The sequence below is a fragment of the Streptomyces sp. NPDC127190 genome, assembly GCF_042672505.1.
GTDB lineage: Bacteria > Actinomycetota > Actinomycetes > Streptomycetales > Streptomycetaceae > Streptomyces.
Genome location: NZ_JBHXVE010000014.1, coordinates 112,385 through 167,636 on the forward strand (window position 1 = coordinate 112,385; position 55,252 = coordinate 167,636).

Annotated in this window: 56 protein-coding genes (1 of these 56 only partly in view); 17 read left to right on the forward strand and 39 right to left on the reverse strand. The window is 73.1% G+C overall.

What is annotated here, in order from left to right; genetic code table 11:
* On the reverse strand, positions 1-1,506 hold a 1,506-nt coding region (locus ACFVIU_RS22135; RefSeq protein ID WP_385844483.1), incomplete at its 3' end, for a YfhO family protein.
* Between the two features lie 265 nt (positions 1,507-1,771).
* On the opposite strand from ACFVIU_RS22135, the gene ACFVIU_RS22140 reads away from it, so the two are divergent.
* From ACFVIU_RS22140 to ACFVIU_RS22150, 3 genes are read left to right on the forward strand one after another with little or no spacing between them, the layout of a single operon-like run.
* On the forward strand, positions 1,772-2,197 hold the full coding sequence (locus ACFVIU_RS22140; RefSeq protein WP_385844484.1) for a MerR family transcriptional regulator: 426 nt from the start codon (positions 1,772-1,774) through the stop codon (positions 2,195-2,197).
* On the forward strand, positions 2,194-2,607 hold the full coding sequence (locus ACFVIU_RS22145) for a carboxymuconolactone decarboxylase family protein (RefSeq protein ID WP_385844485.1): 414 nt from the start codon (positions 2,194-2,196) through the stop codon (positions 2,605-2,607). Before ACFVIU_RS22140 ends, ACFVIU_RS22145 begins: the two co-directional genes overlap by 4 nt.
* 9 nt (positions 2,608-2,616) lie before the next feature.
* Entirely contained in the window at positions 2,617-3,087 is a 471-nt protein-coding gene (locus tag ACFVIU_RS22150) for a DUF6314 family protein (RefSeq protein WP_385844486.1), read from the forward strand.
* On the opposite strand, the gene ACFVIU_RS22155 is transcribed toward ACFVIU_RS22150, so the two are convergent.
* On the reverse strand, positions 3,069-3,662 hold the full coding sequence (locus ACFVIU_RS22155; RefSeq protein WP_385844487.1) for a histidine phosphatase family protein: 594 nt from the start codon (positions 3,660-3,662) through the stop codon (positions 3,069-3,071). The genes ACFVIU_RS22150 and ACFVIU_RS22155 overlap by 19 nt on opposite strands.
* Positions 3,663-3,759: 97 nt before the next feature.
* Between ACFVIU_RS22155 and ACFVIU_RS22160 the strand changes: the two genes are divergently transcribed.
* Positions 3,760-4,374, forward strand: coding sequence for a DUF6461 domain-containing protein (locus tag ACFVIU_RS22160; protein ID WP_385844488.1), 615 nt, complete (start codon positions 3,760-3,762; stop codon positions 4,372-4,374).
* Here the strand turns inward: ACFVIU_RS22160 and ACFVIU_RS22165 are convergent.
* Positions 4,371-5,804, reverse strand: a complete 1,434-nt coding sequence (locus tag ACFVIU_RS22165; RefSeq protein WP_385844489.1) for a PLP-dependent aminotransferase family protein — start codon at positions 5,802-5,804, stop codon at positions 4,371-4,373. The two genes, ACFVIU_RS22160 and ACFVIU_RS22165, sit on opposite strands and share 4 nt — an antisense overlap.
* Between ACFVIU_RS22165 and ACFVIU_RS22170 the strand changes: the two genes are divergently transcribed.
* Entirely contained in the window at positions 5,803-6,714 is a 912-nt protein-coding gene (locus ACFVIU_RS22170) for a DMT family transporter (protein ID WP_385844490.1), read from the forward strand. The genes ACFVIU_RS22165 and ACFVIU_RS22170 overlap by 2 nt on opposite strands.
* A gap of 18 nt (positions 6,715-6,732) precedes the next feature.
* On the forward strand, positions 6,733-6,930 hold the full coding sequence (locus tag ACFVIU_RS22175) for a DUF1918 domain-containing protein (protein WP_385844491.1): 198 nt from the start codon (positions 6,733-6,735) through the stop codon (positions 6,928-6,930).
* Between the two features lies 1 nt (position 6,931).
* Here the strand turns inward: ACFVIU_RS22175 and ACFVIU_RS22180 are convergent, their stop codons facing one another.
* Positions 6,932-8,155: a glycoside hydrolase family 10 protein gene (locus tag ACFVIU_RS22180; RefSeq protein ID WP_385844492.1), complete on the reverse strand. Its 1,224-nt coding sequence runs from the start codon at positions 8,153-8,155 to the stop codon at positions 6,932-6,934.
* 169 nt (positions 8,156-8,324) lie between these two features.
* Here ACFVIU_RS22180 and ACFVIU_RS22185 point away from each other — a divergent pair, with 169 nt between their 5' ends.
* On the forward strand, positions 8,325-9,185 hold the full coding sequence (locus tag ACFVIU_RS22185) for a 3-hydroxybutyryl-CoA dehydrogenase (protein ID WP_385844493.1): 861 nt from the start codon (positions 8,325-8,327) through the stop codon (positions 9,183-9,185).
* A gap of 195 nt (positions 9,186-9,380) precedes the next feature.
* Positions 9,381-9,638: a hypothetical protein gene (locus tag ACFVIU_RS22190; RefSeq protein ID WP_385844494.1), complete on the forward strand. Its 258-nt coding sequence runs from the start codon at positions 9,381-9,383 to the stop codon at positions 9,636-9,638.
* Between the two features lie 3 nt (positions 9,639-9,641).
* On the opposite strand, the gene ACFVIU_RS22195 is transcribed toward ACFVIU_RS22190, so the two are convergent.
* The 10 genes from ACFVIU_RS22195 to infC all read right to left on the reverse strand — a co-directional run bounded on the left by ACFVIU_RS22195 (position 9,642) and on the right by infC (position 20,370).
* Entirely contained in the window at positions 9,642-10,178 is a 537-nt protein-coding gene (locus ACFVIU_RS22195; RefSeq protein ID WP_385844495.1) for an NUDIX hydrolase, read from the reverse strand.
* Positions 10,179-10,243: 65 nt separating this feature from the next.
* Positions 10,244-11,584, reverse strand: coding sequence for a transcriptional regulator (locus ACFVIU_RS22200; protein ID WP_385844496.1), 1,341 nt, complete (start codon positions 11,582-11,584; stop codon positions 10,244-10,246).
* A gap of 101 nt (positions 11,585-11,685) precedes the next feature.
* Entirely contained in the window at positions 11,686-12,780 is a 1,095-nt protein-coding gene (locus ACFVIU_RS22205; protein ID WP_385844497.1) for a PP2C family protein-serine/threonine phosphatase, read from the reverse strand.
* Positions 12,781-12,921: 141 nt separating this feature from the next.
* On the reverse strand, positions 12,922-15,435 hold the full coding sequence (pheT, locus tag ACFVIU_RS22210; protein ID WP_385844498.1) for a phenylalanine--tRNA ligase subunit beta: 2,514 nt from the start codon (positions 15,433-15,435) through the stop codon (positions 12,922-12,924).
* A complete protein-coding gene (gene pheS / locus ACFVIU_RS22215; protein ID WP_385844499.1) occupies positions 15,435-16,556 on the reverse strand; it encodes a phenylalanine--tRNA ligase subunit alpha in 1,122 nt (373 codons plus the stop codon). The genes pheT and pheS overlap by 1 nt, the downstream gene beginning before the upstream one ends.
* Before the next feature lie 159 nt (positions 16,557-16,715).
* Positions 16,716-17,870, reverse strand: a complete 1,155-nt coding sequence (locus tag ACFVIU_RS22220) for an ATP-binding protein (protein WP_385844500.1) — start codon at positions 17,868-17,870, stop codon at positions 16,716-16,718.
* A gap of 50 nt (positions 17,871-17,920) precedes the next feature.
* Positions 17,921-18,784 (reverse strand): TrmH family RNA methyltransferase, encoded by an 864-nt coding sequence (locus tag ACFVIU_RS22225; protein ID WP_385844583.1) that lies wholly within the window; start codon positions 18,782-18,784, stop codon positions 17,921-17,923.
* Between the two features lie 123 nt (positions 18,785-18,907).
* Positions 18,908-19,291, reverse strand: coding sequence for a 50S ribosomal protein L20 (gene rplT / locus ACFVIU_RS22230; RefSeq protein ID WP_003989074.1), 384 nt, complete (start codon positions 19,289-19,291; stop codon positions 18,908-18,910).
* Positions 19,292-19,388: 97 nt separating this feature from the next.
* Positions 19,389-19,583, reverse strand: coding sequence for a 50S ribosomal protein L35 (rpmI, locus tag ACFVIU_RS22235; RefSeq protein ID WP_004933563.1), 195 nt, complete (start codon positions 19,581-19,583; stop codon positions 19,389-19,391).
* A gap of 124 nt (positions 19,584-19,707) precedes the next feature.
* A complete protein-coding gene (gene infC, locus ACFVIU_RS22240) occupies positions 19,708-20,370 on the reverse strand; it encodes a translation initiation factor IF-3 (protein WP_030654735.1) in 663 nt (220 codons plus the stop codon).
* Positions 20,371-20,725: 355 nt separating this feature from the next.
* Between infC and ACFVIU_RS22245 the strand changes: the two genes are divergently transcribed.
* Complete coding sequence (locus tag ACFVIU_RS22245; RefSeq protein WP_385844501.1) at positions 20,726-21,100, forward strand: DUF1844 domain-containing protein; 375 nt, start codon at positions 20,726-20,728, stop codon at positions 21,098-21,100.
* Positions 21,101-21,103: 3 nt separating this feature from the next.
* Here the strand turns inward: ACFVIU_RS22245 and ACFVIU_RS22250 are convergent, their stop codons facing one another.
* Complete coding sequence (locus tag ACFVIU_RS22250; RefSeq protein ID WP_385844502.1) at positions 21,104-21,835, reverse strand: SseB family protein; 732 nt, start codon at positions 21,833-21,835, stop codon at positions 21,104-21,106.
* 163 nt (positions 21,836-21,998) lie between these two features.
* Between ACFVIU_RS22250 and ACFVIU_RS22255 the strand changes: the two genes are divergently transcribed.
* Entirely contained in the window at positions 21,999-23,180 is a 1,182-nt protein-coding gene (locus ACFVIU_RS22255) for a lipase (RefSeq protein ID WP_385844503.1), read from the forward strand.
* 25 nt (positions 23,181-23,205) lie between these two features.
* Here ACFVIU_RS22255 and mycP read toward each other — a convergent pair whose 3' ends face one another.
* Both mycP and ACFVIU_RS22265 read right to left on the reverse strand, forming a co-directional pair.
* Positions 23,206-24,369, reverse strand: a complete 1,164-nt coding sequence (mycP, locus tag ACFVIU_RS22260) for a type VII secretion-associated serine protease mycosin (RefSeq protein WP_385844504.1) — start codon at positions 24,367-24,369, stop codon at positions 23,206-23,208.
* Positions 24,366-25,163: a hypothetical protein gene (locus tag ACFVIU_RS22265; protein WP_385844505.1), complete on the reverse strand. Its 798-nt coding sequence runs from the start codon at positions 25,161-25,163 to the stop codon at positions 24,366-24,368. Before ACFVIU_RS22265 ends, mycP begins: the two co-directional genes overlap by 4 nt.
* A 1,571-nt stretch (positions 25,164-26,734) precedes the next feature.
* Between ACFVIU_RS22265 and ACFVIU_RS22270 the strand changes: the two genes are divergently transcribed.
* A complete protein-coding gene (locus tag ACFVIU_RS22270) occupies positions 26,735-27,937 on the forward strand; it encodes an amino acid deaminase/aldolase (RefSeq protein ID WP_385844506.1) in 1,203 nt (400 codons plus the stop codon).
* Between the two features lie 7 nt (positions 27,938-27,944).
* Here ACFVIU_RS22270 and ACFVIU_RS22275 read toward each other — a convergent pair whose 3' ends face one another.
* From ACFVIU_RS22275 to ACFVIU_RS22285, 3 genes are all read right to left on the reverse strand, one after another.
* Positions 27,945-28,727: a 3-oxoacyl-ACP reductase gene (locus ACFVIU_RS22275; protein WP_385844507.1), complete on the reverse strand. Its 783-nt coding sequence runs from the start codon at positions 28,725-28,727 to the stop codon at positions 27,945-27,947.
* A complete protein-coding gene (locus tag ACFVIU_RS22280; RefSeq protein WP_385844508.1) occupies positions 28,724-30,097 on the reverse strand; it encodes an aldehyde dehydrogenase family protein in 1,374 nt (457 codons plus the stop codon). The genes ACFVIU_RS22275 and ACFVIU_RS22280 overlap by 4 nt, the downstream gene beginning before the upstream one ends.
* A gap of 155 nt (positions 30,098-30,252) precedes the next feature.
* Positions 30,253-31,611: a glutamine synthetase family protein gene (locus ACFVIU_RS22285; protein WP_385844509.1), complete on the reverse strand. Its 1,359-nt coding sequence runs from the start codon at positions 31,609-31,611 to the stop codon at positions 30,253-30,255.
* Positions 31,612-31,706: 95 nt separating this feature from the next.
* Between ACFVIU_RS22285 and ACFVIU_RS22290 the strand changes: the two genes are divergently transcribed.
* Both ACFVIU_RS22290 and ACFVIU_RS22295 read left to right on the forward strand, forming a co-directional pair.
* Positions 31,707-32,468, forward strand: a complete 762-nt coding sequence (locus ACFVIU_RS22290) for a FadR/GntR family transcriptional regulator (RefSeq protein WP_385844510.1) — start codon at positions 31,707-31,709, stop codon at positions 32,466-32,468.
* Between the two features lie 52 nt (positions 32,469-32,520).
* A complete protein-coding gene (locus tag ACFVIU_RS22295; RefSeq protein WP_385844511.1) occupies positions 32,521-33,207 on the forward strand; it encodes a gamma-glutamyl-gamma-aminobutyrate hydrolase family protein in 687 nt (228 codons plus the stop codon).
* A gap of 1 nt (position 33,208) precedes the next feature.
* Here ACFVIU_RS22295 and ACFVIU_RS22300 read toward each other — a convergent pair whose 3' ends face one another.
* Together ACFVIU_RS22300 and ACFVIU_RS22305 are read right to left on the reverse strand one after the other, a co-directional pair.
* Positions 33,209-34,162: an aminoglycoside phosphotransferase family protein gene (locus ACFVIU_RS22300; protein ID WP_385844512.1), complete on the reverse strand. Its 954-nt coding sequence runs from the start codon at positions 34,160-34,162 to the stop codon at positions 33,209-33,211.
* Between the two features lie 325 nt (positions 34,163-34,487).
* Complete coding sequence (locus ACFVIU_RS22305; protein WP_385844513.1) at positions 34,488-35,435, reverse strand: LysR family transcriptional regulator; 948 nt, start codon at positions 35,433-35,435, stop codon at positions 34,488-34,490.
* 70 nt (positions 35,436-35,505) lie between these two features.
* On the opposite strand from ACFVIU_RS22305, the gene ACFVIU_RS22310 reads away from it, so the two are divergent.
* Positions 35,506-36,663: a TDT family transporter gene (locus ACFVIU_RS22310; RefSeq protein WP_385844514.1), complete on the forward strand. Its 1,158-nt coding sequence runs from the start codon at positions 35,506-35,508 to the stop codon at positions 36,661-36,663.
* Here the strand turns inward: ACFVIU_RS22310 and ACFVIU_RS22315 are convergent.
* Together ACFVIU_RS22315 and ACFVIU_RS22320 are read right to left on the reverse strand one after the other, a co-directional pair.
* Entirely contained in the window at positions 36,575-37,303 is a 729-nt protein-coding gene (locus tag ACFVIU_RS22315) for a helical backbone metal receptor (protein ID WP_385844585.1), read from the reverse strand. The genes ACFVIU_RS22310 and ACFVIU_RS22315 overlap by 89 nt on opposite strands.
* A gap of 24 nt (positions 37,304-37,327) precedes the next feature.
* Positions 37,328-37,900 carry a helix-turn-helix domain-containing protein gene (locus tag ACFVIU_RS22320; RefSeq protein ID WP_385844515.1) on the reverse strand — a complete coding sequence of 191 codons (573 nt, stop codon included), beginning with the start codon at positions 37,898-37,900 and terminating at the stop codon, positions 37,328-37,330.
* 379 nt (positions 37,901-38,279) lie between these two features.
* On the opposite strand from ACFVIU_RS22320, the gene ACFVIU_RS22325 reads away from it, so the two are divergent.
* Complete coding sequence (locus ACFVIU_RS22325) at positions 38,280-39,200, forward strand: 5'-3' exonuclease H3TH domain-containing protein (protein WP_385844516.1); 921 nt, start codon at positions 38,280-38,282, stop codon at positions 39,198-39,200.
* Positions 39,201-39,312: 112 nt separating this feature from the next.
* The gene (locus tag ACFVIU_RS22330) at positions 39,313-40,158 is read left to right on the forward strand and encodes a siderophore-interacting protein (protein ID WP_385844517.1); all 846 of its coding nucleotides are present in this window, start codon (positions 39,313-39,315) and stop codon (positions 40,156-40,158) included.
* 13 nt (positions 40,159-40,171) lie between these two features.
* On the opposite strand, the gene ACFVIU_RS22335 is transcribed toward ACFVIU_RS22330, so the two are convergent.
* A complete protein-coding gene (locus ACFVIU_RS22335) occupies positions 40,172-41,110 on the reverse strand; it encodes a 5'-nucleotidase (protein ID WP_385844518.1) in 939 nt (312 codons plus the stop codon).
* Between the two features lie 48 nt (positions 41,111-41,158).
* Positions 41,159-41,740, reverse strand: coding sequence for a GNAT family N-acetyltransferase (locus ACFVIU_RS22340; RefSeq protein WP_385844519.1), 582 nt, complete (start codon positions 41,738-41,740; stop codon positions 41,159-41,161).
* 91 nt (positions 41,741-41,831) lie between these two features.
* Here ACFVIU_RS22340 and ACFVIU_RS22345 point away from each other — a divergent pair, with 91 nt between their 5' ends.
* Entirely contained in the window at positions 41,832-42,767 is a 936-nt protein-coding gene (locus ACFVIU_RS22345; protein ID WP_385844520.1) for an RluA family pseudouridine synthase, read from the forward strand.
* A gap of 6 nt (positions 42,768-42,773) precedes the next feature.
* Here ACFVIU_RS22345 and ACFVIU_RS22350 read toward each other — a convergent pair whose 3' ends face one another.
* From ACFVIU_RS22350 to ACFVIU_RS22410, 13 genes are all read right to left on the reverse strand, one after another.
* Positions 42,774-44,282 (reverse strand): cytochrome P450, encoded by a 1,509-nt coding sequence (locus ACFVIU_RS22350; protein WP_385844521.1) that lies wholly within the window; start codon positions 44,280-44,282, stop codon positions 42,774-42,776.
* A 57-nt stretch (positions 44,283-44,339) separates the two neighbouring features.
* Positions 44,340-44,960 carry an ATP/GTP-binding protein gene (locus ACFVIU_RS22355; protein ID WP_385844522.1) on the reverse strand — a complete coding sequence of 207 codons (621 nt, stop codon included), beginning with the start codon at positions 44,958-44,960 and terminating at the stop codon, positions 44,340-44,342.
* Positions 44,941-45,351, reverse strand: a complete 411-nt coding sequence (locus tag ACFVIU_RS22360) for a DUF742 domain-containing protein (protein ID WP_385844523.1) — start codon at positions 45,349-45,351, stop codon at positions 44,941-44,943. The genes ACFVIU_RS22355 and ACFVIU_RS22360 overlap by 20 nt, the downstream gene beginning before the upstream one ends.
* The gene (locus ACFVIU_RS22365; protein ID WP_385844524.1) at positions 45,348-45,752 is read right to left on the reverse strand and encodes a roadblock/LC7 domain-containing protein; all 405 of its coding nucleotides are present in this window, start codon (positions 45,750-45,752) and stop codon (positions 45,348-45,350) included. Before ACFVIU_RS22365 ends, ACFVIU_RS22360 begins: the two co-directional genes overlap by 4 nt.
* Positions 45,749-47,401: an ATP-binding protein gene (locus tag ACFVIU_RS22370; RefSeq protein ID WP_385844525.1), complete on the reverse strand. Its 1,653-nt coding sequence runs from the start codon at positions 47,399-47,401 to the stop codon at positions 45,749-45,751. The genes ACFVIU_RS22365 and ACFVIU_RS22370 overlap by 4 nt, the downstream gene beginning before the upstream one ends.
* Before the next feature lie 382 nt (positions 47,402-47,783).
* Entirely contained in the window at positions 47,784-50,636 is a 2,853-nt protein-coding gene (locus tag ACFVIU_RS22375; protein WP_385844526.1) for a DEAD/DEAH box helicase, read from the reverse strand.
* 119 nt (positions 50,637-50,755) lie between these two features.
* Positions 50,756-51,697 (reverse strand): twin-arginine translocase subunit TatC, encoded by a 942-nt coding sequence (gene tatC, locus ACFVIU_RS22380; RefSeq protein ID WP_385844527.1) that lies wholly within the window; start codon positions 51,695-51,697, stop codon positions 50,756-50,758.
* A gap of 47 nt (positions 51,698-51,744) precedes the next feature.
* Positions 51,745-52,029, reverse strand: coding sequence for a Sec-independent protein translocase subunit TatA (gene tatA, locus ACFVIU_RS22385; RefSeq protein WP_385844528.1), 285 nt, complete (start codon positions 52,027-52,029; stop codon positions 51,745-51,747).
* A gap of 234 nt (positions 52,030-52,263) precedes the next feature.
* Positions 52,264-52,458, reverse strand: coding sequence for a hypothetical protein (locus ACFVIU_RS22390; protein WP_385844529.1), 195 nt, complete (start codon positions 52,456-52,458; stop codon positions 52,264-52,266).
* 42 nt (positions 52,459-52,500) lie between these two features.
* Positions 52,501-52,794 carry a hypothetical protein gene (locus tag ACFVIU_RS22395; protein WP_385844530.1) on the reverse strand — a complete coding sequence of 98 codons (294 nt, stop codon included), beginning with the start codon at positions 52,792-52,794 and terminating at the stop codon, positions 52,501-52,503.
* Between the two features lie 106 nt (positions 52,795-52,900).
* Positions 52,901-53,893 (reverse strand): helix-turn-helix transcriptional regulator, encoded by a 993-nt coding sequence (locus ACFVIU_RS22400; protein ID WP_385844531.1) that lies wholly within the window; start codon positions 53,891-53,893, stop codon positions 52,901-52,903.
* Positions 53,894-53,907: 14 nt separating this feature from the next.
* A complete protein-coding gene (locus ACFVIU_RS22405) occupies positions 53,908-54,861 on the reverse strand; it encodes a helix-turn-helix transcriptional regulator (RefSeq protein ID WP_385844532.1) in 954 nt (317 codons plus the stop codon).
* Positions 54,862-55,040: 179 nt separating this feature from the next.
* Positions 55,041-55,252, reverse strand: the 3' portion of a protein-coding gene (locus tag ACFVIU_RS22410; protein WP_385844533.1) for an FKBP-type peptidyl-prolyl cis-trans isomerase. 160 nt of this gene lie beyond the right edge of the window; 212 of the gene's 372 nt are visible here — the last part of the coding sequence; the start codon falls outside the window, past its right edge — the gene reads right to left on this strand; it ends in the stop codon at positions 55,041-55,043.

Genomic DNA, 55,252 nt, shown 5'->3' on the forward strand with positions numbered 1-55,252 from the left:
CACCGCGGGGGGGCGGTGCGGGGGTCTGTGCGCGGCGGGGGGGGGGGGGGGGGGGGGGCCCCCGGGCGCGCCCGCGGCCCCGGCGCCCCCCTGCCGGGCCTGCCGCTGCCCCCAGGGCGCGTAGTGGTCCAGGTGGCGCAGCCGCAGCCCGGTGGCGACGGCGGAGGTGGCGGCGGTCTCCCCGGCCTGCGCGCCGAGCAGGAGGACGGCGGCCAGGGCGGTCAGGGCCGTGCGGTGCCCGGCGCGGCGCAGCAGGGCGAGGCCGCCGAGGGTGCCGGCGACGGCGAGCAGCAGCACTGGCCAGGTGTGCGGCCGTACCAGCGGGCTGCGGGCCGCGACGGCGGCGAGCAGGACGAGCAGCGCGGTCGCGGCCGCCAGGGCGCGCCGGTCCGGCGGGCCGTAGGCCAGGGCGTGCCAGGCGGCGAGGACCAGCAGCCCGCACAGGACGAAGGTCTGCCGGTAGGGGCTGCCCTGCGGGGTGGCGAAGGCGTGCCAGAGGAGGTGGGTGGGCGCCCACTGGAGGGAGAGGGTCACCGCGAGCACCAGCCCGGTCCAGCCCGCGCGGACCCGGGCGGGCACCGCCCGGTGGAAGGGCAGGGCGAGGGCGAGCAGCAGGGCGGTGGTGCCCACGTAGAGGGCCGGGGAGCCGAAACCGTAGGTCGTGGGCAGCAGCCGGGCGAGCAGGTCCTCGGTGGGCACCGGGCCGAACTGCCGCACCGCGCCCGGGTAGGCGTGCCGGGTGCCGAAGTAGACGACCGTGACGAGCGGGGCGGCCAGGCCGACGCCGAGGGCGAGGGTGAGCAGGGCGCGTCCGGCGGCGCGCAGTGCCTGCCCGCGGGGCGGCCGGGCGAGCAGCAGACGCAGCAGGACGACCAGACCGGCGCCCAGGGTGGCCATGTACGCGGTGTAGAAGTTGGCGGTCCAGGCGAGCGCGACGAGCGGCACCCCGGGCAGCCACCTGCGGCCCACCAGGGCGCGCTCCCCGGCCAGGCACAGCAGCGGCAGGGCGATCAGGCCGTCGAGCCACATGGGGTTGTAGTCGGCGTCCGCGACGGTCCAGCCGCACAGCGCGTAGGAGGCGCCGAGCAGCGCGGCCGCCCACCAGCGGCCGGAGCGCAGGGTGAGCAGCAGGCAGGCCATGGCGGCCGCGGCGCAGGCGGTCTTCAGGACGGTGACGGTGTAGACGGCGAGGTCGATCTCGTCCCGCGGGAAGAGCGCCACGAGCGGGGCGAACGGGCTGCCGAGGTAGGTGCCGAGGTCGGGCAGGAAGGAGGAGCCGTAGCCGGACTGCCAGTTGACGAGGAGACCGCCGTCGGCGCGCCCGTGCAGCAGGTCCCAGAGGTGGGCGTGGAAGGGCACGTACTGGTTGCCCAGGTCGTTGACGCTGCGGGTGCGGGGGCCGAAGGGGTAGCTGCGGGCGAGGGCGTCGGCGGCGCAGAACACCGTGACGGCCACGGCCGCCGCGAGCAGCGCGGCGGCTCCTTTCGGACGCGATACCGCTTTCACGCCCTGTTCCCGTCCGGGTGTCGATGCATTTCCGGCGCCCCCTCGGCAGATATCTCCGGGTCTTTTCGCCGTCCTAGACGGGCACTGATTCCGGTTGGTTGTGCGCTCACCGAAAATTGGTGCGGCAGCCAGGGAATTCGGCAAACACGGAGTTAATTAAATGACGCGCCGGAAAACACCGGCCGTACGGGCGGTGCGACCGCCGGAGCCGGCCGCCGGCCCGCGGCTTGACCTGGAGCGCACTCCAGGTTCTACCGTTCTTGTCATGACCAGCGGACAGCCCCTCCCGCAGGACCGGGACACCTCCCTGACCATCGCCCAGGTGGCCGAGCGCACTGGCCTGTCGCACGACACGCTGCGCTACTACGAGAAGTCCGGCCTGATCGAGCGGGTCGGCCGGACCACCGGCAACCAGCGGCGGTACCAGGCCGCGGACCTGCTCTGGCTGGAGTTCCTGCTGCGGCTGCGCGAGACCGGCATGTCGATCGCCGACATGCAGCGTTTCGCACGGCTGCGGGCGGCGGGGGACGCGACGGTCGCCGAGCGGCTGGAGCTGCTCCGGGCGCACCGCGCCGAGCTGGCCGTGCGGATCCGGGCGCTGCGGCGCAACGCGTCCGCGCTGGACGACAAGATCGAACACTACGAACGGCTGCTGGACGCCCCGCAGCCGGAGACGGACGGCGAGAGATGAGCAAGAGCACCACCCGTGACGAGCGCTTCGCCCACGGCCTGGAGGTCCTGAAGAGGGTCGACGGGGAGGCCGGGCAGCGAGTCGTGGACTCGCTCGCCGACATCAGCCCGGAGCTGGGCCACCAGGTCGTCTCCTGGGCCTTCGGGGAGATCTACGACCGGCCCGGGCTGGCCCCGCGCGACCGCCAGCTGGTCACCCTCGGCATGCTCACCGCGCTCGGCGGCTGCGAGGCCCAGCTGGACGTGCATGTGAACGCGGCCCTCAACGTGGGGCTCACGCCGGAGGAGATCGTGGAGGCACTGCTGCACTCCGCCGTCTACTGCGGCATGCCGAAGGCGCTGAACGCGACCTTCGCGGCGAAGAAGGTCTTCGCCGAGCGCGGGCTGCTGCCGCTCGGACAGCACGCATAAGCTCGGCCCATGGACACCCCCCGGCCGCCGCTCGACCCCCAGGCCCCGTGGCCCGTCCCGGATGTGCTCGCGTACCTGGCCGGGTGCTGGCGGGTCGAGCGGAGTGTGCGGGATCTGGCAAGCGGGGACGAGGGGCGCTTCGAGGGGCGCACCGAGTTCGGCGCGGCGGACGGGGGCGGGCTGCTGCACACGGAGTCGGGCACCTTCACCTGGCAGGGCGTGACGAGGCCGGCGAGCCGGACGCTGCGGTTCCTGCCGGGGTCCGCGCCGGGCACGGCGGACGTCCGGTTCGCCGACGGCCGCCCCTTCCACGCGCTGGACCTGACCACCGGGCGGTATGTCGCCGAGCACCCGTGCGCGGCGGACCTCTACCGGGGGGAGTTCACCGTCGCGGACGCCGGCCACTGGCGCACGGTGTGGCGGGTCGGCGGCCCGGCGAAGGACCTGCTGCTCGTCACCGACTACACACGCGTGCGCTGAGCGGGGACGGCGTCGAGGCAGAGGTTCCAGCGGCCGCCCCGGCCGGAGACGGTGCTCGTGCTCAGCGGCCGGACATCGATGTTCCAGTAGCTCGACGGCGGCGCCTTCAGCGCGTACACGAGGGCCGCCCGGATCACGGACGGCTCGGCGACCGCCACGATCCGGCCGCCGTCCGTGGTCGGCCGGGTCTCCAGCCAGCCGCCGACCCGGGAGATGAAGCCCAGCAGCGACTCGCCGCCGTGCGGAGTGGCGCGCGGGTCGGCGAGCCAGGCGTCCACCGCCTCCGGCTCGCGGGCCATCGCCTCGCCGAGGGTCAGCCCGCGCCAGCGGCCCATGTCGCAGTCGCGCAGCGCCGGCTGCACCAGTGGGGCGTACCCCAGGGCGTCGCCGGTGGCGCGGCTGCGCGGGGTCGGCGAGCAGTAGCGCAGCTCGGCCGCGGCCAGCGGCAGCAGCTCTCCGGCGACCCGCTGCACCTCGTCCCAGCCGGCCCCGTCCAGCGGCCGGTCGTCGTCGAAGCGCTCCGCGAGCAGGGGTGCGCTGCGTGCGGCGGCGACGAACGTCACCCTCAGTGGCATGCGGTGATGGTGGGCCGCGGAAGGTGACCGGTCAAGGGGGTGTTACCGATGAGTGACCCGTGACGGGGTGTCAGTGGGGGGTGGCATGCTGGCGGCCATGACAGAGATCACGACGGCCGCGGACTACCGGTGGCTCCGCGAGGAGCACGCGCCCCTGCTCGAGGCCTACTGCGTCACGCTGGTGAAGGGGCTCGCGCCCGAGCAGCTGCTGAAGGAGCTGAAGGCGGAGAAGGAGGGCAGCGTCACCGGCGTGGCCGAGCTGGCGGAGCCGTGCTATGACGCCTGGGACGAGCACGACGGCCTGAGCGTGCTGGTCGGTGTCGCGGCGCTCGGCGACTGGACGCTGATGGTCGAGTACAACGGGTTCCTGGGCACGCTCGCGGACGTGATGCTGCCGGTGTCCCGTGGCCGTACGGCCGTCTCGCACTTCCGGAACATCAACGCGGTGGACCACTTCTACTGGTTCGAGGACGGCGAGATACGGCTCCAGTTCGAGCCGCTGTTCCCGACCCAGCGCCACGGCACCCACCCGGACGAACTCGTGCCGCAGATGCGGGAGTCCGGCTTCGATCTGCGGGAGGACGGGGAGCGGGACATCGACCTGCACACCGAGGCCGCCTTCGCCCTCGCCGAACGCATCACGGGCATCCGGCTGACCCGTGAACTGTTCGCCTCCCTGGAGTTCACCACCGCCTTGGTGCCGGGAGCCTAGAGCACCTCGTCGCAGACCGTCCGCAGCCGCCGGACCCCCTCCGCGATCTCCCCGGTCCCGGCGACCGCCGCGAAGCTCAGGCGGAGGTGGGCCGCGGGGGGTTCGGCGCTGAAGTAGGGGCGGCCGGGGGTGAGGGCGACGCCCGCGCGGAGGGCGGCGGCGGCCAGCGCCGCCTCGTCGGCGCCGTCGGGCAGGCGCACCCAGAGGTGGTAGCCGCCGGACGGGATGTGCGGGAGGGTCAGCTCCGGCACATGCAGCGCGAGCGCGCCGGTCATGGCGTCGCGGCGGTCCTTCAGGGCGGCCGAGAGTGCCCGGAGATGGCGGGGCCAGGCCGGGGAGCCGACGAGTTCCAGGGCGGCCTCCTGCAACGGCCGGGGGACGAAGAAGCTGTCCACCACCTGGATGGCGCGCAGCCGCTCCAGCACCGGTCCGTGCGCGGCCAGCGCGCTCACCCGGAAGCTGGGCGAGGTGGCCTTGGTCAGCGACCCGACGTGCACCACGACGCCGTCCGGGTCGTCGGCGGCCAGCGGGCGGGGCAGCGGTCCGGCGTCGGCGTGCACCAGGCGGCGGACGAAGTCGTCCTCGATGACGAAGGCGCCGGCCTCGCGGGCGATGCGCAGCACCTCGCCGCGCCGCTGCGGGGCGAGGACCGCGCCGGTCGGGTTCTGGAACAGCGGCTGGCAGACGAACACCCGGGCGCCGCTGGCCCGGAAGGCGTCGGCGAGCAGCTCGGGCCGTACGCCGTCGGGGTCCACCGGGACCGGCACCGGCCGCAGCCCGGCCGCCCGGGCGAGGGCGAGCATCCCCGGGTAGGTCGGCGACTCGACGAGCACCGGGGCGCCGGGCGGGGCGACCGCGCGCAGGGCGGTGGCCAGCGCGGACTGGCCGCCCGCCGCGATCAGCACCTCCGCCGCGGTGACGGCCCCGCCGATCCCCCGGGCGAACCACTCCCGCAGCTCCGGCAGCCCCTCCAGCGGCGGTCTCCCCCAGGCACCGGGGCGCCGCCCGGCCCGGGCGAGGGCCGCCGCCATGGCCCGCTCGGGCTGGAGCGAGGGGTGCAGATAGCCGCCGTTGAACTCCAGCACCCCGGGCGGCGGTACGGCGAGCGAGACGGTGACCCCGGAGGCGTCCACCGTGCGTGGGACCAGGTCGCCGGTGCCGTCGGCGCTCAGCGCGACCTCCTGCCAGGAGGTGTCCCCGGCCGGTGTCGGGGCCGTCCGCGGCCGGGCCCGGAAGGCGCCGGCGCCGGGGCGGGTGACCACCAGCCCCTCGGCGGCGAGCTGGGCGAGGGCCCGGGAGACGGTCACCGGACTCACCCGGAACCGCTCCACCAGCGCCCGGCTCGACGGGAGCTTTCCTCCCGGGGAGTAGCGGTCCAGCTCGCGCCGGAGCTGTTCCGCGAGTTCAGCCACACTGCTACTCTGCTGCATGAGGACACAGAGTAGCGCTACTACCGCGACACCGATAGCAGTCAGCGTCCCCGCGAAGCACCGGAGCCTCGGCACCGCCCAGGCCGCCCTGGGCGTGGCCTCCTTCTCGCTGACCTTCCCGGCCACCGCCTGGGGGCTGGAGAGCTTCGGCCCCTGGTCCCTGGTGGCCGTGCGCGCGGTGCTGGCCGCCCTCATCGCGGGCGGCTGTCTGCTCGCGCTCGGCGTACGGCTGCCCGAGCGGCGCCATCTGCCGGGGCTGGCCGTCGTCGGGGCCGGGGTGGTGCTGGGCTTCCCGCTGCTGACCACACTCGCCTTGCAGACCTCCACCACCGCCCATGCCGCCGTCGTGGTGGGGCTGCTGCCGCTGACGACCGCCGTCTTCTCGGCCCTGCGCATGGGCAGCCGGCCCTCGCGCCGGTTCTGGCTGGCGGCGCTGGCCGGAGCGGCTGCGGTGGCCGGCTTCACGATCAGCCAGAGCGGAGGCGCGGTCACGGCGGCCGACGGCTGTCTGTTCGCGGCCCTGCTGGTGTGCGCGGCCGGGTACACCGAGGGCGGCCGGCTGGCCCGGGTGATGCCGGGCTGGCAGGTGATCGGGTGGGCGCTGGTGATGTGCCTGCCGCTGAGCGTGCCGGCCGCCGCGGTGGCCCTGGCCCAGGAGCCCGTCCACCTCACCGGGCACGGCATCGCCGGACTGCTGTGGCTGGCGGCGGGCTCGCAGTTCCTCGGCCTGGTGGTGTGGTACCGGGGCATGGCGGCCATCGGCATCCCGCGGGCGAGCCAGTTGCAGTTGGCCCAGCCGCTGCTCACACTGGTGTGGTCGGCGCTGCTGCTGGGCGAGCACTTCACGGCGGCCGCCCCGCTGACCGCTGTGGCGGTGCTCGTCTGCATCGCCGTCACGCAGCGGTCGTGATCGTGAGGAGGGCCTGACATGCGTGCTACCAAGGGGGACCAGCTGGTCCAGCACGGCAGGGTGGTCGGACAGCACGACCAGGTCTCGGAAGTGGTCGAGGTGCTGGGCCCCGAGGGCAACCCGCCCTACCGCGTCCGGTTCCAGGACGGGCACGAGGCGATCATGTCCCCCGGTCCCGACTGCCAGGTCAAGCACAAGGGCGAACCACAGCGGTAGCTCAGCGCGGCGGCGGCGCCGGTCGCCCGTAGTGATCGGCGACCACGCGCGCCATCGCCCCGACAGGGTCCGCCGCCAGGTCCCTGGCGGCGAAGAAGACATGCCCGCGCACCTGGGAGTAGCGGGCGGCGAGGGTGAGGTGGCGGGACAGCTCGACCGGGTCCTGCCAGGCCGAGGGCTGCCCGGAGGCACCTGCCTTGTAGAGCGCCTCGCCGATGTAGAGCCGGGTGGCGGTGCCCTTCGCGACCGACGCCCACCAGTCGACCAGCTCCGCGTAGTCGGCGGCGGCGAAGCCGATGTGCCAGTACAGCTGCGGGACGATGTAGTCGATCCAGTTCTTCCGGACCCACTTCCGGGTGTCCGCGTACAGATCGTCGTACGTCTGCACGCCCGCCCGGGTGTCCGAGCCGCGGGAGTCGGTGGGGGCGTTGCGCCACACCCCGAAGGGGCTGATCCCGAACGTGGTGCCGGGCCGGATCCGCCGGACCGCGGCGGCCGTCTCCTGTACCAGCCTGTCGATGTTGTCCCGCCGCCAGGCGGCCCGGCTGCCGAAGTCGCCGCCGTAGCGGTCGTAGGCGTCGTCGTCGTCGAAGGTCTGTCCGGCGACCGGATAGGGGTAGAAGTAGTCGTCGAAGTGGACCCCGTCGACCGGGTAGCGGGCGACCGCGTCGAGCATCGCCTGCTGGACGAAGGACCGGACCTGGGGCAGACCGGGGTTGTAGTAGAGCTTCCCGCCGTACGGCACCACCCAGCCCGGATGCTTGCGGGCCGGGTGGGAGGCGGCGAGCCGCCCGGGGTCGGTGTGGTTGGCGATCCGGTACGGGTTGAACCAGGCGTGCAGCCGCAGCCCCCGGGCGTGGGCCTCCGCGACGGCGGTGCCCAGCGGGTCCCAGCCGGGGTCCTTGCCCTGGGTGCCGGTGAGCACCTCGGACCACGGCTCGTACGGCGACGGCCACAGGGCGTCGGCCGCGGGCCGCACCTGGAGGAACACCGTGTTGAGCCGGTCGCGTACCGCCTTGTCCAGGAGTGCGGTCAGCTCCTTCCGCTGGGCGGAGGCGGTGCTTCCGGGCTCGGCGGGCCAGTCCCGGTTGCCGACGGTCGCCACCCACACGCCCCGCATCTCGGCCGTGGCCCGTGCCGGACCCCCGGCCGCCGCCGCGTCCTCGGCCGTGACCAGGGCCGACAGCGCCGCCAGGGTGAAGGCCCGCCGTGACAGACGCCCCATCCGCACATCCCTACGCTCCGGATCCGTCTCGTCGCGGATCGTTCCGGGCCCAGGATGCCCCCACCCGGCCGATCGATCATCGATACTTGGCGGTAACGTGCACGATCGGAGCAGGCGCCGAAACCCGGGGGTCCTGCCAGGAGCCGACAGAACCAGCGAAGGGAACGATGTGACCGACATCGAGCGCGTCGGAGTCGTGGGCTGCGGCCAGATGGGCGCGGGTATCGCCGAGGTGTGCGCCCGGGCGGGACTGGACGTGAAGGTCGCCGAGACCACCGGCGAGGCCCTGGAGTTCGGCCGCACCCGGCTGCTCAACTCCCTGGCCAAGGCCGCCGAACGCGGCAAGATCAGCGAGGCGGAGCGGGACGCCACCCAGGCGCGGCTGAGCTTCACCACGGACCTCGGCGAGTTCGCCGACCGTGACCTGGTGATCGAGGCCGTCGTCGAGAACGAGCAGGTCAAGACCGAGATCTTCCAGGTGCTCGACCAGGTGATGACCCGGCCCGACGCGATCCTGGCCTCCAACACCTCCTCCATCCCGCTGGTGAAGCTGGCGGTCGCCACCTCCCGCCCCGACCATGTGGTCGGCATCCACTTCTTCAACCCGGCTCCGGTGCAGAAGCTGGTCGAGCTGATCCCGGCGCTCACCACCTCCGAGGGCACCCTCAGCCGCGCCCAGGTCTTCGCCGAGAAGGTGCTCGGCAAGCACGCCATCCGCGCCCAGGACCGCTCCGGCTTCGTGGTGAACGCGCTGCTCGTGCCGTATCTGCTCTCCGCGATCCGGATGTTCGAGTCGGGCATCGCGAGCCGCGAGGACATCGACAACGGCATGGAGATGGGCTGCGCCCACCCGATGGGCCCGCTGAAGCTGTCCGACCTGATCGGCCTGGACACCATCGTCTCCATCGCCAACTCGATGTACGCCGAGTACAAGGAGCCGCTCTACGCCGCTCCCCCGCTGCTCCAGCGCATGGTCGAGGCGGGCCGGCTGGGGCGGAAGACCGGGTCGGGGTTCTACACCTACGGCTGATTACGAAGAGCGACGCGCTACGGGCCCGGCACCGCACCACGGTGCCGGGCCCGTGCGTTTCACACCCCGTGTGCACGCCGGGCACGCATATGCACCGCGCACACGCTCCCCCTGCGCCCACCAGGCGAGTTGACTTCTCATGCGCATGCAAGAGAAGCGGAACCATCCATTTCGACTACCGAAGGGAGTGGACCCGTGGCCGTCGATCCGGAGCACCCCGTGGTCCATGGAGAACTCGCAGAGTTACGGCGCCGCCTCGACGTGGCCTGTGTCCGCGTCGAGGGCGGGCTGGACCTGCTCAGGCACCGCACCGAGGAGACCGCCAAGGAGCTGGACGAGCTGAACGCCCGCATGATCTCGCTGGAACACGCACGCTGGCCGCTGCCCTCGATCGCGGCGCTCACGGCCCTGGGCGCACTCGTCGTCACCGCCTGGCAGGCGCTGGGGCGCTAGGCGCTAGTCCTGGGCGAGCCTGAGGTGGTGCAGGAGGAGTAACGCGGCCGCCATGTTGGCGGCCGGGACCTCCCCACGGGCGATCAGGTCGGGGACGACTTTGAGGGGCACCCATTCCCGCCGGTCCGACTCGAAGTCGTCCACGGGGTGTCCGAGGTACTCGCCCCGGTCGGACCAGTAGATGTGGTGCCGGGCGTCGGTGAGGCCGTTGGACGGCTCCACGGTCATGAGGTGGTGCAGGGGTCCCGGCCGCCAGCCGGTCTCCTCCTCCAGTTCCCGGGCTGCCGCGCTCGCGATGTCCTCGCCGTCCTCCACGACGCCCGCGGCCAGTTCCCACCCCCAGCTGTCGGTGATGAAGCGGTGCCGCCACAGCAGCAGCACCTCGTTGGCGTCGTTGACCACGGTGGCCACGGCCACGGGCCGCAGCCGGATCAGGAAGTGGTCGAGGTGCTGCCCGTCGGGCAGCTCGACATCCGCGAGATTGACGCTGAACCAGCGGTTCTCATACACGGTTTGTTCGCTTTGTTTCGTCCACTGCACGGTTCTGCCACCTTCCGCCGAGTAAGTGGCAATATGGCAGCAGGGACGGTGTACCCACAGTGGTCCTACAGGGGCACCCTCAGCGCACCGTCGATGAGTTCGGCGGCCTCGGCGGTACCGGCCGAGCCACAGCGCACCAGATGGTCGCGCACCGCGCGGAGCCGGTCCCGCAGCCGCTGCGACTCCATCCCGCGCGCCTGCTCGGCCATCTGAAGGGCGATCGCCACCGCCCGGTCGGCGTTGCCCTGGCGCAGTTCGATGGTGCTGAGCATGGCGAGCCGGTGCACCCGCCCCCGGTCGTGCGCCGGGTTGTCCACGGCCGCCGCCGCGTGCTCCCGGGCCGCCGCCAGCTCGCCGAGGCTGAGCAGCGCCTCGGCCACCTGCACATTGACCAGGCCCGGCTGGACGTAACCGGTCTCGTCGGGCTCGTGTCCCCGCCGGATCCGCTCGGCGGCGGTCTCCGCCCGCCGGATGCAGGACAGGGCGCTGCCACCGTCGCCGAGATGGGCGTACGCCTTGGCCTGCATCGCGTACAGGTCGGAGGCGAGCGCCGGGGTGATGTGCGGGCCGGCGGCGCGCAGCGCGGCCTCGGCGAAGGCGACGGCCTGCCGGTACTCCCGCAGGAACAGCGCCTGGTTGACCAGCAGCGCTATCACATACGCCCCGAGTCCCCGGTCCCCGCTGGCCTTTGCCAGCCGCAGCGCCTGGTGGAAGTAGCGCTGGGCGAGTCCATGGGCGTCGGAGTCGTACGCGCAGATCCCCGCGATGGCCACCAGCCCGCCGGTGGCCCGGTGCAGTTGGCGACCGGTCGCGTCGGTGTAGCTGCCGCGCAGCAGCGGCGCCGCCTCGGCGTTCAGGAAGCCGACGATCCGGGTCCGGGTCGCGATCCCGCCGGCCTTGCGGTACATCTGCTCGTAGTGCGTCCGGGCGGCCCGCAGCATCTCGATGTCGGCCGTGGTGACCCGGTTCCGGCCGCCGCGGGAGACGTCCACGTCCTCCGGTGGGTTCTCCCACTCCCACACCGGCATGACGGCCGGGGTGCCGGTGACGGCCGGAGCGCCCAGCACATGCGCCCGCTGCTGCTCGTCGGACCGCCACAGGGCGGTGGCCCGCTCCACGAAGCCGCTCAGCGAACCGGTGTGCGCGGCGCCGGGCTCGCCGGGCACGCCCAGACCGATGTCGTCGAGGGTGACGGGGCGGTGCAGCCGGGCGGCGAGCACCTCGCAGATCAGGTCGGGGACCTGACCGCGCGGCCGCTGCCCCTTCAACCAGCGGGCGACCGCGGTGTGTTCGTACCGGAGCGCAAGGCCCCGTCTGCGGCCGGCCTGGTTGACATGGGCGGCGAGACCGGCGTGCGAGATCCCCGCCTCGTCCAGGATCGCGTCGAGCAGAGTGTTGGGCTGCATGGGTGGCCCCCCGAGTTGCCTGGTGCGCTCAGCGTAGTGGCTCCGCCTTCACACGGGGTGTGAACGGAGTGCGCGTATCCGGGGCGTGTGCACGGTGTCGCTCAGGGTGTTCCACCGGTTGACTGAGGGCCTCGCGAGAGACCGGCCAAGCCGCCGGCTCCCCCTCGAACAGCGGCGGCTTGGCCACCCGCCGCCGCGGAGCCGGTCCGGTCGTTGCGCAGCACCAGGAGCGCGATGTCGTCCGACGGCCGGCCGGCCGTGTGGTGCAGCAGCGCCGCGAAGAGGGTGCGCAGCACGGACTGCGGCGAGACCGGCCCGTCGCGTACGACCTCCTCCAGCATGGCGGGCAGCGAGAAGAACCGGCCGCGGGAGTCCCTGGCCTCCTCGGCGCCGTCCGTGAAGAGGACCAGCGACTCGCCGGGCAGCAGTCGGCCGCAGGGCTCCGCGGCCAGTCCGGCGGGCAGCGGGAACGGCCCCAGCGGGGGCAGCGGTTCGGCTCCGGGGAGCGGCTCGACGCTGGTGCCGCTGATCCGGTACGGCCATGGATGACCGCAGTTGAGGGCGCGCAGCTCGCCGTCGCCGCCGATCTCCAGGAGCAGGACGGTGACGAACTCCTCGGCGACCGGGTGGACCGGGTCGGCGGAACAGTGCGCGGGATGTTCGGCTCGGGCCCGCTCCCGCAGATGCCGGGCCAGCGCACGCTCCAACCGGCCGAGCACCCGGCCCAGTTCGGGTTCGTCATGGGCGGCCTCGCGGAAACTGCCGAGCAGGGCGGCGACGGTCCCGAGGGCGGCCAGCCCATGTCCCCGCACATCGCCCATCACCACTCGGACCCCGTACTCGGTGGCGATCACCTCGTACAGATCCCCGCCGACGCTCGCGCCCCGGTCCGCGGAGAGCTGGGCCGCGGCGACGTTCAGCCCGTCGAGGCGCGGGGGCAGCGGCCGCAGCACGACGCCCTGCGCCGCCCGCGCCACCCGGCGCGCCTGCCGGAGTTCGCGCAGCAGCGCACGCCGGACATGGAATATGAGCCCGGTACCGACCGCGAAGAACACCGCGCTGGTGACGATGCGCGCACCGAGCGAGTTCTGCTGGGCGAGCGGGCAGCCGAACTTGTAGCCGACCGCCATGGCGCCCCAGAGGGTGGGGAGCACTGCTCCTCGCGCGGTGGGCGCCCGTGCCTTGATGCGGATCATGCCTCTGGTTCCCCCATGCTGGCCCAGAAAGACAGACGGACCGACCCCGAAAGGCCGGTCCGATTCTGTCGACGCCATGGCCCGGGAGGACCAGGTGACCAACAGTTCCCACTCAAAAGAGTGATACCGAAGGCGCGGGGCTCAGCCCCTCAGCACGGCACCCGTGCGCTCGCCGGCGAGCGCGACCGCCGCGTCCCGCGCGGCCGAGGCCTCGTCCACCGTCAGCGTCCGGTCCTGCGCCCGGAACCGCAGCGCGTACGCGAGGGACTTCTTGCCCTCGCCGAGCTGCTCGGCGTTCTCGTACACGTCGAACAGCCGGATGGACTCCAGCAGGTCACCCGCGCCCGCACGCAGCGCCGCCTCGACCTCCGCCGAGGGCACCGGCCGGTCGACCACGAGGGCGACGTCCTGCGTGGCGACCGGGAACGCGGAGATGCCCGGCGCCTGCGGGGTGCCCTCGCCGACCTCCTCCAGTCGGTCCAGGTCCAGCTCCATCGCGCAGGTGCGCTCGGGCAGACCCAGGGCCTTGACCACCCGCGGGTGCAGCTCGCCGGCGTGCCCGATGACCTGCTCCGTGCCGTCGGCGGAGACCACCAGCTCGGCGCAGCGGCCGGGGTGCCAGGGGCCGTACTGGCCCTTGCGGACGATGAGGTCGGCGCCGGCCTCACGAGCCAGTGCGCGCGCGGCCTCGATCGCGTCGGCCCAGCCGGCCGGGCGGCCCTCGCCCCACCAGCCGGCCTGCTCCCGGGCCCCGGCGAGGACGACGGCCACATGCCGCGGCTGCTCCGGCAGCGCGGCGTCCAGCGCGGCGATCTCCTCGTCGGTGGGACGCCGGTCCACCGGCAGGTGGGTGGCGGCGGAGTGCTCCGCCCGGGGGCGGAAGACCAGACCGGTCTCGAACAGGGCCAGGTCGTGCGAGCCGCGCCCGTCGTTGCGCCGCAGGGCACCCAGCAGACCCGGCAGCAGCGTCGTACGGAGCGCGGGCTCCTCGTCGCTGAGCGGGTTGACCAGCTTGACGACACGGCGGGCCGGGTCGTCCGCGTCCAGGCCGAGCTGGTCGAAGACCTGCTCGCCGAGGAAGGGGTAGTTCAGCGCCTCCACATAGCCGGCCCCGGCCAGGGCCCGGCCGGCCCGGCGGTGCAGCCGCTGGCGGGCGGTCAGACCGCGGCCGGCGGGCGGCTTGGGCAGCGTGGAGGGCAGGTTCTCGTAGCCCTCGAGGCGGATGACCTCTTCGGCGAGGTCGTTCGGGTCGGCCAGGTCGGGCCGCCAGGACGGGACGGTGACGATCAGCTCGTCCTGCCCGTAGACGTCGCAGCCGACCTCCTGGAGACGGCGTACGACGGTCTCGCGGCCGTAGTGCACGCCCGCGACCCGGTCGGGGTGGTCCGCGGGGATGGTGATGGTGTGCGGGGCCGAGGGCGCGATGATCTCGGTGACGCCGGCCTCCGCCGTACCGCCCGCGAGGAGGACCAGCAGGTCCACGGTGCGCTGCGCGGCGGCAGCGGCGGCCTGCGGGTCGACACCGCGCTCGAAGCGGCGGGACGCCTCCGACATCAGCTTGTGACGGCGGGAGGTACGGGCGATCGCGACGGCGTCGAAGTGGGCCGCCTCGATGACCACGTCGGCCGTGGCGTTCTCCACGTCCTCGTGGTCGGCGATCTCGGTGTTGGCGCCGCCCATGACCCCGGCGAGGCCGATGGGGCCGCGGTCGTCGGTGATGACCAGGTCCTCGGCGTGCAACGTGCGCTCGACGCCGTCCAGGGTGACGAGCTTCTCGCCCTCCTGGGCGCGGCGCACCCCGATGGTGCCCTGGACCAGGCTGCGGTCGTAGGCGTGCAGCGGCTGGCCCAGCTCCATCATCACGTAGTTGGTGACGTCGACGGCGAGCGAGATCGGGCGCATGCCGACCTTCTGGAGCCGGCGCTGGAGCCAGATCGGGGAGCGGGCCTCGGGGCGCAGGCCGGTGACCGTGCGGGCGGTGAAGCGGTCGCAGCCGGAGGGGTCGGTGACCTGGACCGGGTAGCCGTAGGCGTTCGGCGCCGGTACGTCGATCAGGGCGGGGTCGCGCAGCGGCAGGCCGTAGGCGATGGCGGTCTCGCGGGCGACGCCGCGGATGGACAGGCAGTCGCCGCGGTTGGCGGTGACGGCGATGTCCAGGACCTCGTCGACCAGCTCGAGCAGTTCGACGGCGTCCTTGCCGACCTCGGTCTCCGGCGGCAGCACGATGATGCCGTGGGTGCCGTCGTCGCCCATGTTCAGCTCGTCGCTGGAGCAGATCATGCCGCGGGACATCCGGCCGTAGGTCTTGCGCTCGGCGATCCGGAAGTCGCCGGGCAGCACGGCGCCGGGCAGCGCCACGACGACCTTGTCGCCGACGGCGAAGTTGCGGGCACCGCAGATGATCTCCTGCGGCTCACCGGTGCCGTTGGCCTGGGCGACGTCTACGGTGCAGAAGCGGATGGGCTTCTTGAAGTCCGTCAGCTCCTCGATGGTCAGCACCTGGCCGACCACGAGCGGGCCGGTCAGGTCCGCGCCGAGCTGTTCGACGGTCTCGACCTCCAGGCCGGCCGAAATGAGCTTGGCCTGGACGTCGCGCCCGGTCTCCGTCGCCGGCAGTTCGACGTACTCCCGCAGCCAAGAAAGCGGGACCCGCATCAGATCTCCATCCCGAACGGCCGGGTGAACCGGACGTCACCCTCGACCATGTCTCGCATGTCTTCGACGTTGTGGCGGAACATCAGCATCCGCTCGATGCCGAACCCGAAGGCGAAGCCGCTGTACTTCTCCGGGTCGACGCCGCAGGCGGTGAGCACCCGCGGGTTGACCATGCCGCAGCCGCCGAGCTCGATCCAGCCCTCGCTGGAGCAGGTGCGGCAGGGCCGGTCGGGGTTGCCGACGGACTCGCCCTTGCAGACGTAGCAGAGCATGTCCATCTCGGCGCTCGGCTCGGTGAAGGGGAAGAAGTTCGGCCGCAGCCGGGTCTTCATGCCCTCGCCGAACAGCGACTGGACCATGTGGTCCAGGGTGCCCTTGAGGTCCGCCATGGTCAGGCCCTCGTCCACGGCGAGCAGCTCGACCTGGTGGAAGACGGGCGTGTGGGTGGCGTCCAGCTCGTCGGTGCGGTATACCCGGCCGGGGCAGATCACATAGACCGGCAGCTCGCGGTCGAGCAGCGAGCGGATCTGGACCGGCGAGGTGTGGGTGCGCAGCACGACACCGGACTCGCTGCCGCCCTTGGGGCCCTGCACGAAGAAGGTGTCGGCCTCACCGCGGGCCGGGTGGTCCGGGCCGATGTTGAGGGCGTCGAAGTTGAACCACTCGGCCTCGACCTCCGGGCCCTCGGCGACCTCGTAGCCCATGGCCACGAAGACGTCCTCGATGCGCTCGGACAGCGTGGTGAGCGGGTGCCGGGCACCGGCCGGGACGCGGTCGTACGGCAGCGTGACGTCGACGTCCTCCTCGACCAGCACGCGGGCGTCCCGCTCGGCCTCCAGCTCCACCTGGCGGGCGGCGAGCGCCTTGTTCACGGCGCCGCGGGCCATGCCGACGCGCTTGCCGGCCTCGGCCTTGGCGTGCGGCGGCAGGGCGCCGATCTCCCGGTTGGCGAGGGCCAGCGGGGAGGCCGGGCCGGTGTGGGCGACCTTGGCCTCGTGGAGCGCGTCGAGGGAGTCCGCGGCGGCGAAGGCGGCGAGCGCCTCGTCCCGCATGCGCTCGATCTCTTCCGGTTTCAACGCCTCGACCTCGACAGGGTCGTACGACTTATTGGGTGCCGACATCTCTTCCCGTGCTTCCGAATAGCTGGCGGATGGTCCCCGGTGACCGGCGTAGCGGGCCGTGTGAAGGACACAAAGGTGCCAAAGGCCGAGTCTAACGGGGTGGAGACAGACGAATGCGCCCGCGGGGGCGCTCAGGCCCGCCCGTCGCCCACCACGGCCCTATACGACGCTGCGCGCCCCCTCCGATACAAAGGCCGGGGCCGCCACGGGCAACGTAAATCGGAACTCGGCGCCGCCGGCCGCGGTGCGGCCGACCGTGATCGTACCGCCGTGGGCCTCCACGATGCCCTTGACGATGTACAGCCCGAGGCCGGTGCCACCGCGCTTGCTGCCTCGCCAGAAGCGAGTGAAGACGCGGTTCATGGACTCCTCCGGGATGCCGGGCCCCTCGTCGCTCACCGTGACGGATGTGCCGGTTTCCTCGCCCTCGCGCGGGGATGCGGTGGGCGTGACGTCAATGGTGACGGTTCCCTCGCCGTGCCGCACGGCATTTTCGATGAGGTTGCTGAGCACCTGGTCGACCTTGTCGGGATCGGCCCACAGGGCGGGCAGCGGCTGCTCGATGCGGAGCAGGAAGCGGTCGGCGGGCTGCCCGGCGGCGACATAGGCCTGGATGTGCCGGGAGACGGCGGCCCCGATGTCCACCGGCTGCCGGCGCACCTCGAGCCGCCCGGAGTCGATCCGCGAGATGTCGAGCAGCTCGGCGATGAGCCGGGTGACCCGGTCCGCGTCGGCGTCGACGGTCTCCAGCATCAGCCGCTTCTGGTCGTCGGTGAAGCGGTTCCACTTGGCGAGCAGGGTGGCGGTGAAGCCCTTCACCGAGGTCAGCGGGGAGCGCAGCTCGTGGGCGACGGTGGCGATCAGCTCGGCGTGGCTGCGCTCGGTGCGCCGGCGGGCCTCCGTGTCGCGCAAGGAGACGACGACCCGGCGCACCGGCCCGAGCGGCTCGTCGCGCACGTACCGCGCGGTGACGAGCACCTCCCTGCCGCCGGGCAGCAGCAGATTGCGCTCGGGCTGCCGGGTGCGGGTCGCGAGCCCGCCGTAGGGGTCGGTGAGCTGCCACCAGCGCCGCCCCTCCAGGTCCTCGAGCGGCAGCGCCTTCTCCAGCGGCTGCCCGAGGGCGTCGGCGGCGGGCAGGGCGGTGATGCGGGCGGCGGCGCGGTTGAAGCAGACGACCCGGCCGCGCGCGTCGGCGACGACGAGGCCGTCGGGCAGCTGGTCGGGGTCGCAGTCCGCGGGGTCGCCGTACCCGGGCACGGCCGTGCGCGGCGCGTCCCCTCCCTCCGGCGCGGTGCTCCTGCCGGCCACACTCATCCCCGTACCCCACCTCTCAGACGGCGCAGGGCCCCGAGCTGGTCACCCTACTAGCTGTGGGTGACGGAGCGGCACCCTCCGGAGGCGCGCTGCGCACGGGCTGACGCATACAGACATACGGCGGCGGCCGTGGCCAGGTTCAGGCTCTCGGCCCTGCCGTGGATGGGCACCCGGACGACGGCGTCGGCGAGGGCGCGGGTCTCCTCCGGCAGCCCCCAGGCCTCGTTGCCGAAGACCCAGGCGGTCGGCCCGCCCATGGTGCCCTTGTCCAGCTCCTGGTCCAGGTCGCGGTCGCCGGCCCCGTCGGCGGCGAGGATGCGCACCCCGGCGTCCTTCAGCCCCTGGACGGCCCGCTCGACGGGGACGCCGACGGCGACGGGCAGATGGAAGTGCGAGCCGACGGAGGCGCGTACGGCCTTGGGGTTGTACAGGTCGACGGAGGCGTCGGTGAGCACCACGGCCTCGGCGCCGGCGGCGTCCGCGCAGCGCAGCACGGTGCCGGCGTTGCCCGGGTCGCGGACGTTGGCGAGCACGGCGACCAGTGCGGGCCGGGCGGCGAGGATCTCCTCGAAGGGGGTGTCCAGGAAGCGGCAGACGCCGACCAGGCCCTGCGGGGTGACGGTGGTGGAGATGTCGGCGATGACGTCCTCGGAGGCGAGGTGCACGCGGGCGCCGGCGTCCCGGGCCGCGCCGACGATGTCGGCGTACCGCTCCGCGGCCTCGACCGTGGCGAAGAGTTCGACGAGGGTCGCCGTGCCGTCCGCGCCCCGGTGCCCGGCGGCCTCCCGCACGGCCTGCGGTCCCTCCGCGAGGAACAGCCGGTCCTTGCCCCGGAAGTTCCGCTTGGCGAGCCGCCGGGCGGCCTGGACGCGCGCGGAACGGGGGGAGATCAGCTCGGGGGTGGCGGGGGGCATCCTCTTCTTCACCTTCAGGAGAGTGTCGACGGCGGCGTGGACGGCGGGCGGCAACAGCAGGACCCGCAAGCCATCACAGCCTGCGGGTCCCGAAGTGAGCGTCGGCTCAGAGCCGGAGCGGCGTCACGCGGCCTTGGGGGCGTTGACGTCCGACGGCAGCGCCTTCTGGGCCACCTCGACCAGCGCGGCGAACGCACCGGCGTCGTTGACCGCCAGCTCGGCGAGGATCTTGCGGTCGACCTCGACGTTGGCAGCCTTCAGACCCTGGATGAAGCGGTTGTAGGTCATGCCGTTGGCGCGGGCAGCGGCGTTGATGCGCTGGATCCACAGCTGACGGAAGTCGCCCTTGCGCTTCTTGCGGTCGTTGTAGTTGTAGACCAGCGAGTGGGTGACCTGCTCCTTGGCCTTGCGGTACAGGCGCGAACGCTGACCGCGGTAGCCGGAGGCCTGCTCGAGGATCGCCCGGCGCTTCTTGTGGGCGTTGACTGCCCGCTTGACGCGTGCCACTTGTTAACTCCTTGTAGCGGGGTCGTGGTGGTCTTCACACGACCCGGAAACGATTCGGTCCCGGTCCAGACGTACGGCGCTCAGAGGGCGCCGCAGGTCACTTGCCGAGAAGCTTCTTGATCTTCGCGGCGTCGCCCGGGGCCATCTCGGCGTTGCCGGTGAGGCGACGCGTGACGCGGGACGACTTGTGCTCGAGCAGGTGGCGCTTGCCGGCGCGCTCACGGAGCACCTTGCCGGAGCCGGTGACCTTGAAGCGCTTGCTGGCACCGCTGTGCGACTTGTTCTTCGGCATAGCGCCGTTCTCTCCTCGTCGGTGGCGCTCCGGTGCCCGGTCGCGAAACCGGGCACGGTGGAGCGTCGCTCTGATCTTTCGGTTACATCCACGGGGACGTACGAGGTCGTACCTCCCCCGGGGATCACGCCTCGGCGGGCTCCTCGGAGGGCGCCTCAGCCTCGGCAGGGTTCTGCGACTTGCCGGGGTTCGCCTTCGCCTCGGCCTTGCGGGCCTCCTGCGCCTGACGGGCCTCGGCCATCGCCTCGGTCTTCTTCTTGTGCGGACCGAGGACCATGATCATGTTGCGGCCGTCCTGCTTCGGATTCGACTCCACGAAACCGAGGTCCTGGACGTCCTCCGCGAGGCGCTGAAGCAGTCGGTAGCCCAGCTCGGGCCGGGACTGCTCGCGACCACGGAACATGATCGTGATCTTGACCTTGTCGCCCTGCTTGAGGAACCGGACGACGTGACCCTTCTTGGTGTCATAGTCGTGCGGGTCGATCTTCGGCCGGAGCTTCATCTCCTTGATGACCGTGTGCGCCTGGTTCTTGCGCGCCTCACGGGCCTTCATGGCCGACTCGTACTTGAACTTCCCGTAGTCCATGAGCTTGCACACGGGCGGACGGGCGTTCGCCGCTACCTCGACCAGGTCGAGGTCGTACTCCTGAGCAAGCTCCAGTGCCTTCGCGAGCGGCACGATGCCGACCTGCTCGCCACTGGGACCGACAAGTCGCACCTCGGGAACGCGAATCCGGTCGTTGATGCGGGGCTCGGCGCTGATGGATCCTCCTCGGTAGCACCACACGGCGGTCTGGCGGACAGCCGCGTAACGTCTGTGTTCGTTAGACCTAACCGCGCCGGCGCAGAAAAAATGCCCCGGACGATCACAGGCGGGGCTCCAACAACAACCGGAGCACCGCCGCGGAGACCGCGGGGCGCTATCGGGCGGCTCCATCGTCCGTACGGAACGATGGTGGCCGCCTGACCGGGTGACCCGCCATCCCGGAGGACGGTCGGGTGGGAGATCGGAGCCTCCACTTGTGGGCCGGGCGCTCTGTTCGCACAGGGCATGTCCGGCCGGTCGTCAATCAGACTAGCAGGATCCCCTTGACAAGGCCTAATCGGAAAGGCGTAACCCGGAACCGCTTAGGGTGTGGGGCATGAGTGAGACCCCTCCTGAGAACCCCGGGAATCCCGACTTCGACGCGATGACCCGCGACATCGCCGAGGTCCCCGCCGTCGAAGTGATCGTGACGGTCGCCGTCAACCTGATGAGCGCCGCCGCCGTGAAGCTCGGGCTGAGCGAGGAGGGCGAGCAGTACAAGGACCTGGACGAGGCCCGCAAGCTGATCAGCGCCCTCGCCGGTCTGCTGGACGCGAGCGCGACCGAGGTCAGCTCCTTCCACGCGGCCCCGCTGCGCGACGGCCTGAAGTCGCTCCAGCTGGCGTTCCGCGAGGCGTCGCTGGTCCCGGACGAGCCGGGCCAGGGGCCGGGCGAGAAGTACACCGGCCCGGTCTACGGCCAGGCCCGCTGAGCACTATCCACGGACGTACAGGGGCTCGCCCGGGGGCGTGGTTCCGGCCGGCAGCAGTGCCAGGTCGAGGCCGCGCACCAGGCGGGCCCTCAGCGTTTCGTCGGCGGCGAGCCGCTCGGCGACCGCGCGGGCGGCCGGGGCGGGCGCCGCGGCCGGGTCCAGGACCAGGGCCAGGGTGCCGTCGGCCTGCCCGGGCCCGAGGTGGGCGCGGAGCACGGCCGGCTCCGCCGCCACCGCCGCACGCACCGCCTCGAGCACGGCCGGGTCGGTGAGCGGGTCGGTGCTGGTGCGGCCCTCGGCGAGGGCGAGCAGCACCGGGCCGGTCAGCTCGAACGGCACCGGTCCGGCCATGTCCAGCACGATCGTGTCGGCCTTCTCGTGGGCGGCCGCCTGGAGCGCCTGGTGCAGCGGTACGGCGACGGGCCGGGCCGCCGGGTCCCAGCGGGCCAGCGAGTCGGTGGAGGTGAACGCGGGCAGCGCGACCCGGCCGCCGGCCTTCAGGGTGGGTACGGCCATGTCGCTGGTCTTCTCGCGGCGCAAGCCGTTCTCGTCCTCCTCGACCTCGCCGAGCACGGCGACGACCGGGACGAGCAGCCGGGCGCCCTTCAGCGCCTCCAGCACCGGGCCCAGGGCGCCGCGGTCCTCGGTCCAGGCGGCGAGCGCGGCGCTCAGCCGGGGGTCGGCGGAGCCGTCGTCGTCGGAGAAGCCGGAGTCGGGAATGTTCTTGTTCGCCACGGTCCCGACCCTATAGGCCGCGGGCCGCTGTCCCGCGGGCCACCCGGGCGAAGGGCACCCACCCCGGTCAAGTGATCTAGGCTGCGCGGAAGTTGACGCTGAGCAGGCCGGACGGCACGGGGTCCTCCGTGAGGGCCCGGGGTCCGGCCGCGGAAGGAGCGCAGTGCCTCCCGTACGCCCGACTCGCCGTACCCTCCTGGCCGGGGGCCTCGGCGCCGTGGTCGCCGCCGCCGTCCCGCTGTCCCTGCCCGCGCCCGCCTCGGCGGCCGCTCTGGTCCCCATCACCCTGGCCGGACCGACCGGGCCGGCGCCCGTCGGCGCGGTGGAGCTGCACCTGGTCGACCGGGCGCGGACCGACCCCTGGTCGGGCGGGCCGCGCGAGCTGATGGCGACCCTCGCCTATCCGGCGGCCGACGTCCGGGACCGCCCGCTGCTGCCCTGGCTGCCCGACGGTGCCGCGCAGGCGCTGAAGGCGCGGTACGGGGGTGCGCTGGACGGCTACGCGCTGCCCTCGACGCACACCGCGGCCGGCGCCCCGGCCCGCCCGGACCGCCGGCCGGTGCTGCTGTACTCGCCGGGCGCCGGCTCGGACCGCACCTTCAACACGCTGGTGGTCGAGGAGCTGGTGTCGTGGGGCCATGCGGTGGTCACCGTCGACCACCCGTACGACTCCGGCGAGGTGGAGTTCCCCGACGGCCGGGTGGTGGTCACCCGCAACGACGGGACCGAGGACCCCGCGGCCGCGGTCGCGGTGCGCGCCGCCGACCTGCGGTTCGTGCTGGACTGCCTGGCGGTCCTGGACCGGGGCGGCAACCCCGACGCCGGACGGCGCCCGCTCCCCCGCGGACTGCGCGGCACCCTCGATCTCGCGCGGGTGGGCGCCTTCGGCCACTCCCGGGGCGGTGCCGCGGCGGCGGCCGTCATGGACCTGGACGACCGGGTGCGGGCCGGCGCCGACCTGGACGGCACGGTGTTCGGACCGGTGGTCGGGCGCGGGCTGGACCGGCCGTTCCTGCTGATGGACACCGCGGTCCACGACGGACTGGAGAAGGACCCGTACTGGCCCGAGTTCTGGCGGAACCTGCGCGGCTGGCGGCGCTGTCTGCGGCTCGCGGACGCCGGACACCTCTCCTTCACCGACCTCGTGTCCGTCGCACCGCAGCTGCCCGCGCCGGTCCGGCAGGGGCTGGAGGTGGGCACGATCCCCGCGGAGAGGGCGGTGGCCGCCGTACGGGCCGTGCTGCGGGCCTTCTTCGACCTCCAGCTGTGCGGCCGGCCGGACACCGGGCGACTGCTGCGCGGCGCGTCGGCGCGCTACCCGGAGATCGGGTACATCGCCGGATAGCGGCAGCGGCGCGGCCGCGACGCGTTCAGCCGGTCTCCGGCTGCCTGCGGCCGCGCCACAGCACGCCGCCGGCCACCAGGAGCACTCCGCCGACGCTGCCGGCCAGCGGGCCGGCCCAGTCGGTGGCGGTGGGGGTGGCCTTGGGGGCGTCCGGGCCGGTGCCGAAGTACTCCCTGTGGTACGCCGGGGCACTCAGGGCCTGCGGCTTGATCCGGTCGGCCGCCTTCAGCGCCGCGGCCGGGTCGATCATGCCGAAGCCGCGGGAGTCGTCCCGGCCGCCGGCCGGCGCGTCCCGGGCGGTCTTCTCCAGCAGCGTCTTGATCTGGGCCGGGCTCAGCTCGGGGTGGGCGGACCTGATCAGCGCGACCGCGCCGGAGACGAAGGCGGAGGCGGCGGAGGTGCCCCAGCCCACGTAGTACTTGTGATCGGGGTCGGCGATGACGACGTCGACGCCCGGTGCGCTGACCGCGGAGTACCAGCGGCGGGTGGAGAAGGTGGCGCGGGTGCCGTAGCGGTCGACGGCGGTGGCGGCGATGACCCCCGGATAGGCGGCCGGGTAGGAGACGTGGTCGCCCTTGTCGCCGCCGTTGCCCGCGGAGGCGACGACGACCACCCCCTTCTTCAGGGCGTACTGCACGGCCTCGTCCTCACTGGGCTCGGGGTGCGCGGAGGCGGAGTCGTCGCCGAGGGAGAGGTTGATGACGTCCGCGCCGTGGTCGGCGGCCCAGCGGATGCCGTCGGCGAGGGCGTCGCCCCGGGCGGTACGGGCCTTGGCGCGGGCCGGGTCGCCGTCCTCCAGGATGACCCGTACGGGCAGGATCTTCGCCTCCGGGGCGACCCCCGTCACCCCGTCGGTGTGGCCCGGGCCGTGACCGTGTCCGGCGATGATGCCGGCCATGGCGGTGCCGTGCCGGGCCCAGGTGCGGTCGCCCTGCCGGGCGCCGAAGCCGATCATGTCCTTGGCGGGCAGGACGTTCCCGGCCAGGTCCGGGTGGCCGGCCTCGACCCCGGTGTCCAGGACGGCGACGGTGACTCCCCGGCCCTTGGTGGTCCGCCAGGCCTGGTCCAGGTGGAGCGCGGACAGGCCCCACTCCTGGGCACGGATGGCGTCGGCCCGGGCGGTGGCGGGCAGCAGGGCGAGGGCGCCGGCGAGCAGCAGGCTCAGCGCGGCGGCGCGGGCATGCGTCATGAGGGTTTCTCCGTGGCCGCGCGCACGGTCTGGCGCAGCCGGCGTTCGATGCGGTCGGCCAGGCCCTGGGCCTCGTTGCCCAGGCCGGCCTGGGCCTGCGCCGTGGTGGCACCGGCGCGGAGTGCGTCCGCGGCGGGCTGCGGGGTGTCGACCGTACGGCCGTCGGCCCAGCCGGAGACGGCGTAGGCGACGACGGGGGCGTCGGTGAGCACGGAGATGGTCCAGGACGCGCGCTGGCCGTTGCCGAACCCGGCCGCCGCGGTGCCCTTCGCGGCGTACGGCCGGGGCATCAGGTCGGCGCGCCGGTCCAGGTGCTCGCGGCGGAAGCGGGTGGCGAGCGCGGACATGGCGGCGGGATCGGCCTTGGTGAACAGCAGGCCGACGGTGGTGACGTAGGTCTGGGTGGCGTCGGTGTAGGTGGCGCGCAGCAGCCGGCCGCAGCCGAGGGGGGCCACCACCTTGGACAGCAGCGGGTCGAAGGCGCCGGTGCAGCCGCTGTCCGGGGCGACGGCGATCCGGGTCCAGGTGCGGTCGGCGCCGCCGGGTCCGGCGCCGGGGCCCTGGACGGTGGGCGGGAAGAGGTGGTCGACGGGCACGCTGTGCCAGAGCGGAGCGGCGGCGGCGAAGCCGGTGCCGGCCGTGTCGTCCGCGCCGTCCTCGGTGAGCCAGGTCCCGGCCGCGGCCCCGCCGACGAGTCCGAGCCCGAGCATCAGGCATACGGCGGCCACGGCGGTACGGGCCGCGACCCGGGCCCGCGGCCGCTCCCGAAACCTCTCGGGCTCGGCGAACACCACGACAGGCCGATCGGGCCGCCCAACACCACCCCAGGCGAACGCCGGATCCGGCACGACCATGGGACTCCAGGCCTCACCCGGAACGCTCGCAGCAGAGGCCGGGTGCCGGCTTGCCGGAGCGCCGGGGGCAGCAGGGGCGGGGTGCCGGCTTGCCGGAGCGCCGGGGGCAGGTGCAGGAGAGGCCGTGTGTCGGCTCGCCGGAGCACCGGGGGCAGCCGCGGAAGCCGACCGTCCGCCAGCCGGACCACCGGGGGTGGACGGAGAGGCCGGATGCCCGACAGGCGCCCTGCCGGGGGTGGAAGCAGAGGCCGGGTGCCGGCTCGCCGAGGCATCGGGGGCAGCAGCAGGAGAGGCCGGGTGACGGCTTGTCGACGTACCGGGGGCAGCCGCGGCAGCCGACCGTCCGCCAGCCGGACCACCGGGGGTGGACGGAGAGGCCGGATGCCCGACAGGCGCCTTGCCGGGGGTGGAAGCAGAGGCCGGGTGCCGGCTCGCCGGGGCACCGGGGACGACCGCAGCAGAGGCCGGGTGTCGGCTCGCCGAAGTGCCGGGGGCAGCCCCGGACGCCGGCTGTCCCTCGCCCGGACCGCCGGACGCAGCCGCGGAAGCGGACCGGCCGCCGGCCGAAGCGCCGGCGGTGGCCGCAGAAGCGCGGTGGCCGGTGGCCGGAGTGCCGGGGGCAGCGGCGGCCACCGATCGACCACCGGCGCCCGGGGCGCCTGCGGGGGCCTGCCCTCCGCCGGCCGGAGCCGCAGGCGCAGCGCCAGACGCCGACGGTCCACCGCCCGGACCACCGGGCGCAGCCGCGGAAGCCGACCGGCCGCCGGCCGAAGCACCGGGGGCGGCCGCAGACGCCCCATGCCCGCCGGACGCCGACCGGCCACCACCCACACCCCCAGGCGCAGCCGCGGAAGCCGGCCGGCCGCCCGCCTGACCGGTGGCGTCCCGGCGTGCCGGGCGGCCGGTGCGGGGCGGGGTGTCCGGGAAGCGGGCCGAGGCGGGCGGGGGAGGCGGGCTCGCCGGCTCGGCCGTCGCGGGAACCGCGGGCCGCGGACTGCTCGGGTGACCGGCGGTGTCCGCGGAGCGGTCCGTGCCGAAGGGCGGCACCCGGCGGCCCGGCGCCGGCCGGTCGGTGCGGCGTTCGGAGGGGGTGCGCAGGGTGCGGGGGGTGAAGACCGAGGGCTCGTCGGGGTCGTCGTCCACCCGGGGTGGGGTGGTGGGGCGGGGTGGGGCGGCGGGGACGGGCGGCGGGGTCGAGGGGCGCGGCGGTACGGGGGCGTGGCGCGCTTCCGTGCTCATGCACCCCCCGCTTCCTCGTGCCCGGGCCGTCTCTCGTACGCGGGCCGTCCCTGCTCCTCGGCCGCGCCCGGCGCGCAGACTCCTCCCGGGCACGCATACCCGTACGGCCGGACCGGCATCCCGGTTCAGATGGTGCTCCGGGGCGTTCCGTCGTACGTGCGCGTCACTCTACGGGTTGCCGGGGCCCGGGAAGGAACCCGGTCCACGGCACCGGGGTATCTGCCCGGAACGTCCCCCTACCCTGCGGTAATCCTCTCTGGCAGGCTTCCGTCATGACTGCGCGCGCCGCCGACCGGGCCCGTTACGACCGGGCCACCGCCCATCTCGACGCCCCTCTCGCGATCGTGGACCTGGACGCCTTCGACGCCAACGCGGCCGATCTCGTGCGCCGTGCCGCCGGGAAGCCGATCCGGGTCGCCAGCAAGTCCGTACGCTGCCGGGCCCTGCTGGAGCGCGTCCTGGAAAGGGACGGCTTCCAGGGGATCATGTCGTTCACGCTCGCCGAGTCGCTGTGGCTGGCCCGGTCCGGGTTCGACGACATCCTGCTGGCCTACCCGTCCGCCGACCGCACCGGATTCGCCGAACTGGCCGCCGATCCCAAGCTCGCCCGTGCCGTCACCGTGATGGTGGACGACGTGGCCCAGCTGGACCTCATCGAGGCCGCACGGGACGGCGGCCGTGAAGTGGTGCGGGTCTGCCTGGAGTTGGACACCTCGCTGAAGCTGCTGGGCGGCCGGATACGGGTCGGCGCGCGGCGCTCTCCGCTGCACTCCCCCGGCCAACTCGCCGAGCTGGCCCGGTCGGTGGCCCGCCGGCCGGGGTTCCGGCTGGTGGGGATCATGGCGTACGAGGGGCATATCGCCGGGGTCGGGGACGCGGTGGCGGGGCGGCCCCTCAGGTCCCGGGCCGTCCGGCTGATGCAGGCCGCGGCCCGGCGGGAGCTGGCCGAGCGGCGGGCCGCGGTGGTGCGCGCGGTGCGCGCCGTCGTACCGGACCTGGAGTTCGTGAACGGCGGTGGCACGGGCAGTGTGCAGCACACGGCCGCCGAGGACGCCGTGACGGAGATCGCGGCGGGCTCGGGGCTGTATGTGCCGCGGCTGTTCGACAACTACACGTCGTTCAGCGGCCGTCCGGCCGCCCTGTTCGCGCAGCCGGTGGTGCGCCGGCCGGGCGTCGGGGTGGTCACCGTGCTCGGCGGCGGCTATCCGGCCTCCGGCGCCGCCGGCCGGGACCGGCTGCCGGTGCCGTATCTGCCGGAGGGACTGGCGTACGACCCGCAGGAGGGCCCGGGCGAGGTGCAGACCCCGCTGCTCGGCTCGCCCGCCGACGATCTGCTGATCGGCGACAAGGTGTGGTTCCGGCACGCCAAGGCGGGCGAGCTGTGCGAGCGGTTCGAGGCGCTGCACCTGGTGGCGGGGGACACGGTCACGGCGACCGTGCCCACCTACCGGGGCGAGGGGCGCACCTTCCTCTGACCGGCCCCTACAGCGGCGTGACGTACGCGCCCGCGATGCCGCCGTCCACCAGGAAGTCGGTGGCGTTGACGAAGGAGGAGTCGTCGCTGGCCAGGAAGGCGACGGCGGCGGCGATCTCCTCCGCCTCGGCGAACCGGCCGACCGGGATGTGCACGAGACGGCGGGCGGCCCGCTCCGGGTCCTTCGCGAACAGCTCCTGGAGCAGCGGGGTGTTGACCGGGCCCGGGCACAGCGCGTTGACCCGGATGCCCTCCCGGGCGAACTGCACGCCGAGTTCCCGGGACATGGCGAGGACGCCGCCCTTGGACGCGGTGTACGAGATCTGCGAGGTGGCCGCGCCCATCCGTGCCACGAAGGACGCGGTGTTGATGATGGAGCCCTTGCCCTGGCGGCGCATGTAGGGGATGGCGGCCTTGCAGCACAGGTAGACGGAGGTGAGGTTGACCTCCTGGACGCGCTTCCAGGCCTCCAGGCCGGTCTCCAGGATGGAGTCGTCGTCGGGCGGGGAGATCCCGGCGTTGTTGAAGGCGACGTCGACGCTGCCGTAGGTGTCGTACGCCGTCCGGAACAGCGCCTCGACCTGCTCGGGGTCGGTGACGTCGGTCTTCACGAAGAGCCCGCCGACCTCGTCGGCCACGGCCTTGCCGCGGGCCTCGTCGACGTCCGCGCAGACGACATGGGCGCCCTCGGAGGCGAGGCGGCGGGCGGTGGCGAGGCCGATGCCGCTGCCGGCTCCGGTGACGACGGCGGTACGGCCGACCAGGCGGCGGCAAACAGTTTCTGCGGTCACTGTGCGGGGCCCTCCGTGCTGATGAAGATGTTCTTGGTTTCGGTGAAGGCGGTCAGGGCGTCGGGGCCCAGCTCACGGCCGAGACCGGACTGCTTGTAGCCGCCGAACGGGGTCCAGTAGCGGACGCTGGAGTGGGAGTTCACGGACAGATTGCCCGCGCGGACGGACTGGGACACGCGCAGCGCGCGGCCGACGTCCCGGGTCCAGATCGAGCCGGACAGCCCGTAGGGGGTGTCGTTGGCGAGGCGGATCGCGTCCTCCTCGTCGGTGAAGGGGAGCAGGACGGCGACGGGGCCGAAGATCTCCTCGTGCGCCGCCGGGCTGTCGTGCCGCTCTCCGGTGAGCACGGTCGGCGGGAACCAGAAGCCGGGTCCGTCGGGGGCGCTGCCGCGCAGGGCGGGGGCGTCGTCGGGGACGTAGGACCGTACCCGGTCGAGCTGCTGACGGGAGATCAGCGGGCCCATCTGGGTGCGTTCGTCGGCCGGGTCGCCGACCACCACGGCGGCCAGCGCGTCGGCGAGGAAGTCGCGGGCCTCCTCCAGTACGGCCTCCTGGACCAGGACGCGGGTGCGGGCGCAGCAGTCCTGGCCGGAGTTGTCCAGGAAGGAGAAGGGGTCGAGGGCGGCCTTGAGGTCGGCGTCGGCGAAGACGATGTTGGGGCTCTTGCCGCCGAGTTCGAGGGTGACCGGCTTGACGAGTGCCGCGCAGCGCTCCATGACCTCGCGGCCGGTGCGGGTGGAGCCGGTGAACACGACCTTGGCGATGTCGGGATGGTCCACCAGGGCGCGTCCGGCGGTGTGGCCGTACCCTGGCAGCACCTGGAAGAGGTGCTCGGGCAGGCCTGCGGCCAGGGCGAGTTCGGCGAGGCGGAGCGCGGTCAGCGGGGTGGTCTCGGCGGGTTTCAGGACGACCGCGTTGCCGGCGGCGAGCGCCGGGAAGGAGCCCCAGGCGGCGATGGGCATGGGGAAGTTCCAGGGGGCGATCACGCCGATGACGCCGAGGGGTTCCTGGAAGGTGACGTTCCAGCCGCCGGGGGCCGGGATCTGCTTGCCGAGGAGGCGTTCGGCGCCACCGGCCGCGTAGAGGAGCAGGTCGCGGGCGTTGCCGGCCTCCCAGCGGGCGTTGCCGACGGTGTGGCCGGCCTCGCGGACCTCCAGCTGGGCGAGTTCTTCGAGGTGGGTGTCGACGGCGTCCGCGAAGCGGCGCAGCAGCCGGGCCCGGTCGGCGGCCGGCAGCGCGGCCCACCGGGTCTGGGCGCGGGCGGCCCGTACGACGGCGGTGTGGACGTCCTCGGCGGTGGCGGCGGGGACGGTGGCGACGACCTCTTCGGTGGCGGGGTTGAGGACTGTCAGCTCGTGCGGGTCGGACACGGGGGGACCTTTCACGGGCGTGCGCTTTTCACGGGCGTGGGCGTTTCACGGGCGTGGGCGTTTCACGGGTGGGCGCTTTTCACGGGCGTCGGCGTTTCACGGGTGGGCGCTCTTCACGAGCGTCGGCGCTTCACGGGCGTCGGCGGGAGCGGCGCTCACAGGCGTTCGAAGGAGCGGCGCAGCTCCCAGTCGGTGACCGCGGCGTCGAAGGCCTCCAGCTCGACGCGGGCCATGTTGCGGTAGTGGGCCACGACCTCGTCGCCGAAGGCGGCCTTGGCGATCGGGCTGGTCTCCCAGAGTTCGGCGGCCTCGCGCAGGGTCGTCGGGACGTGGGCGAAGTCGGCGGCGTAGGCGTTGCCGGGGCAGGGCTCGGGGAGTTCGAGCCGCTGCTCGATGCCGTACAGGCCGGCGGCGACCAGTCCGGCGACGGCGAGGTAGGGGTTGACGTCCCCGCCGGGGAGGCGGTTCTCGAAGCGCAGGGAGCGCCCGTGGCCGACCACGCGCAGCGCGCAGGTGCGGTTGTCGTGGCCCCAGGCGACGGCGGTGGGCGCGAAGGAGCCGGGCTGGAACCGCTTGTAGGAGTTGATGTTGGGGGCGTAGAGGAGCGAGAAGTCCCGCAGCGCGGCGAGCTGTCCGGCGAGGAAGTGCCGCATGACGTCGCTCATCCCGTCGGGCCCGGCCATCACGTTGGCACCGTCGGCGTCGGTGAGCGAGAGATGGATGTGGCAGGAGTTGCCCTCACGCTCGTTGTACTTGGCCATGAAGGTGATCGACACGCCCTCCTGGGCGGCGATCTCCTTCGCGCCGGTCTTGTACAGGGCGTGCTGGTCGCAGGTGACGAGGGCCTCGTCGTAGCGGAAGGCGATCTCGTGCTGGCCGGGGTTGCACTCGCCCTTGGCGGACTCGACGGTGAGGCCGGCGCCGGCCATGTCGTTGCGCAGCCGGCGCAGCAGCGGTTCGATGCGGCCGGTGCCGAGGATGGAGTAGTCGATGTTGTACTGGTTGGCCGGGGTGAGGCCGCGGTACCCGGCGTCCCAGGCCTGTTCGTAGCTGTCCTTGAAGACGATGAACTCCAGCTCGGTGCCGACCTGGGCGGTGTAGCCCAGCTCGGCGAGGCGGTCGAGCTGGCGGCGCAGGATCTGGCGGGGCGCGGCGCCGACCGGGGAGCCGTCGTTCCAGGCGAGGTCGGCGAGGAGCAGGGCGGTGCCGGGGTGCCAGGGGATGCGGCGCAGGGTGGTCAGGTCGGGGTGCATGGCGAAGTCGCCGTAGCCGCGGTCCCAGGAGGACATCGCGTAGCCGTCGACGGTGTTCATCTCGGTGTCGACGGCGAGCAGGTAGTTGCAGCCCTCGGTGCCGTGGTGCAGCACCTCGTCGAGGAAGAAGCGGGCGGCGAACCGCTTGCCCTGGAGGCGCCCTTGCATATCGGGGAAGGCCAGGACGACAGTGTCGATCTCACCGCCCGCGACAAGGGCGTGCAGTTCCTCGACGCTGAGCGGGGGTGTGCGGTCTGCCACGGGAGAGCCTCCTTGGGCGCCTTCGCGCTTCTTCGGCCGGGCCGGGAGCCATAAGGTATTGCTCAGAACCATTGCTTGGGAAGGGGGTGCGGCGGATGTCGTGGGAGACGGACGCACAGGATGCGCGGGACGGGCGCGCACCGGGCGGCGGCGACCGGCTCGCTCCGGTGCTGCGGCCGGTGCGGGCGGGCAACGGCTTCGAGGAGGCGCTGGAGCAGATACTCCAGGTGGTGCGGCTCGGGCTGGTGCCGGGCGGCGAGCGGCTGCCGGCCGAGCGGGAGCTGGCGGAGCGGCTCGGGATCAGCCGGGTGACGCTGCGCGAGGTGCTGAAGGTCCTGCACGACCAGGGCCTGGTCGAGGCGCGGCGCGGGCGGTACGGCGGCACGTTCGTGCTGCCGCGCCCGGACGCGGGCGGCGAGGACGAGCTGCGCCGCCGGATCGCCGCGGTCGACATCGAGGACGTGCTGCGCTTCCGCGAGGTGCTGGAGGTCGGCGCGGCCGGGCTGTGCGCGGCGCACGGGCTGACCGCGGAGCAGGCGGACCGGCTCCGCGAGGCACTGGACCGGACGCACGAGGCGCCGCTCGGGGACTACCGGCGGGCGGACACCCTGCTGCACCTCACCCTCGCCGAGCTGTGCGGCTCGCCGTCCCTGACGGCGCAGTACGCGGCGGTCCGGGCCTCGGTCAACGACCTGCTGGACTGCATCCCGCTGCTGGTGCGCAACCTGGAGCACTCGCAGCGGCAGCACACCGCGCTGGTGGAGGCGGTGCTGGACGGGGACGCGGACGGCGCGCGGGAGATGATGCGCGAGCACTGCGCGGGTACGGCGGCCCTGCTGCGGGGCTTCCTCGCGTAAGCCCGCTCTGCAAAGGTATGGGTGTGCACCTTTGGATGACTGGGAGGGCGGCGTGACCGGACGGCCGTTGATCGGTGTGAGCACCTATCTGGAGGCGGGGGCCCGCTGGGGCGTGTGGGAGCTGGAGGCGGCGCTGCTGCCGGCCGGCTACCACCGGCTGGTGCAGCGGGCCGGGGGGCTGGCCGCGCTGCTGCCGCCGGACGAGCCGGAGCGGGCCCCGGCGGCCGTGGCCCGGCTCGACGGGCTGGTGATCGCGGGCGGGCCGGACGTGGACCCGTCCCGGTACGGCGCCGAGCGCGACCCCCGCACCGGCCCGCCCGCCCCCGCCCGCGACGCCTGGGAGCTGGCCCTGATCGAGGCCGCGCTGGCCGCGGGCACCCCGGTGCTGGGGATCTGCCGGGGCATGCAGCTGCTGAACGTCGCGCTCGGCGGCACGCTCGTGCAACACCTGGACGGACACGCCGAGGTGGTCGGCGCGTTCGGCAGCCACCCGGTGAAGCCGGTGCCGGGCACCCGGTACGCCGCCGCCGTCCCCGAGGAGACGGCCGTGCCGACCTATCACCACCAGGCCGTGGCCCGGCTCGGCGAGGACCTGGTCCCCTCGGCCCATGCTGCGGACGGCACGGTCGAGGCGATCGAGCTGCCCGCCGGGCGGGGCTGGGCGCTCGGGGTGCAGTGGCATCCGGAGATGGGCGAGGACCTGCGGGTGATGCGGGCGCTGATCGCCGCCGCGTCCTGAGTCAGAGCCGCCCGCGCAGCCAGGCCAGGGCCGCCTCGCCCTGGGCCCGCTGGAAGGGGCGCAGAGTGGGCAGGCCGGGCGGGGCCGGCTTCAGCGCGCTGCTCAGGAAGTAGCCGGTGAGCCCGGCCAGGGCGGCGGTCACGGCGTCGCGGTCCGCGTCCCGGCCCAGCGGATGCGCGGTGAACACCTCGTCCGGGTCCGGTCCGCCCTGCGCCCGCGCGCACGGCAGCAGGACGAGCAGATCGAACCAGGGTGCGGCGCGCAGGGCGTGCGGCCAGTCCACGAAGACGACACCGCCGTCGGCCGTGAGCAGCACGTTGTCCGCGCGCAGGTCGGCGTGGGCGAGGGTGTCCCCGGAGGCGCCCTCGGCCCACCCGGTCTCCAGCGCGGCGAGGTCGGCCAGGTGGTCGGCGACCCAGTCGCCGAGCGGGCCGCGGACGTCACCGGCCTCGCCGTCCAGCAGCCGGCGCCAGCCGTTGAAGGTGTCGGCCAGCTCATCCGCGACGGGCGGGACGTCGATCGGGCACGGCGTGCCGCTGCGGCCGAGCACGGCCACGGCGTCCAGCACGCGGTCCAGTTCCTCCGGCCGCCAGGGCACGTGCGGCTGGCGTCCGGCGACCTCCTCGAAGACCAGCGCCACCCAGGTGCCGTCGTCGTAGGTGCCGAGCAGCCGGGGCGCGGGCACGGTGGCCGGGAGCGCGGCGGCGTTCCGGGCCTCCAGGCGGTGCAGGGCGGGGCTGTGCGGGTTGACCTCGGCGCTCACCGCCTTGACGAAGCCGGTGCCTCCGGCGGCGGTGCGGAGCCGGGCGGCGACGCCGGGCGAGAAGCCGCCACGCTGGGTCTCGGCGTGGACGACGGGCGCCCCGAGCAGGGTGCCCACGGCGTCCTGCACGGCTTTGGGGAGGTCTTCCCAGGGGGCGCGGACGCCTGCGGCGGGCGGGGCGGTGGTGGTCATGCGGCTTATGGTGCCGGGCCGGCTGATCGGCTGACCAGGGATTTTCGGGGGCGCGCCGGGAGAGTCGCGGTGATCTTCCGGGTGCGGGTGCTGGTGGGCCGGTCGCGCAGTTCCCCGCGCCCCTGGGGAGTTACGGCCGCCCGCACCACGCTCGTGCCGCAGCCGCAGCCGCAGCCGCGCTAGCTGCGGGCAGTCGTGCCGCTGGGGGGGGCACGGGTGGGCGATGGGGGTCCCCCCTGCTCGAGCGAAGCCGAGAGCTTGGGGGAGGCACCCCGCCAGCGCGGGTGAGTGAAACCCACCCGGCCCGCACCCACCCCAGCGCCCCTCATCCCCGCGTCAGCGACAACAGCTCCCGTGCCGGGCCGGCGGGGCGGTGGCCCGTCGGCCAGACCGCCCGCAGGTCACGGCGCAGCGCGACCCCCTCCACCGGGATGCTGACCAGCCGGCGCATCGCCAGCTCCTCCTTCACCACCAGCTCACTGAGCACCGACGGCCCCGCCCCGCTGACCGCCGACGCCTTCACCGCCGTGGTCGAGGACAGCTCGATCAGCGGCCGGGCCGGCCCCCCGAGCGCCGCGTCCAGGACCTGCCGGGTGCCCGAGCCCCGCTCGCGCAGGATGAGCGGGGTCTCGGCCAGCTCGCGCGCCGTCAGCGGCCGCCGGCGCCGGGCCCAGGGGTGCCCCGGGGCGGTGACGACGATCAGCCGGTCGTGGGCGATCACCGTGGAGTCCAGCCCGCTCGGCACGGTCAGCCCCTCCACGAAGCCGAGGTCCGCCTCCCCGGCCAGCAGCAGCTCCGCGACCTTCGCGGAGTTGCCCGCGAGCAGCGACACGGCGGTGTCGGGGCGCTCGGCGTGCAGCGCGAGCAGCCAGCCGGGCAGCAGATACTCGGCGATGGTCATGCTGGCCGCGACCCGCAGCCGCGAGTCCCGCCGGTCGCGCAGCGCCCGGGCCCCCGCGTCGAAGGCGGCCGCCGCCTCCACCACCCGGCCCGCCCAGTCCGTCACCAGCGCCCCCGCGTCCGTGAGCCGGGAGCCGCGCGGCGAACGGTCGACCAGGGCCACGCCCAGCTGCCGCTCCATGGAGCGGATCCGGCTGCTGGCGGCAGGCTGGGTGATGCCCAGCTCCCGTGCCGCCGCGCCGAGACTGCCCAGCCGCGCCACGGCCAGCAGCAGTTCCAGTGCGGCGAGGTCCGGCACCCGGTGCGCGAGCGACCCCGTACTCTCCCGGCCGCCCTGTTCCGCGCCCGGTCCCCGTCCCCGTACCTCACTCATAAAACCAGCTTATGCCCTCATAGAGGGGAACTCCCTGGTCAGCCGCCACCCGGCAGGAGAGGCTCGTGACATGGTCACCGCAGCCCCGCCCATCACCGTCCCCCGCCTGCCCCGGATCCGCCGGCTCGGCCCCAACTGGTACGCCTGTGTCATGGGCACCGCCGTCGTCGGCTCGGCCGGTACCGCGCTGCCGGGGCAGGTGCCGGGGCTGCGCGGGGTCCTCGCGGCCGTCTGGGCGCTGAGCCTGCTCCTGCTGGTGACCCTGCTCGGCGCCCGCGCACTGCACTGGCGGCACCACCGCGACCAGGCCCGCGCCCATCTCCTCGACCCGGCCATGGCGCCCTTCTACGGCTGTCTGTCCATGGCCATGCTGGCGGTGGGCGGCGGAGCCATGACGGTCGGCCGGGGCTGGATCGGCACGACGGACGCGGTCGCGCTGGACGCCGTGCTGTACACCGCCGGTACGGCCATCGGGCTGGCGGCGGCCGTCGCCGTGCCGTACCTGATGGCCGTACGCCACCGCGTCGAGCCTGGACAGGCCAGTCCGGTGTGGTTGCTGCCGCTGGTCGCGCCGCTGGTGGCCGGGTCGCTCGGCCCGCTGCTCGTGCCGCATCTGCCGCCCGGCCAGTCCCGCCAGACGCTGCTGCTGGCCTGCCTCGCCATGGTCGGGCTGAGCCTGTTCGCCGTCCTGCTGACACTGCCGATGATCTTCACCCGGGTCCTGGCCTCCGGCCCGCTGCCGCTCGCGCTCACCCCGACCCTGTTCCTGGTGCTGGGCCCGCTCGGGCAGTCCACCACCGCGGCCGGCCTGATCGCGGACACCGCCGCCGGGGTCGTACCGGCGCCGTACGCGCGTGGCCTCTCGGTGTTCGCCGTGCTGTACGGGGTGCCGGTGATGGGGTTCGCGCTGCTGTGGCTGGCGCTCTCGACCGCGCATGTCGTGCGGGCCCGGCGGCGGGGCATGGGGTTCGCGATGACCTGGTGGGCGTTCACCTTCCCACTCGGCACCTGCGTCACCGGCGCGGCGGCGCTGGCCCGGCACACCGGGCTCGCCGCGTACGGCGTCCTCACCGTGATGCTGTACGGCATGCTCGTCGCGGCCTGGCTCGCGGCCGCCTGCGGGACCGTGCGCGGCCTGCTCAGCGGCGCGCTGCTCGCAGTGGACCGGCCAGCACCCGCGGCGCCCCGGCCAGTGACGGCCCGTACCAGGTCAGGTGCCGTCCGCTGACCAGGGCGCAGGGCAGGCCCGGGAAGGCCTCGGGGCCGTCGTCGGGGGTGAAGCGGTAGGGCTCGTCGGGGAGGACGACCAGATCGGGGGCTGCCGCGCACAGCTCGGCCGGGGGGACGCGCGGGTAGCGCTCGGGGTGGGCCGCGTAGCGGTGGTCCACGCCCAGCCGGGCCAGGACGTCACCGGCGAAGGTGTCCCGGCCGAGCACCATCCAGGGGCGGCGCCAGACGGGGACGACTGCCGTCCTGCGCTCGGCCGGCTCCGGCAGGTCCGCCCAGACGGCCTCCGCCTCGTCCAGCCAGCGCGGCCGGCCCGGCGCACCGCACGCGGTCAGCATCCGCTCCAGCTCGGCGAACGCCTGCGGCACCGTGCGCACCTGAGTGACCAGCACGTCCAGGCCCGCCGCGCGCAGGGCCTCGAGGTCGGGTGCGCGGTTCTCCTCCTCGTTGGCGACCACCAGGTCGGGGGCCAGCGCGCGGATGCGGTCGAGGTCCGGGTTCTTGGTGCCGCCGATGCGGACCACGTCCAGATCGCCCGGACGGACGCACCAGTCCGTGGCGCCGGCCAGCGCGCCCGGCAGGGTCGCGGCCACCGCCTCCGTGAGAGACGGGACGAGGGAGACGATCCTGGGCCACCGCATCCCGCCGGACGTCACGTGCGCCACCTACCGCGACCGGTCCTGGACGGCCTCGATGTGCTCGGCGACCGCCACCACGACGATCCGGGTGTCCGGGACCGTGGCCCGCCAGCGGTGGCGGACCCCGCCGGTCAGATAGAGGGTGTCGCCGCGGCCCAGGCGGTAGGCGCGGCCCTCCGCCTCGATCTCCACCGCGCCGTCGGCGACGTACATCAGCTCGTCGTTGCGGTGCTGGAACTCGCGGCCGGCGTCGTGGTCGCCGGTGATCTCGGAGGCGTGCAGCTGGTGGTGGCCGCGGACCAGGGAGCGGGTGCGGGGCGCGAAGTCGTCCTCGGCGACCGGCTCGGCGCGTACGACGTCCACGCTGGCCGCGGGGTCGGCGGCGGCGAGGAGTTCGACGGCCGTGGTGCGCAGGGCGTCGGCCAGCTTCTCCAGGGAGGTGCGGCTGGGCCGGGCCCGGTCGTTCTCGACCTGGCTGAGGAAGGGCACCGACAAGCCGGTGCGCTCGGCCACGGCGGCGAGCGTCAGCTCCAGCGCACGGCGGCGGCGCCGCACGGCCGCGCCCACGCGCACGGGCTGCTGCTCTTTGTGGTCGCCCATCGCTCCGACTCCCTCCCTCACTCGGCGTGCCGCTGTCCGCGTGCCCACCCTGGGCACGCCGTTTCACTGATGGCTTCTCTGCACCCTACGCATGTTCGGCAAACCGTTTCACGCACCTGTCGCATCACTGACATGCCCACGATCCCGCACCATCACGGTTCACGCCAGCATCAGCGGGCCGCGAACCCGCCCGGCACCGGGCTTTCCGGGGGTACCCGCGCCGACCACCCGGGCCGTGCGCCGCCGCCTGGGCCAACGATCCTCACCCATGGTGATTGGCCGGATTCCTACCGTGGACACCGCGGAGCACCCCGAGACCCCTCCCGCGCGGGCCGCCGCCGTGCCCGTGACTGTCAGTGCCGTGCGGCATGATGCGAGCGTGACCGGACGACTCATGCTCCTCGACACCGCCTCGCTCTACTTCCGCGCCTACTTCGGCGTCCCGGACTCCGTGAAGGCCCCGGACGGCACGCCGGTGAACGCCGTGCGCGGGCTGCTGGACTTCATCGACCGACTGGTCAAGGACCACCGGCCGGAGCACCTGGTGGCCTGCATGGACGCCGACTGGCGGCCGCAGTGGCGGGTGGACCTCATCCCGACGTACAAGGCGCACCGGGTCGCCGAGGAGCACCCGGACGCCCCGGACGCGGAGGAGGTGCCGGACACCCTCGCCCCGCAGGTGCCCGTCATCGAGGCCGTGCTGGACGCGATCGGCATCGCCCGGGTCGGCGTCGCGGACTACGAGGCGGACGACGTGATCGGCACCTTCACCGCGCGGGCCACCGGCCCGGTCGACATCGTCACCGGCGACCGGGACCTGTACCAACTGGTGGACGACAAGCGCGAGGTGCGCGTGCTGTACCCGCTCAAGGGCGTGGGCACCCTCCAGCTCACCGACGAGGCGGTGCTGCGCGAGAAGTATGGGGTCGACGGGCGGGGGTACGCGGACCTGGCACTGCTGCGCGGCGACCCGAGCGACGGACTGCCGGGCGTGGCCGGCATCGGGGAGAAGACGGCCGCCAAGCTGCTCGCCGAGTTCGGCGATCTGGCCGGGATCATGGCGGCGGTCGAGGACCCGCGGGCGAAGCTCACCCCGTCGCAGCGCAGACGGCTCACCGAGGCCCGGCCGTATGTGGCGGTCGCCCCGAAGGTGGTGCGGGTGGCCGAGGACGTACCGCTGCCGGAGGTCACCACCGCCCTGCCGAGCACCCCGCGCGATCCCGCGGCCCTCGAGGAACTGGCGCGGCGCTGGGGTCTCGGCGGCTCCCTGCAACGGCTGCTCACCACACTCGCCGGCTGACCGCGACCGGAATGTTCCGGCAAAAAGCTTGTCACCGAGATCTCCGGGAAGGGGCGTCAACTCCACGCCGAGTGCTAACTTAGGTAAACCTAACCAATTGCAGGAGGCCGTGATGGCAGAGCGTCCCGAACGGAAGCCGCGCAAGCCCTATACCGCCCAGGTGATGCGCACCGAGCGCCTCACCCCGCATATGCAGCGCGTGGTGCTGGGCGGCGACGGCCTGACCGGCTTCGCCGCGGACACCTGCACCGACCACTACGTCAAGCTGCTGTTCGGGCCGGCCGGCGTGAGCTACCCCGAACCCTTCGACCTGGAGCGGATCCGGGCGGAGTTCCCGCGCGAGCAGTGGCCGGTGACCCGGACCTACACCGTGCGCGCCTGGGATCCCGAACAGCGCGAGCTGACCCTGGACTTCGTCATCCACGGCGACGAGGGCCTGGCCGGACCCTGGGCCGCCCGGGTCCGGCCCGGCGAGACGGTGCGCTTCATGGGCCCCGGCGGCGCCTACCGCCCCGACCCTCAGGCCGACTGGCATCTGCTCGCCGGTGACGAGAGCGCGCTGCCCGCCATCGCCCGCGCCCTGGAGACACTGCCCGACGACGCCCGTGCCCACGCCTTCGTCGAGGTCTCCGGACCCGAGGAGGAGCAGAAGATCGACACCGATGTGGAGATCGTCTGGCTGCACCGCGGGGACCGCCCGGTGGGCGAGGCGCTGCTCACGGCCGTACGGGAGCTGGACTTCCCGGCCGGCCGGCCGCATGTGTTCGTGCACGGCGAGGCCGGCTTCGTGAAGGAGCTGCGCCGGCTGCTGCGCGTCGAGCGGCAGATCCCGCGCGAGGACCTGTCGATCTCCGGTTACTGGCGCCTCGGCCACAACGAGGACGGCTGGCAGGCCTCCAAGCGCGAGTGGAACGCCCGCGTCGAGGCCGAACAGGAGGGCGGCGCGACGGCCGCGTAGCGGCGCTTCGCCCTCACCGCGCCGTCTGGTTCAGCTTGCCGAAGGGGATGTGCACGCTGGGCGTGGTCCGGGACGTGCTCTCCAGGTGGGTCACCTGGTCGTCGAAGAAGATGTGCGGTCGCAGCACCTTCATGACCGCACCCTTCTCGATGCCGCCCAGGAAGAAGGCCCCGTTGGCGGTCACGCCCCACTGCTTGAGGCTGTTCACCGCGCGCTCGTGCGCCGGCGCGTTGCGCGCGGTCACGATGGAGACATGGACCCGGATCGCGTAGTCCGGGTCGGCCATCCGCCGCTCCTCCTCCCGGCGCTGTATCCGGTTCACCCCGGCGAGGAAGTCGCGCAGCGGCCCGGGATCGTGCGGGGTCGCCACGTTACGGGCCTCGTGCGCGCGGAACTCCTCCAGCCCGGCGGACTGGTACACCTGCTCCGCGGTGTCACCGGCGAGCACCCCGTCGAAGTCGAAGGCGATCCGCAGCTCCGGGTCGGCGGGGTCGTCGGCGTACGACTCCCCCAGCACATGCCCGGCCGGCAGTCCGGCGGCGACGGCCTCGCGCACGTCGCTGCCGTTCGCGGACAGGAACAGGGACATGTTGAGCGCGGTCATGAACACATACGGCGACCGCCCCTGCATGAACACGGCCCGGGTGATGGGCAGTTCGTGGGCCTGGATGGACCGCATCACCCGCAGGCCCGTGTCCGGGTCGTTGCGGGAGAGGATGATCACCTCGACCAGCGGGTCCCCCGGCTCGCCGAGGTCGTTCAGCGACAGCAGCCTGCGGATGAACGCGAAGGCGACCCCGGGCCGGAGCGTGTCGTCGACGTGCTCCTCCTGGTAGGCCCGGTAGGCCTCCTCGCCCTGCTCCCGGAAGACGGCGTCCGACTCCCGCAGGTCGAACAGGGCGCTGGAGGCGACACCGACGACGAGTCGGTTCGCAAGATCGTAGGCCGGCATGCCCTCCATCTTCACACCGACGGAGCACCGCACACCCGCCCCGGCGGCTCAGTCGTCCCGGAGCCGCGCGTGCAGGTGGATGTCGTGCCAGCCGTCGGGGTGCAGCAGCGCGCTGCGCTTGGTGCCCTCCAGGGCGAAACCGGCCTTGGCGGCGACCCGGCAGGACGCCTCGTTGGCGCGCGCGTGCATCAGTTCCAGCCGGTGCAGACCGACCTCCTCGAACGCCCAGCGGGACAGCGCGGTGGTGGCCCGGGCCGCGACACCCCGGCCGCGCGCGGCCGCCGTCGTCCAGTACGCGACCTCGGCGACACCGTCGGCACACCGGATCTCCCGCAGCGCGACCCGGCCCAGCAGCTCGTCCGTGTCCTCGGCGACGACGGCCCACTGGGCCTGGTCCTCCCCCGCCCAGGACTGCTGCCACTCGGCGATCCAGCCGGCCGCCTCCTGCTCGGAGTCACAGGCCTTGATGTGCCACTGGTGCATCAGCGGATCCTGGAAGGCGCGGTGGACGGCGGGCGCGTCACCGGCCCGCCAGGGGCGCAGCAACAGGCCGTCCCCGCCGGGCAGGACGGGCTGCGGGGCGGCGGCGAGGGTTCCGGGGGGCACGACGGGAACAGTCAGCAAAGGCATGATCCCCATCCTGCCGACCGCACGGCCGCCGGTTCACCCGGTTTTCGCCTCGTACCCTGGAGCCCGACGAGCCGCCCTACCCCTGGATCCGATGAGACGCCGTACACCGCCCCCGCCCGCCCCGCTCCCCCAGCGCTCCGGGGTCGATCCGGTACGGGTCCGGCTGCCCGCCGCCGGGCCGTGGGCCACCGTACGGGAGCATCTGGTGGCGCGGCTCACCGGCGCCGGACCCGGAGTGGTCGAGGGCATGTTCGACGAGGGGCTGGTCGTCGGGGCCGACGGGCGGCCGGTGGCACCGGACGCGCCCTACCGACCGGGCATGTTCGTGTGGTTCCACCGTGAGCTGCCCGCCGAGGTGCCGGTGCCGTTCCCGGTGGAGGTGGTGTACCGGGACGCGCACATCGTCGTGGCCGACAAGCCGCACTTCCTGGCCACCACCCCGCGCGGCACCCATGTCGCCGAGACGGCACTGGCGCGGCTGCGGCGGGACCTCGGCATCCCCACCCTGACGGCGGCGCACCGCCTGGACCGGCTGACGGCCGGCCTGGTGCTGTTCACCGTACGGCCGGAGGAGCGCGGCGCCTACCAGACGCTGTTCCGGGACCGGGCGGTCCGCAAGGAGTACGAGGCGATCGCGCCGTACGACCCCGCGCTGGAGCTGCCCCGGACCGTGCGCAGCAGGATCGTGAAGGAGCGCGGGGTGCAGGCCGCCCAGGAGGTGCCGGGCGAGCTGAACGCGGTGACCCGGGTGGAGCTGGCCGGGCACCACGGCGACCTCGCCCGCTACCGGCTCGTCCCGCACACCGGGCAGACCCATCAGCTGCGGGTGCATCTGAACGCGCTCGGGGTGCCCATCCTCGGTGACCCGCTGTACCCGGAGGTGACCGCCCCGGTGCCGGCCGGCGACTTCCGAAGGCCGCTGCAACTGCTCGCGCGGCGGCTGGAGTTCACCGATCCGGTCACCGGGGTGGAGCATGCGTTCGTCAGCTCGCGCACGCTCGACGCCTGGCCGGCCCCGGGGGTCTGACCCCGGTCACTCGCCGCGCCACCAGTGCAGCAGCCGTCGCCACAGACCCCGGGGGCGGGCCGGTTCCGGCACCGCGGGGGCGGCCGGCGGCGGGGCCAGGGCCGGGGACGGCCTGGCGGGGCGGGGGGTCTCCGCCTGCGGCTCGGCGGCCGCGGCCGGATCGGTGCGCAGGGTGCCGACCTGCCAGGTGGCGCGCTGGGCCGGGACCGCCATGGTGCGCGGCGCGAGATCGACGTCCTGCTGCGGCTTGGGTTCGAAGCGCACCGGCAGCGCCACCAGGTGCCGGGAGGCGATCGAGGACCGCCAGTGCAGCTCCTCCTCGGCGCAGTCCAGCTGGATGTCCGGCAGCCGGGTCAGCAGCGCGTCGACTCCGACGTCGGCGATGGCACGGCCGATGTCCTGGCCGGGGCACTCGTGCGGGCCGCCGCCGAAGGCGAGGTGGGAGCGGTTGCCCTGCATGCTGGCGGACAGGTCCGGGCGGATGCGCGGGTCGAGGTTGCCCGGCGCGGGGGCGAAGAGCAGCCCGTCGCCCTTGCGGATGCGCTGACCGCCCAGCTCGGTGTCCTGCTTGGCGTAGTAGGCGAAGACCGTGCTGAACGGCGGCTCGTCCCACAGGGACTGCTCGATCGCCTCCGGCACGGTCATCTGGCCGCCGTTGAGCTGGGCGCGGAAGCCGGGCTCGGTCAGGACCATGCGCAGCGCGTTGGCGAGGAGGTTGGCGGTGGCCTCGTAGGCCGCGAAGAGGACGACGCGCAGATGTTCGCGGACCTCGTCGTCGCTGAGCCCGGCCCGGTGGGTGATGAGGTGACTGGTGAAGTCGTCCTCGGGCCGGGCGCGCCGCCGGGTGGTGAGCCGGCTGAGCGCGTCCATGACGTAGGCATGGCTCTGGATGGCGGTGGCGGTGCCCTTCAGGGCGTCCCGGGCGGCCTGCACCATCCGGTCGTTGTACTCCTCGGGCATGCCGAGGATCTGGCACATCACGGCCATCGGCAGGTGCTCGGAGAACTGGGAGACCAGGTCGGCCCGGCCGCGCTCGCAGAAGCTGTTCACCAGGGCCTGGGTGGCGCGGCCGATGTAGCGGCGGACGCTGCGGTGGTCGATGGTGGCCATGGCCGCGGTGACCGCCCCGCGCAGCCGCTGGTGCTCGTCGCCCTCGGCGTGCGAGCAGATGGGCTGCCAGGCGATGTGCGGCATCAGCGGATGGTCGGGCTTGACGGTGCCGTCGAGCAGCGGGCTCCAGATCCGGCTGTCCCGGGTGTACTGCGAGGGGCTGCGCACCATCTGCATGTTCTCGGCGTGGCCGAGCACCACCCACATGGGCACGTCGTCGTGGAGCAGGACGGGGGCCACGGCGCCGTGCTGCTCGCGCAGCCGCTCGTAGAGGTCGCCGAGGTCCGTCGCTTCGGGGCCGTAGAGCCGTGGCACTCCCCCGGGGCCGAGCCCGTGTGCCGGGCAGCCCGGCGGAGGGCCGGAGGTGGGGTCTGTGCCGGTCAGGGAGGGGGATTCAGACGTCACGGTGTCGCTCCGGAACGGAAGGAAGGGGGTGTGGCGGTCGGTCGGCCGCCGGACGGGTCAGATGAGGGCGCGGGAGAGGGCCAGCGAGTGCAGGAAGCGCATCAGGGTCAGCAGGACGTCCTTGCTGGAGGCGCGGCGCCGCACATCGCAGTCGACGATCGGGATGTCCGGGGTCAGGTCCAGCGCGGTGCGCAGCTCCTCGAGGGGGTAACGGGGAGCGTCCGGGAAGGAGTTGACGGCGACGACGAAGGGCACGCCGCGCTCCTCGAGCCGGCCCATGACGTCGAAGCTGACCTCCAGTCGCCGGGTGTCGACCAGGACGACCGCGCCGAGCGCCCCTTCGAACAGGCCGTTCCACAGGAACCAGAAGCGTTCCTGGCCGGGGGTGCCGAAGAGGTAGAGGACCAGTTTGTCGGTGATGCTGATGCGGCCGAAGTCCATGGCCACGGTGGTGGCCGTCTTGGAGTCGGAGCCGTAGTTGTCGTCGACGCCGATCCCGGCCTGGGTCATGGTCTCCTCGGTGGTCAGCGGTCTGATCTCGCTGACGGAACCGACCATGGTGGTCTTGCCGACGCCGAAGCCGCCCACGATCACGATCTTCACCGCGGCCTGGGCCGTGTGCGGCAGATGGTCCTCGGTGCGTGGGCCGGGGATCGTGTCAGAGCTTTTGAAGTCCATGCATCACCGCTTCGAGAAGTGAACGGTCGGGGACCGCCTGGCGGACGATCGGGGCGCGTGCCTGCACCAGTTCGGCCGTGATCATCTCGGTGATCAGGACGGTCATCGCGCTGAACGGCAGATTGAGGTAGGCCGAGAGCTCGGCCACGGACAGCGGGGCCGTGCACAGCCGGAGCACGGCCGCCTGCTCGGGGGTGGCGGCGGGCGTCACCGGGGAGCGGGCCACGATCAGGGTCACGAGGTCGAGTTCGGCCCGCAGACCGTCGGCCTCGGCGACGGTGTAGAGCCGTTCGGGGTTCCTGGGCGGGGCCTGGCCGTCCGCCGGCTGGGCCGGGGAGGGCAGCGGGGGCGGCGGCTTCGGCTGGCGCCGTTTGCGTCGGGGAGGAGTCATACGGTCTGCCCGTTCCGCCGGGGCGGACTGGTGAGATGGGCGCCGATCCGGACGACGAGGTCGCGCATCATGGCGCTCATCCGGCCCGGTTCGCAGGTCACGTCGGCCAGGACGGCGAGATAGGCGTTGGGGCCGGCGTTCATGAGGTAGAAGTAGCCGCCTTCGATCTCGATGACGACGACCTTCATGTCGCCCGCGCCGGGGATCTCCTGGATGATGGCGCCGGCCAGGCTCTGCACGCCCGCGCAGGCGGCGGCCACCCGGTCGGCGGCGTCGGGGTCGCCGCCGTACCGGGCGATGCGCAGTCCGTCCGCGGACAGGACCACGATCATCTCGATGCCCGGGACTCCGTCGTTCAGCTGCTTGAGCATCCAGTCGAAGTTGCCTCGCTGCTGGATCACTTGAGGTTCCCCTCGTCGTCGGCCTCGGTGGGGTCGGCCGAATCATCGATCAGGTGCAGGTACTTGGTGGGATTGAGCGTGAAGTCGGTCAGTTCGGCGGCGGTGGCGTCCTCGGGCATGCCCTTGCGCAGGCCGTTCCAGAAGTCCTCCATCCACATGCCCGGGGGGCGCTCCATGAGCTTCTTGCGCTCGGGGTCGATCTCCGGCTCGGGTTCCGTCCTGGTCTGGGACCAGATGGTCGGCCTGCCCTCGCGCTCGGCCTGCTCGATGGCGGCCTGCTCGGCGAGCCGCTGGGCCAGCGGGGTCTTCACCCGGCTGCGGCGCTGCGGCAGGCCGTTCGCCGTCCACTCGGTGACCTCGGGGACGTCGTCCTCCATGGAGATCCCCGCGGGAATCTTGGGGCTGGTGGGGCGGCGGCGCTTCGGCGGGCGCTTGGGGCCCTCGACCGCGCCGAGTTCCTTCATCGGGATGCCGGTGGCGCCGATGCCGTGCGCGGCCCCCACGCCGGGTTCGGTGGTCGTCATCACGCGCGGCACGATGAGGATCGCGCGGACGCCGCCGTAGGCGGAGGCGCGCAGCGAGACCTCCATGTTGAACTGCTTGCAGAGCCGGCCGACGACGGCGAGGCCGAGGCGCGGGTTCTCGCCCAGGTTGTGGGCGTCCTCGCCGTTCTTGGCGTCCTCGATCATCTGCTCGATGCGGGCCCGGGACTCCTCGCTGAGGCTGACGCCCGCGTCCTCGATCTCGATGGCGATGCCGGTCTGCACCTCGACGGCGGTGACATGGACCTCGGTCGCGGGCGGCGAGTAGCGCGTCGCGTTGTCCATCAGCTCGGCGGCGGCGTGGATGACCGGCTCGACCGCGGTGCCCTTGATGTTGATGGTGACGATGGAGTTCAGCTTGATGCGGCGGTACTCCAGGATGCGGGACATCGCGCCGCGCAGGGTGCTGTACAGGGAGACCGGCAGGGGCCACTGACGGCCGGGCCGGCCGCCGCCGAGGACGCCGATGGTGTCGGCGAGGCGGCCGATCAGCGAGGTGCCGTGGTCGATGCGCAGCAGGTCGTCGAAGACCTCGGGGTTGCGGCCGTGGTCCTCCTCCATCTCCCGGAGTTCCTTGGCCTGCTGGTGGACGATGGCCTGGACGCGGCGGGCGATGCTGACGAAGGAGCGCTCGGTGGCGTCGCGCATCGAGATCTCGTCGTCGGCGCCCTTCAGCGCGATGCGGAACAGCTCGCGGTAGGACTCGGGCAGCGCGCGCAGCTCGGGATCGCAGTCGTAGACGTTGATCAGCACCTCCCGCAGCTGCTCTCCCTTGCGCAGCCGGAGCAGGCCGAGGGGCAGGATGTCGGTGGCGAACTTCTCGATCAGCTCGTCATGCGCGGCGATCCGGTTCTCCAGGTACGCCGTGTGCCGGGCGTGTTCGGCCTGTACCTCGCGCAGCCTGCGCCCGCGGCGGGCGGCCTCGCCCGCGGTGGCAAGGAGCAGCAGCACGGCCAGCGCCCCGCACAGCAGGACGGCGAGCCGTCCCGCGGCCGGCGCCAGCACCGCGGCGGCCCCGGTCGCGGCGGCCATCACTATGGCCGGGGGCAACAGCACGCGCGCGTAGGGACGTTCGCGGCGGCCGGGAGGCTTCTGAACACTCACCATGGGTGCCTTCTGAGACGAATCGGCTGGGTGTCGGACGTGCGTGTGAGGGGAAGGTTCATGGAACTGTCAGGATCCAACGGATATTTGGGAACAAGCGCACGAATTGCCTCAACTCGGTGCGCCGCGGGCGAGCTTAGTCCGACCGGATCATCGCCGTGTCATATTCGGCAAGCACCTGAAATCGCCCCTGCACCAGGAGTACGCTCAGCTGCATTTACACGCTGAGACGTCATTCGCACACGTTCGGTGACGGTGTACGGGTGTGCGAAAGCGACTCCCCGAAGAGAGTAAAAAGGGCGCCGAACCACCCGCTACGACGAGCAGTTCAGCGCCCTGGACAAACAACCCGATCGCATGAATCGCCGGGCACGGCAGCCGGTGGCTACCCCACGGACGAGTAGGCGACCACACCCCGCAGCAGCTGGTCGACGGCCTTGCGCGCGGCCTTGGCCACGGTCGACCCCTCGACCGGCGCCGCGGCGGAGATCTGCCCGAGGATGTCGATCACCTGCTTGCACCAGCGCACGAAGTCGCCCGCGGGCATCTCGGCCTCGCGCAGCACCTCGTCGAGGCCCTTGCCGGACGCCCACATATAGGCGGCCCAGGCGAAGCCGAGATCGGGCTCGCGCTGGCCGACCCCTTCCGTCTGGTTGATCCGGAACTCCTCCTCCAGCGCGTCCAGCCGGCCCCAGATGCGGACCATCTCGCCGAGCGCGGCCTTCGCGTTGCCGGAGGGCAGCTTGGGCGCCATCGCGTCGTCGCCGACCCGGGCCTCGTACACCAGCGCCGAGACGCAGGCGGCGAGTTCGGCGGGGCCGAGGCCCTCCCAGACCCGCTCGCGCAGGCATTCGCTGGCCAGCAGGTCGAGTTCGCCGTAGAGCCGGGCGAGCCGCTTGCCGTGCTCGGTGACCTCGTCACCGCGCAGATAGTCCAGCTCGGTCAGCAGGGCCACGATCCGGTCGAAGGTCCGGGCGATGGTGTTCGTACGGCCCTCGATACGGCGCTCCAGCTGCGAGGTGTCGCGCAGCAGCCGGTGGTAGCGCTCGGCCCAACGGGCGTGGTCCTCGCGGTCGTTGCAGCCGTGGCAGGGATGGGCCCGGATCGCCGTGCGCAGCCGTGCGATCTCCCGGTCGTCGGCCGCCTGCGAGCGCCGCTTGCGGGCCCGCTCCGGCGGGATGTGCCCGGCCTTGGTGCGCAGCGCGGAGGCCAGGTCCCGGCGGGACTGCGGGGAGCGCGGGTTGAAGGACTTCGGGATCCGCATCCGGTCCAGCGGCTCGACCGGCACCGGGAAGTCCATCGACGCCAGCCGCTTGACCTGCCGCTCGGCCGTCAGCACCAGCGGGCGCGGCCCGTCGTGGTGGTCGAAGCCGCGGTGGCCGTTTGAGCGGCCGGCCGGCAGACCGGGGTCCAGCACCAGGGCGAGCCCCGCGTACTTGCCGGTGGGCACGTGGATGACGTCCCCCGGCTTGAGCTTCTCCAGCGCCACCGCGGCCTCCGCGCGGCGCTGGTCGGCGCCCTGCCGCGCCAGCTCGGTCTCCCGGTCCTTCAGTTCGCGGCGCAGCCGCGCGTACTCCTCGAAGTCGCCGAGGTGGCAGGTCATCGAGGCCTTGTAGCCGGCCAGGCCCTCCTCGTTGCGCTGCACCTGCCGGGAGATCCCGACCACCGACTTGTCGGCCTGGAACTGCGCGAAGGAGGTCTCCAGCAGCTCGCGCGAGCGGTGCCGGCCGAACTGCTCGACCAGGTTGACCGCCATGTTGTACGACGGCTTGAAGCTGGAGCGCAGCGGGTAGGTGCGGGTGCCCGCGAGACCGGCGAGGTGCTCCGGGCTCATCCCCCGCTGCCAGAGCACCACCGCATGGCCCTCGACGTCGATGCCGCGGCGGCCGGCCCGGCCGGTCAGCTGGGTGTACTCGCCGGGGGTGATGTCGGCGTGCTGCTCGCCGTTCCACTTGACGAGCTTCTCCAGCACCACCGAGCGGGCGGGCATGTTGATGCCGAGCGCGAGGGTCTCGGTCGCGAACACGGCCTTCACCAGGCCGCGCACGAACAGCTCCTCCACGACCTCCTTGAAGGTCGGCAGCATGCCCGCGTGGTGCGCGGCGATGCCCCGCTCCAGGCCCTCCAGCCACTCGTAGTAGCCGAGGACGTGCAGGTCCTCCGGCGGGATCGAGGCGGTGCGCTCCTCGACCAGGGCGCGCACCATTTCCCGCGCCTCCTCGTCGTTGAGCCGGAGACCCGCGTACAGGCACTGCTGGACGGCCGCCTCGCAGGCGGCACGGCTGAAGATGAAGGTGATCGCCGGGAGCAGGCCCTCGGCGTCCAGGCGCTCGATGACCTCCGGGCGGCCCGGCGTCCACACCCGCGAGCGCTGTCTGCGCTCCCGCTCCCGGTCGGCCTCGCGCATCGCACGGCCGCGCCGCCGGTCCTGGTACGACGGTCTGGTGGCCTCCATGCGGGCCAGCCGGGCCAGATCGGGGTTGACGGCCTTCTTGTGGCCCTCGCCCTCCTCGAACAGGTCGTACATCCGGCGTCCGGCGAGGACGTGCTGGAACAGCGGCACGGGCCGGTGCTCGGAGACGATCACCTCGGTGTCGCCGCGGACGGTGTCCAGCCAGTCACCGAACTCCTCGGCGTTGGACACGGTCGCGGAGAGCGAGACCAGGGTGACCGACTCGGGCAGGTGAATGATCACTTCCTCCCAGACGGCGCCACGGAAGCGGTCGGAGAGGTAGTGCACCTCGTCCATGACCACATAGCCGAGGCCGAGGAGGGTCTGCGAGCCGGCATAGAGCATGTTCCGCAGCACCTCGGTGGTCATCACGACCACCGGGGCGCCGGAGTTGACACTGTTGTCGCCGGTGAGCAGGCCGACCTTGTCGGCGCCGTAGCGGCGGCACAGGTCGGCGTACTTCTGGTTCGACAGCGCCTTGATGGGTGTCGTGTAGAAGCACTTCTTGCCCTGGCGCAGGGCGAGGTGGACGGCGAACTCGCCCACGATCGTCTTGCCCGAGCCGGTGGGGGCGGCCACCAGCACGCCCTTTCCCGCTTCGAGTGCCTGGCAGGCCTCGATCTGGAAGGGGTCGAGGCCGAAGTCGTACATCTCGCGGAAGGGTGCGAGCGCGGTGGCCTGCTCGGCTGCCCGCTTGCGGGCCGCCGCGTACCGCTCGGCCGGTGAGAGGTCCTCTGTCATCGTGCTTTCGAGCGTACCGGGCCCCACTGACAACAGGACGATCATTATGCGGAACGTGCGCTCATCGGCCCTCGGGACGGCAGGCGGTGCGCACAAGAGCGGACGCCCCCGGCCCGGTGGTCACCGGGGCGGGGGCGTCGCAGCTGCTGCGGGTGACGGTCAGATCACGTCACGTCGTCGTAGCCGTTGACCCGGTCGAGGCCGGGGCGCTCGGGGGCGGCGGACGCGGACACGGCCTCCACCTCGCCGATCTCCTCGGGCGTGAGGTCCAGCTCGGAGGCCTCGTCGTCGGCGGGTCCCTGGGCCTCGCGGCGCGCCCGGCGCCGGTCGTTGAGCACCGAGACGAAAGCGGCGATGAAGAACAGCGCCCAGATCGGCGCCGCCAGCGCCAGCATCGTGCCCGGGTCGGGGCTGGGCGTGGCCACGGCCGCGAAGGCGGCGATGCCGACGACCATGCCGCGCCACCAGCCGAGCATGCGCCGCCCGGACAGCACGCCGGTGAGGTTGAGCATGACCAGGAGCAGCGGCATCTCGAAGGCGAGACCGAAGACGACGACCATGCGCGTGACCAGGTCGAGCAGGTCGTCCAACGGCAGCAGGTTCTCCGCGCCACTGGGCGTCAGGTCGATCATGACCTTCGCCGTGGTGGGCAGCACGTGGTAGGCGAGGTAGCCGCCGCCGAGGAAGAGCGGGAAGCCCATCCCGACGAACGCGTAGGCGTACTTCTTCTCGTGCCGGTGCAGACCGGGCGCGACGAACGCCCACAGCTGGTACAGCCACACCGGCGCCGCCAGCACGATGCCGGCCGTCAGCGCGACCTTCAGGGCCAGGGTGAACGGCGCCAGCAGGCCGCTGACCGTGATGTGCGCACAGTGGGCGTCCTTGGACTTGGCCAGCTCGCCGAAGGTCTGCGAGCATCCGATCGAGTCCAGCACCGGCCTGGTGATGACGTCGATGATGTCCTTGTAGAAGAAAGCCGCCACCACGGTGACGACCAGGATCGCCAGGACACCCTTGGCGAGCCGGTTGCGCAGCTCACGCAAGTGATCCGCGAGCGGCATCCGCCCCTCGGGGTCCCTCTCCTTCTTGCGGGCAGGCTTGAGCAACCCACGTCCTCATCTCGTGCAGCGGACCGGACGCCCCGGTCCTCGCGTCAGCGCTGGGTGGTGTCGGTCGGCTCGTTGACCGGGCGGGAGCTGGTCACGTCGCCGGGCGCCGCCTGGATCGTGCGCTGAGCCGGGGTCTGCTCCTCGGTGGACTGCGCAGAGGTGGTGGGCTGCTTGCCCTCCTCCTTCATGGCCTTCGCCTCGCTCTTGAGGATGCGCGCGGACTTGCCGAGGGAGCGCGCCATGTCCGGAAGCTTCTTGGAACCGAACACGAGGACGATCACGAGAATCAGCAGCACCAGGTGCCACGGCTCAAGTGCGCCACGAAACATAAGTCTTCACCTTCTCAGTGAGGCGGGGCGGCGGGGCATGTCCGACGGGTCGGACAAGTGTCTGACCATCGTGCTGGCAGCGATCGTAACGCGCAGGTATGAACGGTGGACAATCCCTGTGCGTACGCCCGCTTCCGCGGACCGCGCCTCGTACTCCGGGCCGCGACCAGCAGCGTACCTGGCCGGACGGTCAAGGTGACAGGGCGAAGTGACCCAAAACGCATGACATCACGCTCACAGCGCGTCCACGGTCCGGGCCGCGCTCACGGTGGCCCGCTCCAGCTCCTCGGCCGCCCTGTTGATACGGCGCGCGGAGTCGGCGACCTGCTGCCCGAGGCGCCGCGCCTCCAGGAAGACCCGGACGGCGAGCACCCCCAGCACGGCCAGACCCAGAAAACCCATGGCTACCGCGAACATCGGCCAGAACATGACGTCGAGACTAGACCGTCCCGCCCCGGGAGCCGCAGCCGCCTACACCGTGGAGTGCAGCCGCAGGGTCCGCACCCCGCCGCCGGTGAGCAGCTCGACGATGCGCTCCCCGGCCGGTTTGCGCACGGCGGCACCGCACTCGGGGCAGGTGAAGGAGTAGAACGTGGTCCGGCTGCTGGCGCCGATGGCGAGCCGCAGCGCGCTCGCGGACAGCTCGAAGCGGCCGCGGCAGTCCGGGCAGCCGGCCCGGAACACCACGGGCGCCACCCGCCGCATCCCGGCGAAGGCCGCCGCCACCGTCATCTCGCTCGCACCGGTCACCGGAGACTCGCTCACCGCACTCGCTCCTTCTCCTGGTCGTTCGCCCGGCACACCGCTGGAAGACGCCGCGGCGCGCCGCCACCCGGCCGCCGGGGCCGGCCGCCTTCCGGGTGCCGGCCGCTCACTCCGCCGGCGCCGTGTCGTACGCCGCCAGCGCCTGCGCGGCCGCCGTCCGGGCGCTCTCGGCCAGCTCCGGCGGGGAGACGATCCGGCCGTCCCGGCCGAGCCGCAGCGCCAGCCGGCGCAGCGAGGCCGGATCGGGGGTGCGCAGAGTGATCCGCAGCCCGCCGTCGGGCAGTTCGTCCGCGCTGTCGTGCGGGTAGTACTCGGCGACCCAGCGGCCGCCCGGCCCCACCTCGATCACCACCTCGGGATCCTCGGCGGCCGGCTGCACCAGCCCCTCGGACAGGTCGCGCAGCTCTATCTCGGGCGGCGCGGACGGCTCGTCCAGGATTCTGATCTCGGCGACCCGGTCGAGCCGGAAGGTGCGGCGGGCCTCCGAGCGGCGGCACCAGGCCTCCACATAGGTGTGGCCGACGCTGACCAGGCGGATGGGGTCGATCTCCCGCTCGCTGACCTCGTCCCGCGCGGGCGAGTAGTAGCGGATCCACAGCCGGCGCCGCTCGGAGATCGCCCGGTCCACGTCGGCGAAGACCCCGCCCTCGGACTCGAAGGTGACCGACAGCCGGGAGCTGGCGCCCGCGGCCTCCCCGGCCGCGGTCTCCACCTTGGCGGTCGCGCGCAGCAGCGCCTGCCGGTCGCTCTCCCGCAGGCCCGGCAGGGTGGCCACCGCGCGGGCGGCCACCAGCAGCGCGGTCGCCTCGTCCGCGGCGAGCCGCAGCGGCTCGGCGGCCTCCTCGCCGAGCGCGGCCGGGTTGTGCCACCAGATGCGCTCGCCGTCGGTGTCGATGTCCAGCAGATCGCCGCCGCGGAAGCTGGTGCCGCACATGGGCAGCAGATCCAGGTCGGCGACCAGCTCGTCCTCGGTGATGCCGAAGGCCCGGGCGACGTCCGCGATCCGGGCGCCGGGGCGCTCGCGCAGATAGGTCACCAGGGAGAGCATCCGCCGGGTCTGGTCGATGGCGTTCACGGGCCTGACCGGTTTGCCTGCCACTGCCGCTCCCCCTCTCAGTCCTTGGCCACGGCGCGCAGCCGGTCCACCACGTCCGCACGCAGCTCGGCCGGCTCCAGGACCACCACGTCCGGCCCGAACTCGACCAGCCAGGCGTCCAGGCCGTGCCCGTACGGAATCTCCAACTCGTCCCAGCCGTCGCCGAGTTCCCGCACCTTGGTGGCCTTCGCCCGAAGGGGGTAACCGGCGCCGGAGCGCAGCCGGATCAGCGCGGAGCGGTCGGCGATCTCGCCCGCCCAGCTCGCCACCGTCTCCCGCACGGTGACCACGTCCGGCACGGGCGCGGTGAACGGCGTACCGCGGGAGCGGACCCGGCCGGTGATCCGGGACAGCCTGAAGACCCGCTCGGCGCCCCGGTCCCGGTCGAAGCCGGCCAGGTACCAGTGGCCGCGCCAGCACTCCAGCGCCCAGGGCTCCACGGTCCGGGTCTCGGGGTGCGCGGCGGACGCCTTGCGGTAGTCGAAGACGACCGGACGGCGGTCCCGGCAGGCCAGCATCAGCGGTTCGAAGGCGGCCTCGTGCACCGGGATGCGCGGCTCCAGCGCGCCATGGGCCTCGTACGGGTCGACGTCCTCGGGCAGGCCCGCGGCCCGCAGCTTCTGCAGGGCACCGCTGGCCGCGCCGGCGAGCCGGGCCTGCTGCCAGACCTTCGCGGCCAGGCCGAGCGCGGCGGCCTCCTCGGCGTCCAGGGTGATCGGGGGCAGCCGGTTGCTGTCGCGGCGGGCGAGATAGCCGACCTCGCCCTCGATGTTCTCCACGGTCGCGATGACCAGGCCCAGCTCGCGCAGGTCGTCCTTGTCCCGCTCGAACATCCGGTTGAAGGAGTCGTCCGAGCCCGCCTCGATGTAGGCCTCGACCGACTCGCGCAGCTCACGCTTGCTGAGCGGCCGCCGTGTTCCGAGCAGGCACAGCGCGAGGTTCATCAGCCGCTCGGCCTTGGCAATGGCCATCGACGCCCTTCGCCTTCCCTATGGTGCTTACGAACGATGACCGTACCGCTCCGTGGCGCGGTCACAAAAGCCGAGGGCCCATGCCCGGACAGGCATGGGCCCCAGGTGATCGGATCCGGTCGGACAGGCCGGCACAGCAGGCACGGACCGCACCGGATCAGACGCGGATCACCGGTGGATCAGACCGCGAGGAGGTCCACCACGAAGATCAGGGTCTCGCCCGGCTTGATCGCCGGGGTCGGGCTCTGGTCGCCGTAGGCGAGGTGGGCGGGGATGGTCAGCCGGCGTCGGCCACCGACCTTCATGCCCTGCACACCCAGGTCCCAGCCCTGGATGACACGGCCCGCACCCAGCGGGAAGCGGAACGGCGTCTCACGGTTCCAGCTGGCGT

Excerpts from the sequence above, each read along its gene's own strand:
- ACFVIU_RS22140 (WP_385844484.1), top strand. The coding sequence starts at position 1,772 with ATGACCAGCGGACAGCCCCTCCCGCAGGACCGGGACACCTCCCTGACC.
- ACFVIU_RS22145 (WP_385844485.1), top strand. The coding sequence starts at position 2,194 with ATGAGCAAGAGCACCACCCGTGACGAGCGCTTCGCCCACGGCCTGGAG.
- ACFVIU_RS22150 (WP_385844486.1), top strand. The coding sequence starts at position 2,617 with ATGGACACCCCCCGGCCGCCGCTCGACCCCCAGGCCCCGTGGCCCGTC.
- ACFVIU_RS22155 (WP_385844487.1), bottom strand. The coding sequence starts at position 3,662 with ATGCCACTGAGGGTGACGTTCGTCGCCGCCGCACGCAGCGCACCCCTG.
- ACFVIU_RS22160 (WP_385844488.1), top strand. The coding sequence starts at position 3,760 with ATGACAGAGATCACGACGGCCGCGGACTACCGGTGGCTCCGCGAGGAG.
- ACFVIU_RS22170 (WP_385844490.1), top strand. The coding sequence starts at position 5,803 with ATGAGGACACAGAGTAGCGCTACTACCGCGACACCGATAGCAGTCAGC.
- ACFVIU_RS22165 (WP_385844489.1), bottom strand. The coding sequence starts at position 5,804 with ATGCAGCAGAGTAGCAGTGTGGCTGAACTCGCGGAACAGCTCCGGCGC.
- ACFVIU_RS22175 (WP_385844491.1), top strand. The coding sequence starts at position 6,733 with ATGCGTGCTACCAAGGGGGACCAGCTGGTCCAGCACGGCAGGGTGGTC.
- ACFVIU_RS22180 (WP_385844492.1), bottom strand. The coding sequence starts at position 8,155 with ATGGGGCGTCTGTCACGGCGGGCCTTCACCCTGGCGGCGCTGTCGGCC.
- ACFVIU_RS22200 (WP_385844496.1), bottom strand. The coding sequence starts at position 11,584 with ATGCAGCCCAACACTCTGCTCGACGCGATCCTGGACGAGGCGGGGATC.
- ACFVIU_RS22205 (WP_385844497.1), bottom strand. The coding sequence starts at position 12,780 with ATGATCCGCATCAAGGCACGGGCGCCCACCGCGCGAGGAGCAGTGCTC.
- pheT (WP_385844498.1), bottom strand. The coding sequence starts at position 15,435 with ATGCGGGTCCCGCTTTCTTGGCTGCGGGAGTACGTCGAACTGCCGGCG.
- pheS (WP_385844499.1), bottom strand. The coding sequence starts at position 16,556 with ATGTCGGCACCCAATAAGTCGTACGACCCTGTCGAGGTCGAGGCGTTG.
- ACFVIU_RS22220 (WP_385844500.1), bottom strand. The coding sequence starts at position 17,870 with ATGAGTGTGGCCGGCAGGAGCACCGCGCCGGAGGGAGGGGACGCGCCG.
- ACFVIU_RS22225 (WP_385844583.1), bottom strand. The coding sequence starts at position 18,784 with ATGCCCCCCGCCACCCCCGAGCTGATCTCCCCCCGTTCCGCGCGCGTC.
- rpmI (WP_004933563.1), bottom strand. The coding sequence starts at position 19,583 with ATGCCGAAGAACAAGTCGCACAGCGGTGCCAGCAAGCGCTTCAAGGTC.
- ACFVIU_RS22245 (WP_385844501.1), top strand. The coding sequence starts at position 20,726 with ATGAGTGAGACCCCTCCTGAGAACCCCGGGAATCCCGACTTCGACGCG.
- mycP (WP_385844504.1), bottom strand. The coding sequence starts at position 24,369 with ATGACGCATGCCCGCGCCGCCGCGCTGAGCCTGCTGCTCGCCGGCGCC.
- ACFVIU_RS22270 (WP_385844506.1), top strand. The coding sequence starts at position 26,735 with ATGACTGCGCGCGCCGCCGACCGGGCCCGTTACGACCGGGCCACCGCC.
- ACFVIU_RS22290 (WP_385844510.1), top strand. The coding sequence starts at position 31,707 with ATGTCGTGGGAGACGGACGCACAGGATGCGCGGGACGGGCGCGCACCG.
- ACFVIU_RS22300 (WP_385844512.1), bottom strand. The coding sequence starts at position 34,162 with ATGACCACCACCGCCCCGCCCGCCGCAGGCGTCCGCGCCCCCTGGGAA.
- ACFVIU_RS22305 (WP_385844513.1), bottom strand. The coding sequence starts at position 35,435 with ATGAGTGAGGTACGGGGACGGGGACCGGGCGCGGAACAGGGCGGCCGG.
- ACFVIU_RS22310 (WP_385844514.1), top strand. The coding sequence starts at position 35,506 with ATGGTCACCGCAGCCCCGCCCATCACCGTCCCCCGCCTGCCCCGGATC.
- ACFVIU_RS22315 (WP_385844585.1), bottom strand. The coding sequence starts at position 37,303 with ATGCGGTGGCCCAGGATCGTCTCCCTCGTCCCGTCTCTCACGGAGGCG.
- ACFVIU_RS22320 (WP_385844515.1), bottom strand. The coding sequence starts at position 37,900 with ATGGGCGACCACAAAGAGCAGCAGCCCGTGCGCGTGGGCGCGGCCGTG.
- ACFVIU_RS22330 (WP_385844517.1), top strand. The coding sequence starts at position 39,313 with ATGGCAGAGCGTCCCGAACGGAAGCCGCGCAAGCCCTATACCGCCCAG.
- ACFVIU_RS22335 (WP_385844518.1), bottom strand. The coding sequence starts at position 41,110 with ATGCCGGCCTACGATCTTGCGAACCGACTCGTCGTCGGTGTCGCCTCC.
- ACFVIU_RS22340 (WP_385844519.1), bottom strand. The coding sequence starts at position 41,740 with ATGCCTTTGCTGACTGTTCCCGTCGTGCCCCCCGGAACCCTCGCCGCC.
- ACFVIU_RS22345 (WP_385844520.1), top strand. The coding sequence starts at position 41,832 with ATGAGACGCCGTACACCGCCCCCGCCCGCCCCGCTCCCCCAGCGCTCC.
- ACFVIU_RS22355 (WP_385844522.1), bottom strand. The coding sequence starts at position 44,960 with ATGGACTTCAAAAGCTCTGACACGATCCCCGGCCCACGCACCGAGGAC.
- ACFVIU_RS22360 (WP_385844523.1), bottom strand. The coding sequence starts at position 45,351 with ATGACTCCTCCCCGACGCAAACGGCGCCAGCCGAAGCCGCCGCCCCCG.
- ACFVIU_RS22370 (WP_385844525.1), bottom strand. The coding sequence starts at position 47,401 with ATGGTGAGTGTTCAGAAGCCTCCCGGCCGCCGCGAACGTCCCTACGCG.
- ACFVIU_RS22375 (WP_385844526.1), bottom strand. The coding sequence starts at position 50,636 with ATGATCGTCCTGTTGTCAGTGGGGCCCGGTACGCTCGAAAGCACGATG.
- tatA (WP_385844528.1), bottom strand. The coding sequence starts at position 52,029 with ATGTTTCGTGGCGCACTTGAGCCGTGGCACCTGGTGCTGCTGATTCTC.
- ACFVIU_RS22390 (WP_385844529.1), bottom strand. The coding sequence starts at position 52,458 with ATGTTCTGGCCGATGTTCGCGGTAGCCATGGGTTTTCTGGGTCTGGCC.
- ACFVIU_RS22405 (WP_385844532.1), bottom strand. The coding sequence starts at position 54,861 with ATGGCCATTGCCAAGGCCGAGCGGCTGATGAACCTCGCGCTGTGCCTG.